The organism is Streptomyces sp. SD31, assembly GCF_052068475.1.
Lineage (GTDB): Bacteria > Actinomycetota > Actinomycetes > Streptomycetales > Streptomycetaceae > Streptomyces.
The window spans coordinates 173,015-229,079 of sequence record NZ_JBQHCX010000007.1 but is presented as its reverse complement, the minus strand read 5'-3'; the positions used below and the strand labels follow the sequence as shown (position 1 = coordinate 229,079).

The following is a 56,065-nucleotide window of genomic DNA, read 5'->3' as shown; positions in this document are numbered from 1 at the left end:
GTAGGCGAAGAGGAGCTGACCGCCGAGGCCGTCGTAGTTGCGGACGCGCTCACCGGTGACCGGGAAGCGGAACATGCGGTCGAAGAGCACCGCGAACTGCACGTCACGAGCCTGCGAGACGCCTTCGGCCTCCAGCTTCACGGCCTCCTTGAAGGCGGTGAGGTCGCAGCGCAGCTCTTCGAGGCCGTACATCCAGAACGGCTGGCGCTGCTTGATCATGAACGGGTCGAACGGCAGGTCGCCGTGGCTGTGGGTGCGGTCGTGGACCATGTCCCACAGCACGAAGGCCTCCTCGCAGCGCTTCTGGTCGTGGACCATCGCCGCGATGTCCTCGGGCAGCTCCAGGCCCAGGATGTCGACGGCGGCGTCCGTGACGCGGCGGAAGCGGGCGGCCTCGCGGTCGCAGAAGATGCCGCCCCAGCTGAACCGCTCCGGAGCCTCGCGCACGGCGATGGTCTCCGGGAAGAGCACCGCGGAGTTGGTGTCGTAGCCCGCCGTGAAGTCCTCGAACTTGATGCCGCAGAACAGCGGGTTGTCGTAGCGGGTGCGCTCCAGCTCGGCCAGCCAGTCCGGCCACACCATGCGCAGCACGACCGCCTCGAGGTTGCGGTCGGGGTTGCCGTTCTGCGTGTACATCGGGAAGACGACCAGGTGCTGGAGGCCGTCCGCGCGGTTCGCGGCGGGCTGGAAGGCCAGCAGGGAGTCGAGGAAGTCCGGCACCTCGAAGCCGCCCTCGGCCCAGCGCTGGAGGTCCTTCATGAGGGCCGCGTGATAGTCGGCGTCGTGCGGCAGCAGCGCGGAGAGCTCCTCGACGGCCTCAACGACACGCCGTACGGCGGCCTCGGCGTCCGCGCGCTCGGGCGCGCCCTCGGCCTCGAAGTCGATCGACCCGTCCTTGGACTGCCATGGCCGGATCCGCTCCACGGCATCCTTGAGCACCGGCCACGCCGGGTGCTCCACCACCCTGGTCGCCGGAGGAACCTGCTCCTCCGAAGCCGCCTGCACAAGAATTTCCGTCATGTCCCATCCTCCACGGGAGAACCTCTCGTAAGCAGACCGTATACATACGAGGTTTCTCCCAGCAAGAGGAGGCTCCGGAAATTATCCTGCCCACGTCCATGGTCACCGCACTTTTTCCTGTTGGTCACCGAGATGGCGCATACCCCGACCGCGCCTGGGCATACGAGGGCCGACGGCGCGGAAGCCCGCGGCGGGCAGTCAATCCCTGGGGGACTCGCCCACCCCAGGGTGACCACGGGAGGGGATGCGATCCAGGCACGCCATGACCACCGCCGCAAACCCGGTGTACACGTGGGGTTCATCACGCGTCGGGGCCACTAGGCTGCGGCACTGCCGCGCGAACAGTCCGCTCCGGTTTGCGCATACGCCGAGCCGCCGTCGACGGAAGCGAGTTGAATCTTGAACTTCCTTACCATCGGTCACCGCGGAGTCATGGGTGTCGAACCCGAGAACACCCTCCGTTCCTTCGTCGCCGCCCAGCAGGCCGGCCTCGACTGCATCGAACTCGATCTCCACCTGAGCAAGGACGGCGCCCTCGTCGTCATGCACGACACCGACGTGGACCGCACGACCGACGGCACCGGCCCGATCGCCGACAAGACCCTCGCCGAGCTGCGCGCCCTGGACGCGGGCCGCGGCGAGCGCGTCCCGGTCTTCGAAGAGGTCCTGGAGGCGGTGCGCTCGCCGCTCCAGGCCGAGATCAAGGACGTCGCGGCGGCTCGGGCGCTCGCGGAGGTGATGACCGGACGTGACCTCGTCTCCCGGGTCGAGGTGTCCTCGTTCCACGACGACGCGGTCGCCGAGATCGCCCGTCTGGTGCCGGGGGTACGGACCGCGCTGATCGCCAGCCGCTACGGCACCGACATCGTGGACCGCGCCGTCGCGGTCGGCGCGAAAACGGTCTGCCTGAACATCCGCCGGCTCACCCTGGAGGTCGTGGAGCACGCCCGCAAGGCGGACCTGAGGATCATCGGCTGGGTGGTCAACACCCAGGACCACCTGCGTCTCGTCAGGGCCCTGCAACTGGACGGCGCCACCACCGACTACCCGGAGATCAAACGCACCGGCCGCTTCACGGCCTAGTCGCCACCGGGCGGAACCATTAAGCGAGCTCCTTGACCAGCAGCTCGAACTGCAAGTCGTCGCGCTGCGGGATGCCGAAGCGCTCGTCGCCGTACGGGAACGGGGTCATCCGTCCCGTACGGCGGTAGCCGCGCCGCTCGTACCAGGCGATCAGGTCGTTCCGTACGGAGATCACGGTCATGTGCATCTCGGTCGCGCCCCACGTCTCGCGAGCCTGCCGCTCCGCCTCCGTGATGATCACCTTGCCCAGGCCCGCGCCCTGGAGTGCCGGGCTGACCGCGAACATCCCGAAGTAGGCGTGGTCGCCGCGGTGTTCGAGCTGGCAGCAGGCGACGATCTGCCCGTCCCGCTCGACCGTCAGCAGCCGGCTGTCGGGCGACTTGATGACCTGCAACACGCCCTCCGGGTCCGTCCGCTGCCCTTCGAGGATGTCCGCCTCCGTCGTCCAGCCGGACCGGCTGGAGTCCCCGCGGTAGGCGGACTCGATCAGCGCGACCAGCGTGTCCACGTCGGCGTCGGTGGCCTCGCGGAAGGTGAGTTCGGTGGCGGCGGGCGTCGCGGCGGCTTCCATGGTGCGCATCTCCACTCTCGGGCGCGGGTCGGGCATCCCTGAGCGTAACGCGCGACTAGGCTCCGGCCGCATGGTGCACGTACTGAGCGGACGGACCCTCCTCCAGCCCGCCGACCCCGAGCGTTCCCGCGTCTTCTACGGCGAGCAATTGGGGCTCGCCGTCTACCGCGAGTTCGGCACGGGGCCGGAGCGGGGCACCGTGTACTTCCTCGGCGGCGGCTTCCTGGAGGTCTCCGGCCGCTCCGAGTCCCCGCCGTCCCCGGCCGTCCGGCTGTGGCTGCAGGTCGAGGACGTGGCGGCGGCGCACGACGAGCTGCGGGGCAAGGGCGTCGAGATCGTGCGGCCGCCGGTGAAGGAGCCGTGGGGGCTGGTCGAGATGTGGATCGCCGATCCGGACGGGACGCGGATCGTGCTGGTGGAGGTGCCGGCGGATCATCCACTGCGGTACCGGCCGGGGATCTGACTCACTGCGGACGGTCTTCCCGGCAGACGGTCGACGCCGCCCAGGCCCAGCCGGTCGGCGGTCTGCCCCAGTAGCCAGTGCTCCAGGGTGTGGGGCGGTGTCGTCCGCCCGGTAGGGCAGCAGACGTACGGCGGTGGCAGCGCCCGCTCCAGGGGTTTGGCCGGTTGGCCGGGGGTCGGCGCGGGGCTTAGCGTGCTGGAGGGGTCCGTGTGTGGAAGGAGCGCCATGAAGCTCGACAAGCCGGTGTCCGGCGGGCCCTGCTGGACCGAGCTCGGGTCCGACGACCTGGCCGCGGCGAAGCGGTTCTACGAGGGGTTGTTCGGCTGGCGTGCCGAGACCGACCCCCGCCAAGAGGCTGGCGGTTACACGATCGCGCATCTCGGGGACGCGGCGGTGGCCGCGCTGACGCCGCTGTACCAGGAGGGGCAGCCGGTGGCGTGGAACGTGTCGTTCGCGGTGCCGGACGCGGACGCCGCCGCCGCGCGGGTGACGGAGGCCGGCGGGTCGGTGCTGGTCGGTCCGATGGACGTGTTCGACGTGGGCCGCTTCGCGGTGGCCGTGGACCCGACGGGCGCGGCCTTCCAGCTGTGGCAGGCGCGGGCCTTCCCGGGCGCGGGGCTGCTCGGCGCGCCCGGCTCGCTGGGCTGGGTGGAGCTGCTGACGCGGGGGCCCGAGCGGGCGGTGGAGTTCTACACGACGGTGTTCGGCTGGAGCGTCAACGCCTCCGAGCACTACACACAGTGGGGCATCGACGGCGCCGATTTCGGCGGCATGGTGACGATGGACGACAAGTTCCCGCACGAGGTGCCGGCGCACTGGCTGCCGTACTTCGCCGTGGACGACGTGGACACGACGACCGCGGACGCCACTCAGGCGGGCGGCACCGCCCTCATGGAGCCCACCTCCGTCCCCGACGGACCGCGCATCGCCGTGCTGCGGGACCCGCAGGGGGCGATGTTCGGCGTGTACCGGGCAGCCGACGAGAAGTGACGGGCCCCGATCCGGTCAGCCGCGCAGCGCCCCCAGCCGCCCTTCCAGCCGGCCGAGCAACTCGCTGAGCAGAACCGCAAGTTCGCCCTGCCCTTGCGAGTCCATGCCGGACAGTACGGCGGTCTCGTACGCGAGTTGCTCGGGCAGGATGCCGTCGACAAGGTCCCGGCCCGCGTCCGTGAGGCGGACGTGGGCGACGCGCCGGTCGCGGGTGTCGCCGCGGCGCTCCACCAGGCCGCGTTCGGTCAGCTGCTTGAGGCGTTTGGTCACGGCGGCGCCCGAGGAGAAGGTCTCGCGGGCGAGTTCGCTGGGGGTCAGTTCGTGGCCGGTGCGGCGCAGCGCGCCGAGCAGGTCGAACTCGGGGCGGCTGAGCCCGGCCCGGCGCAGGGGGGCGTCCTCGGCCTGCTGGAGGAGGGCGGCGCAGCGGTTGATGCGGCCGATGATCTCCATGGGGGCGGTGTCCAGGTCGGGATGGACGGCCTGCCACTGCCGGACCACGGCGGCCACCGTGTCCTGTCTCGTCCCGGTCGGCCCGCCGTTGGTCCCCGTCATGGCCGTACGCCCTCCGTCGTGTTGTCTGTGCGCTGGTCCGGGCGCGGTCCCTGACTCCGCCCCGTCGCCGCGAGCGTACGGGGTCCGGTCCGCTCGGTGCGCACGACCCGCTGCCACCGCCGCTCGGGTACGGCCACGGCGGCGACCAGACCGACGAGCGCGCCGACCAGGGTGTCCGCGACGCGCTCGGTGATCAGCAGCCCGGGTTCCTGGAACCCGGTGAACTCGGTGATGAGCAGTGCCATCGGGGTCACGCAGACGCTGCCGAGCCAGTAGTTGCGGCCGATCAGCGCCTCGGCGCCGAAGTTGAGCGCCAGACAGCACAGGACGAGGGCGACCTCGCCGGTGTGGGCGAGGGGGACCAGCGCGGCGAACAGCAGGACCCCGAGCAGGTTGCCGACGACCCGCTGGACGCCACGACCCCAGGTGAGGGTGAGGTTGGCCTGGTAGAGGGATGCCGCGGTGACCAGGGCCCAGTAGGGGCGGCCGATCCCCAGGGCGAGGGAGGCGTAACCGGCGAGGGCGCAGCCGAGGGCGGTGCGTACGGCGAGCGGGGCGAAAGGGCCGAGGCGGCGCCACAACGGGCGCGGGACTGAGGCGAGTTCGGTGCCGATGCCCGCGAGGTCGTCGACCTCCGGCACAGGCCGGTTGCCGCGCACCTGCCGGGCCCAGCCGCGCAGGAGCCCGGGGTCGGCGTCGGCCGGGGCGGCGAGGGCGACCTCGGCGCGGACGACGAGGCGTTCGAGGGCGCGGCGGGTCTCGGAGGGGCGGCCCGCCCAGTGCAGCGACTGCCGTGCGGCCTGTACGACGGCGGCAGCGGTGGCTTGGGCCCGAGCGCTGTCCTCGCCCGTGCCACCCGTCTCGGCGTACACGGCGGCCGCCTCCAGGGCACCCGCGGTGGCCCGGCGCTCCGGGCCGTGCGGTCGCAGCAGGCCGGGTGCCATGCCGACGAGCCAGGCCCAGGCGCCGGCCGCGGCGGCCGGCGCGAGGTGGCCGGGGATACGGTCGAGGGACTGCGGGGCGAACAGAGCGGCGGAACTGATGAAGGTGAGCACCACGTTGCCGGGCGGACCGATGCGGGTCGCGTCGCACAGCAGCTTCTGCGCGGCGGCCAGCACCGCGCCCGTGGTGACCAGTACGACGGCATCGGCGGTGAGGGAGGCAGCGACCAGGGCGCAGGCGAGACCACCGAGCATGCCGAGCACGACCCACGCCAGGGCCCGGGCCCGGGCGGCGTAGGGGCGGTTATGGGCGTAGAGCGCGCACAAGGAACCGGCCATCGTGTACATCGCCAGGTCCAGTCGGCCGAGCACCAGCAGGGCGAGGTTGGGCGGGGCGACGGCGACGACCACGCTCAGGGCGGGCTTGAACCAGATCTCCGGGGGCCGTCCGAGGCGCAGCACTCCGGCGAGCGGAAGGCGAGTCGTCGTACCGGTCACCAGTTTCATGGCTATCACCTTAGCAAGTGTTTTACTCGTAAAACATGCGCGTGACCTGCCGTGCTCCGCCGAATGCTCCCCGTGTACATCCTTGCGCTCGCGTGCGCACCGCACGGCCCGGGCATCGACGGACTGTCCGAGACCGTCGAGCGGGGAGGGGTGCGCGTGCACGGACCGGCTTGGCACGGCTGGCTGCTGGTGGCGCTGTGTGCGGCGACCGGGGCCTACTGCTTGCTGCGGATGCGCAGCGGCGTCGAGGAGCAGCGCCGGGCCGCGGGCGGCGAGGCTCTGATGGGCTTCGGCATGGCCGCGATGGCGGTGCCCGCCGCGGCGTTCACGCCGCCGTCGTGGGCCTGGCCCGCCTACGCGGCCGTGTTCGGCGCGGCCGCCCTGCACGCCCTGTGGTCGGCGCGGGCGGGCACACACCATCTGCACCATCTGGTGGGAGCCTCTGCCATGGTCTACATGGCGGTCGCGATGGCCGCCTCACCCGGGCACGACGGCGGCCACGGCGGTTCCGGCGTCCCGCTCGTGACGGGTGCTCTGCTCCTGTACTTCATGGGGTACGTCCTGCTGTCCGGCGCCCGGCTGGTGCCCGTGGCCGCCGGTGGCGGGGCCGTCGGATGGGGCGACCGTCCGGAGCTGGCGCGGGCCTGCCGGCTGTCCATGGGGATCGCGATGGTGGCGATGCTGCTGACCCTCTGAAACGGCGCTCCGCAGACCTCGGACACCCCCAACAAGCGCAGACGCCATAGAGGGTGAACCGGCTACTGCCTGTGGCGGGCGTCGCAAACCCACCCCCCCATTGGCCTCTCGCCCCGTCGGTCGGCGAGGATCGCAGTATGCACACCCAGTCCGTCGAGTCCCCGCCCCGTCCGCCGGCCGAGCGCGGCACCACCCGCTGGGCCGGTGGCCTGGCCCTGTGCTCCGCGCTGCTGCTCGCCCTGGTCGCGGTCCGGTGGTACCCGCTGATGACCCTGGACGGCGACATCGCCGAGACCACGCACCGCTGGGCGGTCGATGAGAGTGGCGTCACCCACGCCTTCCGCATCCTCACGGACTGGGTCTGGGATCCGTGGACCATGCGCATCCTGACCGCGGCGGTCGCGATCTGGCTGGTGTGGCGCAGAGCTGCACGCTGGACGGCGGTATGGCTGGTGGCCACATGTGCGCTCGCCACACTGATCCAGCAGACCCTGAAGGCCGTGGTCGACCGACCGCGCCCTGTGTGGCCCGACCCCGTGGACTCCGCCCACTACGCCGCCTTCCCCTCCGGCCACGCCATGACGGCCACGGTCGTGTGCGGCCTGATGCTGTGGCTCCTGCACCACTACGGCGCCGAACGCGCCCTGCGGCGTACGGCCGCCGCCGTGGCCGCGATCTCCGTGGCCGGTGTCGGTCTGACCCGGGTGTGGCTCGGGGTCCACTGGGCCACGGACGTCGTCGGCGGCTGGCTGCTGGGCGCGTTGGTCGTGGTGCTGGCGGTGCGGGTGCACGCCCGTCGGCAGAGCTGAACCGTCCACGTGTGCCGTTGCGGCGATCTTCCGGCGCGGTGGGACGTGGCCCCGTAGGATCCGCGCCATGACCGCAGTCCTGTTCGATTTCTCCGGAACCCTTTTCCGTGTCGAGTCCACCGAGTCCTGGCTGCGCGGAACACTCGCCGAGGCCCGGATGGAGCTTGCCGAGGCCGAGTTGGTGGAGGCGGCTCAGGCACTGGAGGCGATGGGGGCGCTGCCCGGCGGGGCCGATCCCTCCTGGCTGCCCGAGGACGTCGCGAGTGTGTGGGGGGTCCGGGACAAGAGCGCGGAGCTGCACCGGGCCGCCTACACCGGGCTCTCCCGGCATGTGCCGCTCCCGGACGACCGGTTGCACGACCTGCTCTACGACCGCCACATGGCCCCGGCCGCGTGGGCGCCGTACCCGGACGCCGCCGAGGTACTGGGGACGCTGCGCGAGCGGGGCATCGGTGTCGGGGTGGTCAGCAACATCGGCTGGGATCTGCGGCCGGTCTTCCGGGAGCACGGACTCGATCCGTACGTGGACACGTATGTGCTGTCGTACGAGCACGGCATCCAGAAGCCCGACCCCCGGCTCTTCGCGGCCGCCTGCGCGGAACTCGACGCCGATCCGCGCGACGTGGTGATGGTCGGCGACAACCGGCGGGCGGACGGCGGTGCGGCGGCCCTGGGCTGCGCCGTGCACTTCGTGGACCATCTGCCGGCGGCTCAGCGGCCGGACGCGTTGCGGCCGGTGCTGGATCTCGTGAGCGCCGCGCGGGCGAACGGGCGCTGACCGCACAGGGACAACAGGCCTCGGGCCGCCACCCCGAGGCGCTCACCGGCCTCGGACGATCCCCCGCGTCGCCCGAGGCAGGCGGCAGCCCTGACCAGGTCGTATCGAGGCCCGGGCCGGATGCGTTGAGTATAGTTGGCTGGCAGCCAGTCAACGCAGGAGTTACAGCATGTCCCCGCGCAGCGCCTCGGTCAATGAAGAGTTGCGGCGGCGTTCCCGGGAGCGGCTTCTGCAGGCGGCGGTGGAACTGGTCGGCGAGCGCGGCTACGAGGCCACCACGCTGGGCGACATCGCGGACAGAGCGGGTTCGGCGCGCGGTCTGGTGTCGTACTACTTCCCCGGCAAGCGTCAGTTGGTACAGGCCGCCGTGCACCGGCTGATGCACCGCACGCTGGAGGAGGCGCTGGAGCGCGAGCCGCGTGCCGAGGACGGCCGGGAGCGGATGGCGCGGGCCATCGACGCGGTCCTGGGCCTGGCCCGCGACCGGCCCGTGCTGATGCGCCAGCACATGGCGGGGATCCTGCAGGCCGAGGGCTTCTTCCAGTGCCCGGACCAGCGGCGCCTGGCCGAGCTGTTGCGGGACACCTGCGTACGGTACGGCTCGCGGGACGTCGACGCCGACTACCCGATGCTGCGCGCGCTGCTCATGGGCGCGGTGTTCTCGGCGCTGGTGCCCGGCGTGCCGATGCCCGTGCCGGTGCTGCGCGCCGAGTTGTTCAAGCGCTACGGGCTGGAGTGGGAGATGGGAGTCCCGCCGGACACGGGTGGCGTGCCCGGCGGGACGTGCGACACGGATCTGTCGCGCTTTTTCGCGACCGGGGCTGCCCCCGGCCGCCCGGACCGTCAGTCGAAGTAGTCGGGCTGGGTCTGGACGTTGAGCTCGCGCATCCTGACCCAGCGGGCCTGGTCCGTGCGCCGGTCGTCGATCTTCAGGACGTCGAAGCCCCTGGCCAACTCGTTCGAGTAGATGTAGCCGTTGTAGTAGTACGCCGACCACGAGCCGCCCGAACCGATGGTGTCGGTGGTCAGCGGGCCCCGGTCGAAGTAGGCGATCTCCTTCGGGTCGGCCGAGTCGGTGAAGTCCCATACGGAGACGCCGCCCTGGTACCAGCCCTGGACCATGATGTCCTTGCCCTTGACCGGAATCAGCGAGCCGTTGTGGGCGACACAGTTCTCGGTGTCCGCCTGGTGGCGGGGGATCTTGAAGTAGCTGCGGAAGACGAGCTTGCGCTTGTCTCCCTTGCCGACGACGTCGTAGATGCCGTTGGCACCGCGGTTCGGGCCGATCTGCGCGTTGCAGGTGGCCGCGGTGCCGCCGCCGAGCTCGTCGGTGAAGACGATTTTGTTCGCCTTCTGATTGAAGGTCGCCGAGTGCCAGAACGCGAAGTTCACGTCGTCCCTGACCCAGTCGATGACCTTGGGATGCTCCGGATCCTCGACGGACAGCAGGATGCCGTCGCCCATGCAGGCACCCGCGGCGAGGTCCTTCGACGGCAGCACCGTGATGTCGTGGCAGCCGGTGGTCTTGCGGACGCCCGTGGGCGGGCCCGGGTTGCCGCCGCCGTCCGGCCCCTCACCGGGGAAGAGCACCGGGAAGTTCACGACCGCCGCCTTCTCCGGGGCGTATCGCGGCACCTTGATGACGGAGATGCCGTCGTGCGGGGGCTGACAGTCGGGATAGGTGGCGTTCGGGGCGTACGAGGAGACGTAGACGTAGACGTTCCTGCGCTCCGGCAGGAGCGTGTGGGTGTGCGAGCCGCAGGCGGTCTCGACCGCGGCGACGTACTCGGGGTTCGTCTTGTCGCTGATGTCGAAGACCTTCATGCCCTCCCACGAGGACTTCTCGGTCGCGGGCTGTGTGGTGCTGTTGCAACTGCTGTCGCTGCGCGAGGAGTCGGTGGACAGGAACAACAGGTTGCCGGAGACGGAGATGTCGTTCTGCGAGCCGGGGCACAGGACCTGGGCGATGGTCTTCGGCGCCTTCGGGTTGCTGATGTCGAAGATACGGAAGCCGTCGAAGTTGCCGGCGAAGGCGTAGTCGCCCTGGAAGGCGAGGTCCGAATTGGTGCCGGCCAGCACGTCCTTGGGGACGTTGGCCACGTGCTTGATGTTGTCGGAGTGGACGATCTCGTCCTGACCGGGTATCTCGCCGTTCGCGAGAGCCTCCCGCACTTCGGCCCGGGTTCTCTCGGAGACCTCCTGCTCCGCGACAGGGCCGTCCCCCGGGTCGGGGATCGCGGCGGCCGGCTGCGCGGTGAGCAACGCGGCCAGGAGTCCGGCGGCGGCAGCGGTGACTGCCAGGCGTCTGCGCCGTGTTCGGGGATTACTGAACAGGATCACTGTTTCCTCCCTTGGTCCGTTCGCACTGGAACGGTTCACGCAAGCCCGAGTATCGTCCTCGTCATGCGCATATCAATAGGGGGCAATGAACCTGTAACGCGGACACCGTTGCGCCAAGGGTCCCTCGCCACGGCGACGTTGGCCGCCCTGGCCATGCTCGTGCTCGGCGGCTGCGACTCCGACTCCGACTCCGACGCCAAGTCGGCCCAGGAGAGCGGGCCTTCGGTGATCGTGCCGGGCAAGCCCGGCGAGGCGAACCGGAAGATGTCCGCCGAGGAGGCCGCACGGCAGCGCGCCGAGGACGACTCCCCCAACTCGGCGGACGTCGCCTACGCGCGAATGATGGTCGAGCACCACATCCAGGCCCTGGCGATGACCGAACTCGCCCCGGACCGTGCCGAGTCGGCGAAGGTCAAGGCTCTCGCCGAGCGGATCGCCGCCGCGCAGGGTCCGGAGATCACCGCCATGAAGGGCTGGCTGAAGAAGCACGGCAAGTCCGAGAAGGCCGACCAGAGCGACGGTCATGATCACGCCTCGATGCCCGGGATGGCGACCGAGGCTCAGCTGGCGAAGCTGCGCGCCGCGCGGGGGAAGGCGTTCGACCAGCTTTTCCTGACGCTGATGATCACCCATCACGACGGGGCGATCACCATGGCCACGGATGTGAAGGGGCAGGGCAACAACATCCAGATCGAGGAGATGGCCGACGAGGTGGTCGCTCAGCAGACGAGCGAGATCACGCGGATGCGGGACATGCTCTGACGGACCCGGCCTTCGTGGTCCGCTGCAGCGGCCGCGCTCAGCGGCGGGCGCGGCGCCGGGTCAGGAAGCCCGCGTCGCGCGCCTGGCCGATCAGCCGGAGTGACTTGCGGCGGCCGTGTCCCGTCGCGCTCATCACCGCGAGGACGGGGTCGGTGCCCTCCTCCTGCGCCGCGCGGTATTTCTGCGCGACGAGCCACTGCCCCTCGACGCCCCCCGGCCAGACCGTCCGGTCCGGGCTCGGGCCGAGGTCCTCGCGGTCGGGCTCATTGCCGATCCCGACCGCGTCGAAGAGCGGAGCCTCGATCCAGTCGGCGAGCGATGTCAGGTCGTCGAGGGACAGCGCCGGCTCGGCCCGTACGTCCTCGATGGAGACGCACCCCTCGCACACCACGGCGAGTGCCTCGACCCGGGCGCCGTCACCGAACTCCAGCCGGACCCCGAACCACGCCGTGGCTCCGGCGTCGTCCCGCACTTCCCACGCGGGCCACACGCACACGGCGCCGTCGGTCGCAGAGCGATCGGAAAGATTAAGAAAGGATGCTTCCAGCACACACGCAACGTAACCTCATGATCACACTCCATACGAACGAACACGCTTCCCGTCCGGCGCACAGCACCCTGTCAGCGGAGCGGCCGCGGTGCGATGCTGGACTCGAGAGCGACTCCTGAAGATCCCCCGAAGATCCCGGAAGGTCCCCGAAGATCCCCGAAGACCCCTCGGACAAGGAGTTCCGCCGTGGTGCTGCGTGTCGCCGTCGTCGGTTCCGGCCCGAGCGGGTGCTACACCGCTCAGGGCCTCGTACAGCAGGATCCGGACGTGCTCGTCGACGTCCTGGACCGGCTGCCGTGCCCGTACGGCTTGGTGCGGTACGGAGTGGCGCCGGACCACGAGAAGATCAAGTCCCTCCAGAACAACCTGCGCACGGTCCTGGAGCACGAGCGGGTGCGCTTCCTCGGCGGCGTCCAGGTCGGACCCGGCGGGGTGCCGATCGACCGGCTGCGGGAGCTGTACCACGCGGTCGTGTACTGCGTGGGCGCCGCGACCGACCGGCACCTCGGGATTCCCGGCGAGGACCTGCCGGGCAGCTGGTCGGCGACCGAGTTCGTGTCCTGGTACAGCGCCCATCCGGACGCCGTCGACGACGGGTTCGTCCTCGGCGCGCGCTCGGCGGTGGTCATCGGCGTCGGCAACGTCGCGGTGGACGTCACGCGGATGCTGGCGCGGGGCACGGCGGAGCTGAGCCCCACCGACATGCCGCAGGCGGCACTCAACGCCCTCGCCGCGAGCCGGGTGCGGAACATCAGCATGGTCGGGCGGCGCGGCCCCTCGCAGGCCCGCTTCACCACCAAGGAGCTGCGGGAGCTGGGCACCCTGCCCGACACGGAAGTGACCGTGGATCCGGCGGAGCTGGCGCTGGATCCGGCGTACGCCGACCCCTCCGGCCTGCCCGCCCCACAACGCCGCAACGTGGAGGTGCTGCGCGGCTGGGCCGAGGCCCCGGCACAGGACGCCGGCCACCACATCCGGCTGCGCTTCTTCCTGCGCCCCGTCGAAGTCCTCGCCGACGAGGGTCGCGTGGGCGCGGTGCGCTTCGAGCGGACGGCGCCCGACGGACAGGGGGGCGTGACGGGCACGGGCCGGTACGAGGACATCGAGGCGCAACTGGTGCTGCGTTCGGTGGGCTATCGCGGAGTGCCCCTCGAAGGCCTGCCGTTCGACCCGGCGACCGGCACGGTGCCGCATCTCGCCGGACGTGTGCTGCGCGAGGGCGCGGTGGCGCCGGGCGAGTACGTGGCGGGCTGGATCAAGCGGGGCCCCACGGGCGTCATCGGCACCAACCGTCCGTGCGCGAAGGAGACGGTGACGTCGCTCCTGGAGGACACCTCCGCGCTCGTACGCAAGGAAGTGCCCGAGGACCCGCTCACGGCACTGCGCACCGAGGGCATCGAGCCGGTCGAGTGGGCGGGTTGGTGCGCGATCGAACGGGCGGAGGCGGAGCTGGGTGCGTCGCTCGGCAGGGGTGTGGTGAAGCTCCCCGACTGGGAGTCACTGCTGGCTGCCGCGTACGGCAGCGCCCCTTAAGGGGCGCGGGGAACTGCGCGAGCAACCGCATACGTCCTGCGGCGGGAAACAAAGCAGCAACAGCACCGAAATCAACAAACTGTTCAAGACGCCTACGGTCTCGGACATGCCCCAAACGACCCCTGTGCACCCCGTCGACCAAGTACCCCCGGCCGGCCAACTCGCCGCCTTCGGCCTTCAACACGTCCTCGCGATGTACGCAGGTGCCGTGGCCGTCCCGCTCATCGTCGGCGGCGCGATGAAACTCCCGCCCGCCGACCTGGCGTACCTGATCACCGCCGACCTGCTGGTGTGCGGCATAGCGACCCTCATCCAGTGCATCGGTTTCTGGCGTTTCGGCGTGCGGCTGCCGATCATGCAGGGCTGTACGTTCGCCGCCGTGTCGCCGATGGTGCTGATCGGTACGACGGGCGGCGGACTGCCCGCGATCTACGGCTCGGTGATCGTCGCGGGGCTCGCGATCGTGCTGCTGGCGCCGGTCTTCGGGAAGCTGCTGCGCTTCTTCCCGCCCCTCGTCACCGGCACCGTGATCCTGATCATCGGCCTCTCACTGCTGCCGGTGGCAGGCAACTGGGCGGCCGGCGGCGTCGGTTCACCCGACTTCGGGGAGCCGAAGAACCTCGCGCTGGCCGCCTTCGTGCTCGCGGTGGTGCTCGGTGTGCAGCGGTTCGCGCCGGAGTTCCTGAGCCGGATCGCCGTGCTGATCGGCATCGCGGTCGGGCTCGCGATGGCCGTGCCGTTCGGGTTCACGGACTTCGCCGGGGTCGGGGACGCGGACTGGGTCGGGGTCAGCACGCCGTTCCACTTCGGGGCGCCCACCTTCGAGTTCTCGGCGATCGTGTCGATGCTGGTGGTGGCGCTGGTGTGCATGACCGAGACGACCGGTGACTTCATCGCGGTCGGTGAGATGACGGACCGCAAGGTCTCGCCGCGTTCCCTCTCGGACGGGCTGCGCGCCGACGGGCTGTCGACCGTGCTGGGCGGCGTCTTCAACACCTTCCCGTACACGGCGTATGCGCAGAACGTGGGCCTCGTCGGCATGACCCGCGTGCGCAGCCGCTGGGTGGTGGCCACCGCCGGCGGCATCCTCGTCCTGCTCGGTCTGCTGCCCAAGCTGGGCGCGGTGGTGGCGGCGATACCGGCGCCGGTGCTGGGCGGTGCGGGTCTGGTGATGTTCGGGACGGTGGCGGCGAGCGGGCTCAGGACCCTCGCCCAGGTGGACTTCAAGGGCAACAACAACCTGACGGTGGTGGCCGTTTCCGTGGCCATGGGGGTGCTGCCGGTCGGCGTGCCGACGGTCTACGCGAAGTTCCCGGACTGGTTCCAGACGGTGATGAACAGCGGGATCAGCGCGGGCTGTCTGACGGCGATCACCCTGAACCTGCTCTTCAACCACCTGCCCGCGAAGACCGGTTCAAAGGCCGCTTCAGGCGCCGCCGAGGCGGACGGCCTGGCGGGCGGCGGCGTCGAGAAGGCGGTCGAGGAGTCCCGGGAAGAGGCTGTCTAGGTCGTCCTTGCGCAGGCCGTTCATCTTGGCCGTACCCCGGTAGACCTGCTGGAGCACACCGCTCTCGCGCAGCACCCGGAAGTGATGCGTGGTGGTGGATTTGGTCACGGGCAGATCGAAGTGCGAACAGGAGAGCTCGTCGCCGACGGCGGCGAGCTCTCGCACGATCTGCAGCCGCATCGGGTCGGAGAGCGCGTGCAGCACGGCTTCCAGACGGATCTCCTCGCGCGCGGGGTGCGGGAGGTCTCGACTGCTGAGAGCGGGGCTGGTCACGGCGGCTCCACTTCACTCGACTTCCCTCATTGTACGAGAAGCCTCGTAATTCTTGTACGAGAACCCTCGTAGTTTGACGTTTCCCGTACTACGGTGCCTATCGTACGAACGACCGCTGGTCCCCGCGACGAATGGAGTGAGCCGTGAGTGCGCTCTTCGAGACCTACACCCTGCGCGACGTGACGATCCCGAACCGGGTGTGGATGCCCCCGATGTGCCAGTACTCGGCCGCACCGCAGGGCCCCGACATGGGCGTTCCCAACGACTGGCACTTCGCGCACTACGCGGCCCGCGCGGCCGGCGGCACCGGGCTGATCATCGTCGAGGCCACGGGGGTCAGCCCCGAGGGTCGGATCACCCCGTACGACCTGGGCATCTGGAACGACACCCAGGTCGAGGCGCTCCGCCGGATCACGGACTTCCTGGTGTCGCAGGGCACGGTGCCCGGCATCCAGCTGGGACACGCCGGCCGCAAGGGATCCACCGACCAGCCCTGGCGGGGCGGTGCGCCGGTGGGGCCGGACGCGCACGGGTGGCAGCCGGTGGCGCCGAGCGCGCTCCCGTTCGCCGACGGACACCCGGTGCCGACCGAGCTGACGGTCGCCGGGATCCAGGAGATCGTGGGGCAGTTCGCGGACGCCGCGCGCCGTGCCCTCGCCGCCGGATTCGAGGTCGCCGAGATCCACGGCGCCCACGGCTATCTGATCAGCGAGTTCCTCTCCCCGTACGCCAACCACCGCACCGACGAGTACGGCGGCTCGTACGAGAACCGCACCCGTTTCGCGCTCCAGGTCGTGGACGCCGTACGGGAGGTGTGGCCGGACGACAAGCCGCTGTTCTTCCGTATCTCGGCGACCGACTGGCTGGACGAGGACGGCTGGACCGCCGACGACACGGTCCGCTTCGCCGCCGACCTCCAGGCCCACGGCATCGACCTGCTCGACGTCTCCTCCGGCGGCAACGCCTCCGGCGCCCGCATCCCCGTCGGCCCGGGCTACCAGGTGCCCTTCGCCGCGCGGGTGAAGGCCGAGACGACGTTGCCGGTCGCCGCGGTGGGGCTGATCACCGAGGCCGAGCAGGCGGAGAAGATCCTCGCCAACGGGGAGGCGGACGCGGTGCTGCTCGGCCGGGAGTTGCTGCGCAGTCCGTCGTGGGCCCGGCACGCGGCGCGGGAGCTGGGCGGGGATGTGCACGTGCCGGATCAGTACCATCGGTCCGTTTGAGCGCCTACTCGTCGGGGGGCTTGTCTCGTCTCGCGGCTGCCGTTTGTTGGTGGCTGGTCGCGCAGCTCCCCGCGCCCCTGGGTGGGCACACTCGCCTCGGTCGAGATCATCCCGTGGGCAGATGCCGCATGAAGGCCCGTTCCAGGTACGGCACGGCCCGCTGGCCCGTCACCGCGAGCGCGATCGACGCCGCGACGCCCGTCCAGGCGAGGGGACCGAGGGGCGTACAGCCGAAGACGTGGCTGAGGCCGGGCGTCTCGACCAGGACGAAGAGGGCGGCCGCGGAGCCGAGGGCGGTGGCTTGGACCAGCGGGCTGCCCCGGCGGTCGGCCAGGGTCTGCGCGAGCTGCGTGCCGACCACCGCGCACAGGGCCATCGTGGTCGAGCGGCGGGCGGTGCCAGGGGTGAAGCGGCCGATCAGCCAGGCGGACGTGGCGCCCATGGTGGTGGTCAGGGCGCGGTGCCGGATCTTGCGGATCAGGGGCGCGCCGAGGAGGGAGGTGCCGAGGGGTTCGGTGCCTTCGGGCGTGGCGGGGGCGCGTTGGCCGGGCTCGGTGCCCTCGGGGGCGGCGTGACCGTCCCCGCCCGGCTCGCTGCCCTCTTCCTTCGGCGTCACCGCCACCGCCATGGCCGGGAACAGGTCCGTGAACAGGTTGACCAGCAGCATCTGGCGGGTGGACAGGGGCGACGCGCCCGACAGGAGGGTGCCGAGGAGGCCGAAGCCGACCTCGCCCGCGTTGCCGCCGATCAGGATGGCGATGGCGTCGGCGACGCTGTGCCACAGGGCCCGGCCCTCGGCGACGGCCTCGATGAGGACCGTGAGATCACCGTCGGTGAGGACGAGGTCGGCCGCGTTGCGGGCGGCCGCGGAGCCGCGGGCGCTGATGCCGACGCCGATGTCGGCGGCCCGGATGGCCGCGGCGTCGTTGGCGCCGTCGCCGACCATGCCGACCACCCGGCCGGCGTCCCTCAGCGCCTCGATGACCTGGAGTTTCTGCTCGGGGGCGACCCGGGCCACCACCCCCATGTCACGCAGCAGCCGGGCGCGTTCCTCCCGGTCCGCGGACGCCAGCTCGTCGCCCGTGACCACGCCGGTGTCCTCGGGCCAGCCCAGTTCCGCGGCGATCGCGCGGGCGGTCTGCGGATGGTCGCCGGTCAGCATGACAGGGCGTACGCCCGCCTTGCGCAGGCCCTCGACGAGGGCCGGGGACGTGTCGCGCGCGACGTCGGCGAGGGCGAGCAGGCCGGTGAACTCCAGCTCCTGCAGGGGCTGTTCCAGGACGTCCGCCGCCTCGTCCGCGGCGTCCAGGGGGCGCCGGGCCACCGCGAGGACGCGCAGTCCGTCGCCGGCCAGCTTCTGCGCCGTCTCCGGCGCCGACGACGGCAGGCCGGCGCAGGCGGGCAGCACCGTCTCGGGGGCGCCCTTGACCACGAGTACCGGGCGGCCGTCCTCGGCCCGGCCGACGGCGGCGGCGTAGCCCCGGCCGGCCTCGAAGGGCAGGCCCTCGGTCTGGGTCCACTCCGGGTCGGGGCCCGCCGCGTCGAGTACGGCCTCGTCGGTGGCGTGCACGGGCCGGTCGGAGCCGCCGTTGAGCTGCGGGCAGGCGCGGGCCGCGACCCGCAGGGTGGCATCGGCCTCGTCCGGCTTGCGGACCGTGCCGTCGGCGTCGGTCACGCGCACCAGGCGCAGCCGGTTCTCGGTGAGGGTGCCGGTCTTGTCGAAGCAGATGGTGTCCATCCGGCCGAGCGCCTCCAGGGTGCGCGGCGCCCGGACGAGGACTCCACGGCGGCTCAGCCGACGGGCCGCCGCCAGCTGTGCCACGGTCGCCACCAGCGGCAGCCCCTCGGGGACGGCGGCCACGGCCACCGCCACTCCGCCGCTCACCGCACGGCGGATCGGCGTGCCGCGCAGCAGCGACAGGGCGGTCACCCCGGCGCCGCCCGCGAGGGTCAACGGCAGGGCCTTGTCGGTGAGTTCCCGCAGCCTGGCCTGGACTCCGGCGGACGGCGGCTTGCGGGAGGCGAGGGCCACGGCCCGGGCGGCCTCCGTCCGGTCCCCGGTGTCCACCACGACGGCCCGGGCGTGCCCGGCCACCACGGTCGTACCTTCGAACACCATGCAGCGGCGGTCCGGCACGGCCGCGTCCGGCGTCGGGTCGGTCCCCTTGTCGGCGGCCAGGGACTCCCCGGTGAGCGCGGACTCGTCCACCTCCAGGCCGTCCGTCCACACCAGACGGGCGTCGGCGGGCACCACGTCGTCGGCCCGGAGCTCGATCAGATCGCCCGGATGGAGCTTGGCGGCGTCCACGAGATGCGGCTCGGGCTCCGGTTCGTCGGTCGTGACGCGTGCCTTGCGCTTCTGCTTCGCCAGCAGCCCGGACAGCGCCCGCTCGGCCCGCATCCGCTGAATACCGCCGACCAGCGCGTTCAGGTCGAGCGCGCCGACGACCAGCAGGGCGTCCACGACGGAGCCGAGGATCGCCTCGGCTGCCGAGCCGACGGCCAGGACAGGGGTGAGGGGGTCGTCGAGTTCGCCACGCACGGCCCGGGCGAGCCGCAGCGGTCCGCTCACCGGTGCCAGCGCGCGCTTCTCGCCCAGCGCGCTGATCGTCCTGCGCGCACGGTCGGTGACCTGCTCGGGCAGGGTCGGCTCCGGCTCCGCCTCGTGTTCGTGCTCCAGCCGGTCGCGGACCTCGGTGGGCTCCAGTTCGTGCCAGGCCACGCGCGGACGGGGGTGCGGGGCCCGGGCCACCGCCACGCCCAGGGCCGCTCGCACGCCGGTCAGCAAGGCCCATGCCGCGCTCACGTCCACCGGCGTGTGACGGAGCCCGGGCCAGGGCGTACGGCGGCCACGCTGGGACTGGCCGATGGCCACCAGGAGCCCGGAGAGGGCGGCCCCGGACCGCGCCAGGACCTGCGACCTGCGGCCCACCCCGCGAGCGGCCGGGACCGCCCGCAGCAGCCGCCACACGTCGGCCAGACCGTGCGGGGCCAGCACGTCCGCCCCCCAGACGAGGGCACCGTCGCCGTCGGTGAGGGCGACGGCCACATCGCCGGTGAGCAGCCCGTCGAAGACGTCCTCGTCGCCCGCCCCCGGCCGGGCGACCGTGACGACCACGCCGTCGTCGGCGCGCAACGCGTTCACCACGTCGCTCAGCGACCGCTCGTCGCTCACCACCTGGTCGGCGAGGTTCGTGAAATCGGCCAGGGCGGGATCGTCCACCATCACGACGCGCAGACCCGCCCGCCGGGCCGCGTCCAGCACGGTCTCCGCCCATGGGTCCGCCCCTGCACCGTGGGTGCGCAGCGCGCTCGGGTGCAGCACGATCGTGTCGGCCATCTCCAGCTGCCGCAGCCGCTCGGGGTCCCGCACCAGGACGCCCGTACGGGACAGCGCGCAGCTCAGTACGGCGTGGAAGGCGGCGGGCCCGTAGCGGGCGGCCTTGGGGGAGCCCGCGAGCACGGCCTCGGCCGCCTCGGTGCCGTCGTGCTTGACCAGCAGCGTGGCCACGGCGCCCACGAGGCTGCCGGTCTCGGCGTGCGCCGCGTACTCCTGGGCCGGGGAGGTGCGCAGCGGCGGGCGCGGGCAGTGGCCTCCGGCCACGCTGCACCGCTCGGGCACACAGATCTCGTCGTGGACCATGTCGAAGGCGGCCGCGCGGGCCACCGTGTCCGCCAGCTGCAGCGAGCGCAGCGAACCGTCCAGCACCAGAGCGGTCGGGGTCCGGCCGGCGCCGTGGACGGCCGCGTTGACGACGGCCAGCACCAGATCCATGCGCGTACGGCCGAGCCGCGCGCGCAGCCAGCCCCGGAAGCGCGGGTTCTCCCGCGCCAGCGTCACCAGCGCGGTCACCGCCCTTGGCGTGGTCGGCAGGCGCAGCCAGTATCCGATGAACGCGGCCGCGATGCCGATGCCGTCGGCGGCGAGTGTCGCGGCGGCCGCCCGCACTCCGGCGGGGTCGGCCGGGTGCGGGATCTCCTCCACCGCCTCATCCGTCTGGGCCAGGCCGTGCCGGGCCGCGATCTCGGACGCCTTCTCCACCACCCGGTCGCTGACGGACTCCTCGACGGCGGTCACCACCAGTCGGCCAAGGCCGCCGTCCCAGTAGGCGAGGGCCACGTCGGGCCGCTCCAGCAGCGCTGCGGCGACCCGGCGCGCCACGCGTTCCGTCCCGCCCTCCCGCCGTACGCGGTCCGGTGCCGCGGGCCGCAGTGCGAGGTGGATCCGGGTGCCGGACCGCCAGGGGTGCGGGCGCAAGGGCAGGGTGTTGCGGGCGACCCGCACGACCCGCGCCGCGGAGTCGGCGCCCCGTACGCCTGCCCGGGCCGTCCCTGCCACCGCCCCCGCGGCGGCCCCCACCGCGGGGGCCGCTCCTCTGGCGAGTAGCCGGGGGCCCGCCGCGACCAGTCCGGCCGCGGCGGCCGCCGGACGTGTGACTGTGCGTGTGAGGAGTCCCAGAACCATCGCTCGCCCTCGGCCGGTCGTAAACGGTGACATCGCCTTTCGTGGGGCCCGGGTTCCCGCAAAACGGCATGTCATCCGCCCGCAGGTGCCCCGGACACCTTCCCGGGGCACCCACGGCGAGGGCTGAGCGCGTGTGGCGGGCGGATCGCGAGGGCCGAAGGCTCCTGGCCCCGGCCCACAGCGGTCCGCGCAGATCAACCTGTCGTGCAGGCCGTCCCGTTGAGCGTGAAGGCGCCCGGCGCCGCGCTGTTGCCGGTGTGGTTCGCCTGGTAGCCGATGCTGACGCTCGCTCCTGGTGCGAGCGCCGCGTTGTAGGAGGCGCTGGTCGCCGTCACCGCGCCGGAGGACGGGGTGTACGTGGCTCCCCAGCCGTTGGTGATCGTCTGGCCGGCGGGCAGGGTGAAGCCGAGCTGCCAGCCGTTGATCGCCGTCGTGCTCGTGTTGGTGAGCGTCACGGATGCGGTCAGGCCCGTGTTCCAGGCGTTGGTGGTGGCGCTCACCTTGCAGGTGCCGGGCTGGGGCTGGGGTGCGGGGCCGCCGCTGTCGAGGCCGAAGAAGGTGAGCGCCCGGGCCGCCATGCCCTGGCTGTAGAGATTGTGGCCGACGCCCTGGAGGCTGATCGCCTCGACGGGGGCCCGGTCACCGGTGCCGCCGTAGCGGGTGCGGGTCCAGCCGGACTGGGGCGTGTCCGTGGCGGCCGGGGTCTGGCTGACGCCGTGGACGTTCGTCCACTGCTTGATCATCTCCCCGAAGTTGGGGTAGCGCAGGACGTCGTCCTCGGTGCCGTGCCACAGCTGCATGCGCGGGCGGGGGCCGGTGTAACCGGGGTAGGCGCCCCGCACGAGGGCTCCCCACTCCTGCGGGGTGTGCGTCACGGTGCCGTTCGCGCAGGCGCTGTTCCACTCGGAGCCGTCGGTGGTGGCGAAGCAGCCGAAGGGGACGCCCGAGAAGGCGGCGCCCGCGGCGAACACGTCGGGGTAGTCGCCGAGCAGGACGTTGGTCATCATCGCGCCGGAGGAGATGCCGGTGGCGAAGACGCGGCCGGTGTCGGCGTCGTAGGTGCGGGTGACCCAGTCGACCATGGACTTGATGCCGACGGGGTCGCTGCCGCCGTCGCGCTTGAGCGCCTGCGGCGAGGAGACGTCGAAGCACTTGCTGCTGCGGGTGACGGACGGGTAGAGCACGATGAAGCCGTACTGGTCGGCGAGCGTGTCGTACTCGGTGCCGTGGTACATGTCCGGGCCGGAGCCGGTGCACCAGTGCACGGCCACCAGGACGGCCGGGTTCGCGGTGACGCTGTCCGGCACGTACAGGTACATGCGCAGGTTGCTGGGGTTGGCGCCGAAGTCGGTGACCTCGGTGAGCGTCGCGGTGGGTACCACGTCGGCGGCCTCGGTGCGGGCGGCGGCCGCGGGGGCGGTGACGAGCAGTGCCGCGAGCAGCGGCAGGAGGGCCGCGAGGGCCACGAGTAACGCCTGGAGCGGTCTTCTCACGGTGGTGCCGGTGGGAGTGGGCACGTCCTTGTCCCTTCTGGCGCTGTCTGTACCGGTCAACAGGAGCTGTTGGTCTGGGTCACCAGGCCGAGCTTCCAGGGGAGTTGGGAGTAGTCGCCGTCGGCGGCGGGGTCCATCACCTGGTAGAGGAAGCGAAGCCGGCAGGGGTTGATAGTGAGGGTCTGGTCGACGCCGTCGCGGATCATCTCGCCGTGGCTGAAGTCCGTGGTCCACGCGGGCTGTCCCGGCCCGAACGTCACGTTGGTGGACCGGATGAAGGGGTTGGCCTCGGTCTCGGCCAGCGGTGTCCGGGCGCCGCCCAGGCTGTCGGCCGTCCAGGCGCGGAAGCAGCGCCGCCAGTCGGAGCCGGTCGCCGGCGCCTCGACGAGCATGAGGTACTTGCCGCTGCTGCCGAGACGGTAGACGTTGCTCCCCTCGAAGAGGTCGAATCGGTTCGGCTCGGACAGGACGACGGTCGTGTCGCGGAAGCCGTTCGGGAACTCGGCGACCGTGGTGCGCGAGCGGTACTCGTGGCCGTTGCCGTCGGAGGAGAACAGATGGCAGTCGGTGTCGTCGCAGATGACCCAGTGGTCGAGCCGGCCGCCCGGGCCCTTGTTCTCCGTGACGATCGGCGGCTCGGCGCCGAAGCCAGCGGTCCGGCCCGGTCCGCCCGTGAGCTGCCGGCGGCGGCACGGTCCGGGGATACGGCCACGACACCGAAGGCCGGCAGAGTGAGCACCACCGCGCTGATCAACGTACGCATATGTGGAGTCGGCATGGCCTCGCCCTCTCGCAGGGACAGCATCCGGAGGGCATCGTGGCATGGACACGCTCATCATGGAAGCGCTCCCACGGCAGGCGCGAAGAGAGCCCTTACCTCCCACCAGGGCTGACTGGATTCTTTTGCGCAAAGCGTTGACCAGAAAGCGCTTGCCCTTTACGTTCCGTTCAGCAGGCTGACCGAGCCGCACCGCCACACCCCCACACGGTCACCCTGCCCGCGCGCGGCGTTCTGCATCACGCACACCGTTCACGTACATGATCGAGTAAGTCCTTCCGAAGGGACGCACCCGCATGCGCACTCTCCCCCCACGTGCACGCCCGCAAAGAACCGCGCTGGTGACGGTGGCCGCAGCCGCTCTCGCCACCGCCGCCGTCCTCGTCCTGCCGCAGCCCGCCGGGGCCGCCGAGACCTCACCGGTCGGGTTCGGTGCCGGGACGACCGGCGGCGGCAGCGCCTCGGCGGTGACGGTTTCGACGCTGGCCGCCTTCAAGACCGCCGTCACCGGCAACTCGGCCAAGGTCGTCCGGGTCAACGGACTGATCTCGCTGAGCGGTCAGGTCGACGTCGGCTCCAACACCACGGTCCTGGGCGTCGGTTCGTCGTCGGGGTTCACCGGGGGCGGGCTGCGGCTGAAGAACGTCACGAACGTCGTGGTCCGCAACCTGAACATCAGCAAGCCGGTGGCGCCGTCCGACGGCATCACGGTCCAGGCGTCGACGAAGGTGTGGATCGACCACAACTCCTTCTCGGCCGACCGCGATCACGACAAGGACCACTACGACGGGCTGCTGGACATCAACCACGGCTCGGACAACGTCACGGTGTCCTGGAACACCTTCAAGGACCACTTCAAGGGCTCGCTCGTCGGCCACAGCGACAACAACGCGAGCGAGGACACCGGGCACCTGAAGGTGACGTACCACCACAACCACTTCAGCAACGTCTACTCGCGCATCCCCAGTCTGCGCTTCGGCACCGGGCACTTCTACAACAACTACGTGGCCGGCGCGGACACCGCCTGCCACTCGCGCATGGGCGCCCAGATGCTCGTGGAGAACAACGTCTTCCGCGACACCAAGATCGCCGTCACCACGAACCGCAGCAGTGACGTGGACGGCTACGCCAATCTGCGCGGCAACGATCTCGGCGGAGCCGCGACCGAGATCTCCCGGGCCGGCACCTTCACCACGCCGCCCTACAGCTACACCGCCGAGTCCGCGTCCACCGTCGTCGCCTCGGTGACGTCCGGCGCGGGCACCGGAAAGATCTGACCACCCCCCAACTGGAAGAAGGCATCCGGGACATGACTTCACCAGCAAAGCCCCGCGCCCGCCGGCGCGCACTGACCGGCGGCCTGGCCGCACTCGGACTCTCGTCTGTCATGATCACGACAATCGGAGTACCGCCGGCGAGCGCCGCCACCTGGCCGACGCCCAACGGCAGCCAGGGAACCTCCTCCACCATCTCCGTGTCCGGCACCAAGGACTACGGCATGAAGCGGTTCTACGGCACCGGGGCCCTGGCCGGTGACGGCCAGGAGGAGGGCCAGGACCCGATCTTCAAGCTCGCGGCCGGCGCGACCCTGAAGAACGTCATCATCGGCGCGCCCGGCGCGGACGGCATCCACTGCGAGGGCAACTGCACGCTGCAGAACGTGTGGTGGGAGGACGTCGGCGAGGACGCCGCCACCTTCCGGGGCGGCACGACGTACAACGTGATCGGCGGAGGCGCGAAGAAGGCGGCCGACAAGGTCTTCCAGCACAACGGGCCCGGCACGGTGAACATCTCCAACTTCGCCGTCAGCGAGTTCAAGACGCTGTACCGCTCGTGCGGTGACTGCTCCACGCAGTACACGCGCAAGGTCAACCTCAGCAACATCGAGGTGACCGGCACGGGCTCCACCGCCCGCCTCGTCGGCATCAACGTCAACCGGGGCGACGTGGCGACCCTGCGCGGCATCACGATCCTCAACGACGCGAGCCGCAAGGTCATCCCCTGCCAGAAGTACAACAACACCACGGCCGTGGGTACGGGTCCGGACAGCACGAACTGCCGGTACTCCACGTCGGACATCACCTACAGGTAGCCGACAGCCGCAGGCAAACCCCCCACGGTGAAGGCGGTCGTTCGAAGCGCCCCCCGCACGGCGCTTCGGACGGCCGCCGCGTCATTGCCGGCGGCTACGCGCGCGTACGGCCGCGGTCGGCTAGCGGCGGCCACGCGCGCGTACGTCCTCGGCTGCCTCCCGGCCGTCACGCGCGCGTGCCTCCCCTGCCAACTCCCGCCGGTAGTCCGCGTACGCCGCCCGCAGCCGCTCACCGGGCCAGTCGGCCGGAAGGAGCTCGGGCGGCAGCACCGGGTCGGCGAGCAGGTGCCGCACGACGGCCGCGAAGGCGGTGAAGTGATCGGACGGGTGCCGCGCACGGGCGACATGGTCGAGCAGGGCGCGTCCCGTGCCGGCCCACGTGTCCAGCGGCCACAGGCGCGCGGCCAGCTCGCGCGCGGGGCGGTCGGGGCGGGCCGTACAGCGCTCGGCGACCTGGCCGAGACCGTCCGGCAGGGGGCGCAGCAGGTTGGCCGGCCGCAGCCAGACACCCTCACGCAGCTCCGCAAGCCGGAGCCGGGTCAACTCGTTGCGCAGTTCCGCGCGTTCGGCGGGGCCGCGGCCCGTCGCCGTGACCACGACCATCTCCCAGTCGCCGCCCCAGGGCACGGTCTCGGGGTGAACGGCGTCGTCCTGCCGCCGCTGGCGTTCCAGCAGCCGGTCGCTGAGCCGGTAGACCGTGTCCGCGCGCCGCAGGTCACCGGCCGCCACCATCCGGCTGAGCGCGGCCCGCAGGGTGGATCCCGCGATCCCGAACGGCTCCACACTGCGCACCAGGTCCTTCACCGGCAGCTGGGGAGGATGCAGCCCCAGCAGCAGGCTCAGGACGACCGACCGGGCGGACAGCGGGCGCAGTTCCACCTCGTCGGCCTGCGGTGATCCGTTGTTCGGCATGGCGACGACTGTACGTGGCAGGGTGACGGTGACGTATTACAGCATTGCTACGGCCGCAGCCTCAATGCAACACTGGTGGCATGGTCTCGATACCCGCGCAGGAGCTGTCCGGGCAGTACGTCACCCACGACGTCACCAACCAGCCCCCTCCTCTGGCCCCGTACGACGCCTCCGAGGACACGGCCCTGCTCGAAGGTCTGCGCCGTGAGGGCGCCGGGTGGGCCGAGGAGGACATCCGGCGGCTCGGCCTGCGGGCCGGGAGCGCCGAGGCGCAGGAGTGGGGCGAGTTGGCCAACCGGCACGAGCCCGAGCTGCGTACCCACGACCGGTACGGCCATCGCGTCGACGAGGTCGAGTTCCATCCGAGCTGGCACCATCTGATGCGGGTCGCCGTCGCCGAGGGGCTGGCGGGGGCGCCCTGGGCGGACGAGCGGCCCGGCGCCCATGTCGCCCGGACGGCCGGCGGGCTGGTGTGGGGGCACACCGAGGCGGGGCACGGCTGCCCGACGTCGATGACGTACGCCGCCGTCCCCGTGCTGCGTCGGCAGCCCGAGCTGGCCAAGGTCTACGAACCCCTGCTGACCAGCCGGGAGTACGACCCGGAGCTGCGCGTCCCGACCGAGAAGCGGGGTCTGCTGGCGGGCATGGGGATGACCGAGAAGCAGGGCGGCTCCGACGTCCGTACGAACACCACGACGGCGACGCCGACCGCCGAGCCCGGCGTGTACACCCTGCGCGGGCACAAGTGGTTCACCTCGGCGCCCATGTGCGACGTCTTCCTGGTGCTGGCGCACGCTCCCGGCGGCCTGTCCTGCTTCCTCGTGCCGCGCGTCCTGCCCGACGGCAGCCGCAACACCTTCCGCATCCAGCGCCTGAAGGACAAGCTGGGCAACCGCTCCAACGCCTCCTCCGAGCCCGAGTTCGACGGGACCGTGGCCTGGCTGGTGGGGCCCGAGGGGCGGGGCGTCAAGACGATCATCGAGATGGTCAACTGCACCCGGCTGGACTGCGTGATGTCGTCGGCGACGCTGATGCGCAAGACGCTCGTCGAGGCGGGGCACCATGTACGGCACCGCAGCGCCTTCGGGGCGCGGCTGATCGACCAGCCACTGATGCGCAACGTGCTGGCCGACCTGGCGGTGGAGTCCGAGGCCGCCACGACCCTCACGCTGCGGCTGGCCGGCGCGGCCGACCGGGCGGTGCGCGGGGACGACGTGGACGGGGCCGAGGCGGCGTTCCGCCGGATCGCCACCGCCGTCGGCAAGTACTGGGTCACCAAGCGGGGGCCCGCCTTCACCGCGGAGGCCCTGGAGTGCCTCGGCGGCAACGGCTACGTCGAGGAGTCGGGCATGCCCCGCCACTACCGCGAGGCTCCCCTGCTGTCGATCTGGGAGGGCTCGGGGAACGTCAACGCCCTCGACGTGCTGCGGGCGTTGAGCAGGGAGCCGGCCACTGTCGAGGTCCTCTTCGCCGAACTCGCCCTGGCGCAGGGGGCGGACGTCCGGCTGGATGCGGCCGTCACCCGTCTGAAGGGCTTGCTTGCGGCCGGTTCCGAGGCCGGGGCCCGCCGTCTGGTCGAGCAGATGGCCCTGACCCTCCAGGCCTCCCTCCTGGTCCGGCACGCCCCCGCCGCGGTTGCCGACGCCTTCTGCGCGAGCCGGCTCGGCGGCGACTGGGGGCACGCGTTCGGGACGCTGTCGGACGCCGCCGATGTGGACGGGATTTTGGGGCGAGCGCTGCCGGTTGGGGCGTGAGACGGCGGCATCGCCGGGCTCGCTCCGGGGGCGCGCGGCCGGCTGGCCGGGTCCGCGGACCGGGCCACCGCCTGGTCGGACATGGCCTGTGTGTCACTGGGTCCTCGGCGGTCAGGGGGTGGTCGTGGGCAGTCGTGGGCGACAGCCGGCCCGTGTCAGGGCCCTGATCACCCTGGACCCCGACTTCCCGGTGCGCTGACGCGAGTCCCCGGGCAGGCGCGAAGACGCGCAGATGCGCGGGGACGGACGCTACGGGAGGGTCTCGTCCGGCTCGTGGCCGCCGCCAACTCGGGGCTGCCGACCGTCTCGTGCGCGGCCGAGGCCACCGCGTCCTTGGCGGGCCGGGCCGCGGGGTGTCCTACCCGGCGCCACCGAGACGCCGTGCGGCGCGATCCGAGGGCAGGGCGGCGCGATCCGACGGGCGGGACGGCCACGCCTTTCCACGGGCGCGGCAGCCACGCCCCTTCGCCGACCCCTCGTACAGCCGTCACCCCGTCGTCCGCCCGCCCCACAGCGGGCCGAACCGTGCCCACTCGTAGCCCCACCGGTCGATGCGCCGGCTCTCCAGGCGGCTGCGGAGGGCGCGCCCGGCGACGAAAGGTACGCATGCGGCGCAGACGCCCGCGAGGCCGCCGACCAGAGTGGCCCGGGTGCGGGCCTCGGAGGCGGTGGCGGGCTGGGTCACCAGGCGGCCCTGGGGGTCCGTCCAGACGGTGACCGGCGTGCCGACGCCGCTGCCGGGCCGGACGCGGGCCTGTCCGGTGTGCGCGGAACCGTCTTGCGCGCTCCAGCGGACCTTCGCCCACACGCTCGCGCCGCTCGACGTACCGGAGCGCACCTCGGTCGTGCCCGGCGCCCGCTCGGTGAGCAGGGCGACGACGGGGCGCCACTCGACGCGCTCCCGGGCCATCCCCCGCTCCACCGTGCCGGCCGTCGTCAGGCCGGCGAGCACTCCGGCGAGGACGGTGAGCGCCCAGGCGGCGAGCAGCACCCAGGCCTCCACCGCGTCGGCCCGGCGCTTGAGCGGATTGCGCCGCCACCGCCACAGCCACACCTTCGGACCACGGAACGCCATCGAAGGCTTCCTCCTCATGAGCGCGCGAACCTGCCGGACCCACCTCCCTCCCATACGGGAGACGGCAGACGGATGCTCACGGCACGTACCGGGAGACGACCGTGGCACGGGTCACGCGGTCCCCGCGGGCGTCTCGCGAAAGCGCCCCGCAGTCCGCCGCGGCGAGCTATCCTCGCCGCCCTGACCTGCGACGTAGACCTTTCCAGGGGTGACTGTCAGTGCCGGGGTGCAGACTGGCCGGTACCTGAGACAAAGACGTCGCGGAGGTGATCGGCATGACCGAGGTACTGCTCGCCGTGGGCACGCGCAAGGGGCTGTTCATCGGGCGGAGGCGAGGTGGCACCTGGGAGTTCGACGAGAGTCCCTACTTCAACGCCCAGGCCGTGTACTCGGTCGCCATCGACACGCGGGGCGAGCGTCCGCGGCTGCTGGCGGGCGGCGACAGCGCGCACTGGGGCCCGTCCGTGTTCCACTCCGACGACCTGGGCCGCACATGGACCGAACCGGCCCGGCCGGCCGTCAAGTTCCCGAAGGACACGGACGCTTCCCTGGAGCGGGTGTGGCAGCTGCACCCGGCGGCAGCGGAACCGGACGTGGTGTACGCGGGCACGGAGCCGGCCGCGCTGTACCGCTCGGAGGACCGCGGTGAGACCTTCGAGCTGATCCGCCCGCTGTGGGAGCACCCGACCCGGTCGAAGTGGGTGCCGGGCGGCGGCGGTGAGGGCCTGCACACCGTGATCACCGACAAGCGCGATCCCCGGGCCGTGACGGTCGCCGTCTCGACGGCCGGCGTCTTCAAGACGACCGACGGCGGAGCGAGCTGGGTTCCTTCCAACTCCGGTGTCTCCGCGGTGTTCCTGCCGGATCCGAACCCGGAGTTCGGCCAGTGCGTGCACAAGATCGCACAGGACGCGGCGACTTCGGACCGTCTCTATCTGCAGAACCACTGGGGCGTGTACCGCAGCGACGACGCGGGCGCGCACTGGACGGACATCGGCGAGGGCCTGCCGTCCACGTTCGGCTTCGCGGCGGCCGCACACCCCCACCGCGGCGAGACGGCGTACGTCTTCCCGATCAACGCCGACTCCGACCGCGTGCCCGCCGACCGCCGATGTCGTGTCTTCCGTACGGCGGACGCGGGCAAGAGCTGGGAGCCGCTGTCGGCGGGGCTGCCGCAGGAGGACCACTACGGCACGGTGCTGCGCGACGCGATGTGCACGGACGACGCGGACCCGGCAGGCGTGTACTTCGGCAACCGCAACGGCGAGGTGTTCGCGTCGGCCGACGACGGCGACAGCTGGCGGCAGCTGACGTCGCACCTGCCGGACGTGCTGTGCGTGCGGGCCGCGGTAATCGCATGAGCCGTCCGAGGCGCCGGGGCTTACGGGCCGCCCTTGGCCACCGGTTGATCACGGCTGCCGGTACGGCAGTAGGGTGACGGCCGTGGCACCACGACCCTTGCATGAAATCCTCGAGGCGGGCTGGGCGAAGGCCTTGGAGCCCGTTGCCGATCGGATCGCCGCGATGGGCGACTTCCTGCGCGCGGAGATCGCCGCGGGACGCACCTATCTGCCGGCCGGGCCGAACGTCCTGCGGGCCTTCCAGCAGCCCTTCGACGACGTACGGGTCCTGATCGTCGGACAGGACCCGTATCCGACACCGGGACATGCCGTGGGGCTGTCGTTCTCGGTCGCGCCCGACGTGCGTCCGCTCCCCGGCAGCCTCATCAACATCTACCGGGAGTTGCACACGGACCTGGGGCTGCCGCAGCCGTCCAACGGCGATCTGACGCCGTGGACCCAGCAGGGCGTGCTGCTGCTCAACAGGGCGCTCACTACGGCCCCGCGCAAGCCGGCCGCCCATCGCGGCAAGGGGTGGGAGGAGGTCACCGAACAGGCCATACGTGCGCTCGCCGCCCGCGGTAAGCCGCTGGTGTCCGTGCTCTGGGGCCGCGACGCCCGCAACCTCCGCCCTCTCCTCGGCAACCTCCCGTCGGTGGAGTCCGCCCACCCCTCCCCCATGTCCGCCGACCGCGGCTTCTTCGGCTCCCGGCCGTTCAGCCGGGCCAACGACCTGCTGATCCGACAGGGAGGACAGCCGGTGGACTGGCGCCTGCCGTGACCGAGGCCTCCGGGTTCCTCGCCGTCGACTCCGGAGGGTCCGGGATGCGCGTCGTCGTCGGCACCGTCGCCCAGGGGGCGCTGGCCCGGTGGGAGTCCGGCGAGCCCGTGCGAACCGGCGAGCGGGGCATCGACGCCGGGCATCTGATGGAGCAACTGGTGCCCATGGTTCGGGCGTTGGTGGCCGAGGCCGGTGTCGTTCAGCTGGCGGCGGCCGTGGTCGGTGCCGCCGGGCTCGCCACCCTGGGCGACGGACTGCGCGCCGAGCTGCCCGCCGCACTGGAGCGGGAGTTCGGCATCGGACGCCTCGCCCTGGTCGCCGATGCCGTCACCGCCTATGTCGGCGCCCTCGGGCCCCGGCCCGGTGCCGTGGTCGCCGCCGGTACGGGGCTGATCGCGATCGGCACCGACCTGACGGGCTGGCGCCGCGCGGACGGCTGGGGGCATCTGCTCGGCGACTGCGGCAGCGGTGCCTGGATCGGGCGGGCCGGGCTGGAGGCGGCGCTGCGCGCGCACGACGGGCGGCCCGGCGGGTCGGCCGGGCTGCTGGCCCACGCCGAGGAGTTGTTCGGCCCGGTGCGAGGGCTGCCCGGCAGGCTCTATCCACGCCCGGACCGTCCCGCCGTCCTCGCCTCCTTCGCCCCCCACGTGGCCGGCTGCGCCGACGTCGACCCGGTGGCCGCGGAGATCGTGCGGACCGCCGCACGGCACATGGCCGAATCGGCGGCCGCCGTCTGCCCCACCGCCGGAGACCCCCAAGTAGCGCTCACCGGCGGCCTGTTCAAGATGGGCGCCGCGCTTCTCGTACCGTTGGAAGAGGAGTTGTCGAAGCGGCTGCCGCACGCGCGGCGGGTGCCGGCCGTCGGAGATCCGTTGCAGGGGGCGGTGCGTATCGCGACCGATCTGGCGGCGGACGCGTTCACCCTTCCGGGTGATGAGGCGATGCTCTACGTGGTGACCGGAAAGAGGAACTCATCCCCCTAGGCCGTCCGCTTCCGCACCGCACGTAACTCAATCAGACAAATACGGACGGATACCGCTCACCTGCACCCTCCCCGAACAGGGGAGCCCAAGAAGCCAGTAACATGCGTCGCCATGAGCTCCCCCACTGGGCCCGCGTCCGGCCTGCCAGTACGAATGCCGCGACCTCGTCAGCCCGGGCGGCACCGCCGACCCGAGCCCCTGGCGGCTCCTGAAGGCGCGCCCGCGCTCGTCCTCGCGGTGCCGGGCACGCCGAGCGCCGCCACCCGCGGCCTGGCCGAGGAGGTCGTGAGCATCGCCCGCTCCGAGCTCCCCGGTCTCGACGCCCGGATCGGGTACGTGGACGGTGACGACGTGGAGTTCCCCACGCTCCAGTCCGTGCTCGTGCACGCCGCCGAGGAGCGCATCGCCCGCTACGAGCAGGCGATCGCCGCAGGTGTGGAGGTCAAGGAGCCGGAGGGCCCCGTCGCCGTCGTCGTACCGCTGCTGGCCGGCCCGGACAGCGCGCTGCTGCGCGTCATCCGCCAGGCCGTGATGGACAGCCGGGTCGCGGCCGACCTCACCGATGTGCTCGGCCCGCACCCGCTGCTCGCCGAGGCGCTGCACGTGCGGCTGTCGGAGGCCGGTCTGGCCCGCGCCGACCGTGCCCGGCTGTTCACCGTGGCCACGGCCGCGGACGGCATCGTCCTCGCCTCTGTGGGCGGCGAGGAGGCCGTGCAGGCGGCCGGGATCACCGGCATGCTGCTCGCCGCGCGCCTGGCCGTGCCGGTGATGGCGGCGGCCCTGGACCAGGACGGTTCGATCACGGCCGTCGCCGAGCAGCTGCGGTCCTCGGGCTCGCAGCAGCTGGCGCTGGCGCCGTACCTGATAGGGCCGGAGATCGACCCGAGCCTGATCGCGCAGGCCGCCCAGGAGGCGGGCTGCTCCGCCGCCGAGCCGCTCGGCCCGTACCCGGCGATCGGGAAGCTCGCCCTGTCGAAGTACACGACGGCGCTGGGCATCGCCCCGCCGCAGCCGCAGGGCGCGCCGGTGCGCTGACGCGCACGTCACAGCCGTAACGCCGAAGGGCCCGCTCCTCACCCGGAGCGGGCCCTTCAGTATTCCTTCGGCATTCCTTGGGCACCCCGTGGGCGGCCGGTCATGCCTCGTCGGGGACCTGGCCGATGACCACGCAGGATGCCGCAGGCGCCTCGATCGAGCCCTCGTAGCGCGGGAGTCCCGTGGCCGGGTCCACGGCGAACCAGGACACGTCACCGGAGCGCTCGTTCGCGACGTACAGGAAGCCGCCCGCCTCGGTGACCGCGCGCGGCCAGTGCCCGGCGCAGGTCACCGTCCCCACCAGCCGCAGTTCCTCCCCCGCCACGGCGAACGTCGACAGCACGTCCTCGCCGCGTGTCGCGGTCCACACGAAGCGGCCGTCGGGCGAGGCGACGATCCCCGACGGATAGGCGTCACCGGCCGGGGCGCCCGGAAGCACGTGCGTCTCGGCCAGCGGCTTCAGCGTGCCGTCGTCGGCGTCCCAGTGGCAGACGGTGACGGTGGGGGTGAGTTCGTTGAGGACGTACGCGTACCTGCCGTGCGGATGGAAGGCCAGGTGGCGGGGGCCCGAGCCGGGCCGCAGGGCGATCTCCCGGTGTACGTCGAGGGTGCCGCCGGCCAGCGTGCACACCCGCACCGAGTCCGTGCCGAGGTCGACGCTGACGACCCAGCGGCCGCCCGGGTCGGGCTGCACCTGGTGGGCATGCGGGCCCTGCTGGCGTGGCGTGTGCGGGCCCGAGCCGGTGTGCTGGAGGACGGCGGTCGGGGCGTCCGCGAGGGCGCCGTCGGGGCGCACGGGCACGACGGTGACGCTGCCGGAGCCGTAGTTGGCGGTCAGGACGTGGCCGGCGACCAGGCTGAGGTACGTGGGTCCGCTGCCACCCACCGGGACCGGTGACCCGATGAGCTCCGGCTTGCCCCCGGTCAGACGGTAGGCGGCCACCGCGCCCTCGGCGGTCTCGCTGACCGCGTAGAGCGTGTCGCCGTCGGGCGACAGGGCCAGGTACGCCGGGTCGGGCAGGTCGTCCACGCCGCTCAGGACGGTCAGCGCGCCGCTGCCCGCGGCCACGGACGCCGCGGTGATGCCATGACCTCCGGCCGCCGTGAACGACCCGATGTAGGCCCGCGTTCCCCGTCGTTCCCGCCTGCCGAAGTCTGCCACCGCTGTTCCCCTTCCGGTCGGGTGCCGTCCGGGGTGACGGTAGCAGCGGATCATCATCGGTCTAGACCAAGGTCGCCTAATCGTCGGCGAGTACGGCCATGTCCCGCCCCTCGCGCGGGCGCGGCTGCGGAGACCGGCGGCCCGATCCAGGACCAGTCGGCGCCCACGGACCACCGGCCGGCGTCGCGTCGGGCGGCGCGCGCGCCGAAGCTCCGCACGGCACATCCAGGTGGCCGATAAAGCGACATGCCGACCCGAGTCGTTCAAGACCCGAGACAGTCCTGCCCGACCGGTCGTCTCAAGCCCCGACGAGCCGCGAACCGGACGGCGTGCGCAGGGGCTGGGCCAGTTCGGCCAGGGCGCGCTCCAGGCCGTGCAGATGGGCCAGCGCGGGGTCCGACGCCGTCGGCTGCTCGGTGGGGGCGGTGATGTCCGTGCCGCCGGTGAGCGCCGCGACCGCCGCCTCGACGCGCCAGCACGCGGCGGCCAGGCGGGCGTCGTGCGAGGCCTCCGGGTCGGCGGCCACGGCGGCCAGGCCGCGGATCTCCCGGGCGCAGTCGTCGAGCAGGACCAGGACCCTGCGAGCGCGCCGCTTGCGGGCCGGCATGGGGTTCAGCGGGTGCACGAGCGGGGCGACCGAGAGCCGTACCCGGCCGAGCAGCTGTTCCAGTTCGGCAAGCTTCGAGGCCGGGTCGGCGGTCGCGTCACCGGCGAGGCGCGCTGCGGCCTCGGCAGTGGCCGATTGGACGCAGCGCAGGGCCCGCTGGATCCAAGCGTCCGTGACGGTGTGGGTGGTGACGGGCAGGACGAGCAGCACGGCCAGCACGGCGCCGAGCGCCCCGACGCCGGTCTCGGCGAGCCGCAGCGCCAGCAGGGCGGGGTCGAGGACGCCCAGGAGGCCGTAGAGGAGCTCGGCGAGCACCGTGACGCACAGCATCATCCAGGTGTAGGAGACGGCGGCGGTGTAGAAGATGCCGAAGACGCAGACGGTGAGGAGCACGGCCGTAGGGAGGCCCGCGCCGTTCAGTGGGACGGCGACGAGCAGGCCGAGGCCGATGCCGATCACCGTGCCGAGGATCCGGCGGAAGCCGCGGACCAGGGTCTCGCCGCGCGAGGTGGTGTTGACGAAGATCCACCAGGTGGCGCCGACGGCCCAGTACCAGCGCTGCCCGGACACCAACTGCCCCACGACGAGCGCGAAGCCGGCGCCGGCGGTGGCCTGGATCGCCTGGCGCGTGGTCACGCGTGCCAGGCCACTGCCGCCCGGCGGTGCGGGTACGGGTGCCGGGGGCAGGCGGCGTTCGTAGCACCACAGCCCGAAGCGGACCGCGGACGCGGTGAGCAGGGACAGCAGTACGGCGGCGTAGAGCTCGGGCAGCTGCCGCGGGGTCGCCTGCAGGAACTGCGCCACGAAGAAGGTCATGAACGCGAACACGCCCAGGCTGTGACCGCGCGGTCCCCAGCGGCGCGCATACACGCCCGCGCCGACGACGGCGAGGAAGGTGAGGTCGCGGGCGACCGGGTGGTCGTGCAGTTCGGCCGCCGCCGCGAGGACGGGGAGGCCGACGAGCGGCAGCAGCGCGGTGGTGACCGCCTGCCCCCGGACCGTGGCGTCGGTGACGGTGAACAGAGCGAGCAGCGCGGCGAGCCCGCCGGTGACGGCGCCGACGAGGGAGTGTCCGGCCAGTGCGCAGACGACGACCGCGAGCCCGATGCCGAGGACGGCCCGCACGGCGAAGCGCAGCCGCGCCCGGCCCGGGTCCGGCGCCACGAACACCCTCTTCAGCACTGCTTTCCGCCCCTCCGTATCGGCATGAAAAAGGCGCCGCGGAGGTCCGCAGCGCCATCGACGGTCCCATTGCAGCATCGCCGGGGCGACTGGCTCAAGTGGCGTCGAATATGCTGGGCCATTGGCACAGACATTTCGGTCCCGAAGCGTCCACCAGCGAGCCAACGGACCACGTACGAGGGGAGGCCTGCCGCCATGGCCGTGGACGAGCTCGACACCCGCATCCTGCGGCTGCTGCTGGAACAGCCCCGCACGAGCGTGCGCGAGTACGCCCGCATCCTCGGCGTGGCGCGCGGCACCTTGCAGGCGCGGCTCGACCGGCTGGAGCGGGACGGCGTGGTCACCGGCATCGGGCCGACTCTCTCCCCCGCCGCGCTCGGCCACCCGGTACTGGCCTTCGTGCACATCGAGGTCACCCAGGGCCATCTCGACGACGTGGGCGACGCGCTCGCCGCCGTACCGGAGATCGTCGAGGCCTTCTCGATCACGGGCGGTGGGGATCTGCTGACCCGGGTGGTGGCCCGCGACAACGCCCATCTGGAGGACGTGATCCAGAAGCTGATCAGCCTGCCCGGCGTGGTCCGCACCCGCACCGAGGTGGCCCTGCGCGAGCGCGTCCCGCACCGGCTGCTGCCGCTGGTGGAGTCGATCGGGCGGACGGCGGCCCGGAAATGACCCTCGAGGCCGAAGTGACCCTTGAGGCTTTTGACATCCTGGGGCCATGAGCGGTCTCAACGGCACTTCGGTCATCTTCGATCTCGACGGAACGCTCGTGGACAGCGAGCCCAACTACTACGAGGCGGGCCGGCAGATCCTCGCCGACCACGGAGTTCCCGACTTCACGTGGGCGGATCACGAGCGGTACGTCGGCATCAGCACGCTGGAGACGGTCACGCTCTGGAAGCGGGAATACGGTCTGCGGGCCTCCGTCGACGAGTTGCTCGCCGCCAAGAACCGCCGCTATCTGGAACTCGCCCGCACCGCCACGCGCGTGTACCCCGAGATGCGCGAGTTCGTGGAGCTGCTGGCGGACGAGGGGGTCCCGATGGCCGTGGCATCCGGCTCGTCTCACGGGGCCATCACGGCGATCCTCGCCGGCACGGGCCTGGACGCCCAGCTGCGCACCGTCGTATCGGCCGACGAGGTCGAGCGCGGCAAGCCCGCCCCCGATGTCTTCCTGGAGGCGGCCCGGCGGCTCGGCGCGGCACCGGGCGACTGCGTGGTCCTGGAGGACGCGGCCCCCGGCGCCGCCGCCGCGCACGCGGCCGGAATGCGCTGCATCGCGATCCCGTACGTGGCCGCCCAGGCGAACGCCCCGGAGTTCGCGACGGCCGGGCTGCTGCTGCGGGGCGGACAGGGGGAGTTCACGGCTCGCGGAGCGTACGACTGGCTCGTACGGGCGACGGCCTCCTCCTGACCACCGGCAGCTGGGCCGACTGAGGGCTGGGCCGACTGACCAACCAGGCTTCCAGTCAGCACCTTTTGCGGCGATGGGCTCGGCGCGCGTGGCCGGCTGCCGTGAGGCATGCGTCCGAGCTCCATCTTCCCGGCGGGACCGACGGCTGCCGCGAAGACGCCCGACTACGAGCAGAACGTTCCGGACACCGTCTGCGGCTGTGTGGCCGCGCGGTCACAGGGCGGGGTACCGGTACCGATGACCCAGGCGAGCACTTCGAGTCGCCGCGCCGTTCCGTGCCGAGGAACGTGAGCGGGAACGGGAACGGGAACGGGAACGGGACGGGCCAGGAGTACGCCCGCCAGGCCGGCCTGACGGTGACCGCCGAGAGCCGCCTGGGATCCTCCGCGGCCGGCTCGCCTGCGGCGTACGAACAGCTGACGACCGGCAGGATCGTCAGCCACGAAGTGCGCCGGCGGGTCGAGATGAGCCGGGAGCGTTCCGTGACGCACCTGGACATCATCGGCGACCGGCAGCCCGGAGCCCTCGGCATCGGTGCCGCGCCCGGCGAGGACGCCATCGAGGGCCGTCGCGCCGGAGGAACCGCGCGTGCCCACGCGGCTGCACCCCGCGACAGCCGATCCGCCACGCCACTGGTCACGAACTCCCATCTCAACCCTCCCCACGACGTCGTCCGGCTGCTCATGCCTCGGCCCGCGTTCCCCGTCCTCCCCATCCGCGCCACCAATCCCGTCAGCACCGTTGACGGCCCCTCAGCCCACACATAGCGTCTGGTCGACCATCCGCACGCTGTTCGATATCCCGAACCTGCATTGACCTCGTGGAGGAGCCCCCATGGCACCGCCCCTCTCCAGAAGATCACTTCTCCGGACCGCGGCGCTGGCGGCGGCGACCCCCGCGGCCTCGTTCGCGGCAACCGGCCGGGCCTCGGCCGCCGTTCCGGGGGCTCAGGCTGCGGCTGCCGTGCAGGAAGCGCAGGCTGCGGCCGCCGCCCCGTCCGCTTGGACCGTCCAGCCCTTCGCCCTCGACGACGTGGCCCTCAGGCCGGGCGTCTTCACCGGCAAGCGTCAGCTGATGCTCGATCACGGCCGGGGCTACGACGTGAACCGGCTCCTGCAGGTCTTCCGCGCCAACGCCGGGCTCTCCACGGGCGGCGCGGTGGCCCCGGGCGGCTGGGAGGGGCTGGACGGTGAGGCCAACGGCAATCTCCGCGGCCACTACACCGGCCACTTCCTGAGCATGCTGTCGCAGGCCTACGCGAGCACCGGGGAGCAGGCGTACGCCGACAGGATCGGGGCCATGGTCGGGGCGCTGACCGAGGTGCGTGAGGCGCTGCGCCGCGACCCGCGGATACTCAGCGTCACCGGGAAGTTCGGCACCGCCCAGGAGAACGTGCGCGGCTCCTACCAGTACGTCGACCTGCCGGCCGCCGTGCTCGGCGGCGCCCCGGCGATCACGTTGTCCGCCTGGGTGAAGCCCACCCACGACGCCAACTGGGCCCGCGTCTTCGACTTCGGCGACAACAACACCCGGTACATGTACCTGGCCGGGCGCAACGCGGACGGCGTCCCCCGCTTCGCCGTCACCACCAACGGGCCCGGCGGGGAGCAGGGGCTCAACGGCACCGCCGCGCTGCCCCTGAACCAGTGGAGCCACCTCGCGGTGACGATCAGTGGCAGCACGGGAACGCTGTACGTCAACGGCACGCTCGTCGCCCAGAACACGTCGATGACCCTCAACCCGTCGACGCTGGGCACCCTGACGAACAACTGGCTCGGTCGCTCGAACTTCTCCGGCGACCCGGTGTTCGCGGGCGCCTTCGACGAGTTCAACGTCTGGTCGCGGGCCCTGACCGCCGCCGAGATCACGGCGCTGCATAGCAGCCAGGCCTCGGCGACCTCGGTCGGCCGGGGCAACCTGGCGTCGTACGACTTCTTCGAGACCACCGGCGGCACGTTCGCGGACGCCTCCGGCCGCGGGCTGACCGCCACCCTGCGCCGCACCTGGGGCGGGCCGAGCCACCCCGGGTTCCTCGCCGCGTACCCGGAGACCCAGTTCATCGAGCTGGAGTCGATGACCAGCGGCGACTACACCAAGGTGTGGGCGCCGTACTACACCGCGCACAAGATCCTCAAGGGCCTGCTGGACGCCCACCTCGCCACCGGCGACGCCCGCGCCCTCGACCTCGCGTCCGGCATGTGCGACTGGATGTACTCCCGGCTGTCCAAGCTGCCCGACGCCACCCTCCAGCGGATGTGGGGCATCTTCTCCAGCGGCGAGTTCGGCGGCATCGTCGAGACGATCGTCGACCTGCACTCGATCACCGGCAAGGCCGAACACCTCGCGTTGGCCAAGCTGTTCGACCTGGACAGGCTCATCGACGCCTGCGCCGCGAACACCGACATCCTGGACGGCCTGCACGCCAACCAGCACATCCCGATCTTCACCGGTTACGTCCGGCTGTACGACGCCACGGGTGAGGCCCGCTACCTCACGGCCGCCAAGAACTTCTGGGGCATGGTCGTCCCGCAGCGCATGTACGGCATCGGCGGGACGAGCACGGCCGAGTTCTGGAAGGCCCGCGGGGTCATCGCCGGCACGATCAGCGACACCAACGCCGAGACCTGCTGTGCGTACAACCTGCTCAAGCTGAGCCGGATGCTGTTCTTCCACGAGCAGAACCCGAAGTACATGGACTACTACGAGCGGGCCCTGTACAACCAGGTGCTCGGCTCCAAGCAGGACAAGGCCGACGCGGAGAAGCCGCTCGTCACGTACTTCATCGGCCTGAAGCCCGGGCACGTGCGCGACTACACCCCCAAGCAGGGCACGACCTGCTGCGAGGGCACGGGCATGGAGAGCGCCACGAAGTACCAGGACTCGGTGTACTTCAAGAAGGCCGACGGCAGCGCTCTGTACGTCAACCTGTACAGCCCGTCCACCCTGACCTGGGCGGAGAAGGGCGTCACGGTCACCCAGAGCACGGACTACCCGAGGGAACAGGGCTCCACGATCACCATCGGCGGGGGCAGGGCGTCCTTCGAGCTGAAGCTGCGCGTGCCGTCCTGGGCGTCCGGCGGCTTCAAGGTGACCGTCAACGGCAGAGCGGTCGGCGGCACTCCGGTCGCGGGCAGCTACTTCACCGTGTCCCGGACCTGGCGCAGCGGCGACACCGTACGCGTCACGCTCCCGTTCCGGCTCCGGGTCGAGAAGACCCTCGACGATCCGTCCCTGCAGACCCTCTTCTACGGACCGGTCAACCTGGTCGGCCGTAACGCCTCGACCGATTACCTCCAGTTGGGCCTGTACCGCAACGCCGGACTCTCCGGCGACCTGCTGCCGTCCCTCACCCCGGTGTCCGGCAAACCGCTCCACTACACCATGGGCGGCACCGAGTTCGCCCCCTTCTTCGAGGGCACCGACGACCCGACCCACGCCTACTTCCGGCGCTCCGAACCCCGGGTGATCTTCGGCAACACCGACTCCGGCGTCGCCAATCCCGCGAAGTCCGACGGCACCACGCTGCTGGACGAGATCTGGGCCGGGGCGCCGTTCAACGGCAAGGGTGCGCTGGTCTCGCGTGTGCGGTCCACCGTGAACGCGTGGGTGAGCGCGGGTGCGCTGAGCCAGGCCGACGGGCAGACGGTCGTGCGTACGGCGGAGCGGGCCACGTACGCCCGCTGAGCCACCGCCCGCCCAAGGGCCCCGGGTCCGGGACTCGGGGCCCTGCTGCGCATGCGCCGCACGCCCGGCGCGGTGATCCTGGCGCGGTGACGATCGACGTATCGGCGGAGCGGGTCATCCCGCTCCCTCCCGAGCAGGTGGCCGGGTACGCCATGGACTGGCGCCACGACGCCGACTGGACGCAGGGCATCCGCAGGGCGGAGCTGACCCGCGAGGCCGAGGCGGGCGGCTTCGGGGTCGGCGCCGAGGTCACGCGGACGGCGTACTTCCTCGGCCGGCGCATCGACTACGTACTGCGCGTGGCGTCGTACGACTTCCCGCGGCTGCTGGACATGGTGTCCGTGGCCGGCCCGATGCCGATGCACGTCACCTACGCCTTCGACCCGCATCCGTCCGGCACCCTCGCCCGTATCCGCGTCCGGGGCGGCCCCGGCGGTCTCGCCCGGCCGGCGGCCCCGCTCATGGCCCGCCAGGTCCGCTCCCACATCGGCAAGGACCTGCGCGACCTGGAGCGAAGGCTCACGGAACGCGCCGAGTAGGAGGCCTCATGGCGTACGACGAGGGGCGCGCCCAGCGGATCAGGGAGCGGCCGGGGGTCCCCCCTCTTGAGGGCCGGGGACGCTACGACCTGCCGCGGGGCTTCCCGCGCCGGGTTCCCTTGGCACTCCTGGCGCCGCCGGAGCCGCCGCGCCGGCGCCCTGGGCTGGCGCCGGCGTCCGGGCGCTTGCGCTTCGGCTGCTCCGGGGCGGCCGGGGCCTGGGAGGTGGTGCGGCCCCGGGTGCTGTTGACTGTGCGGCCACGGACGACGCCGATGAAGTCCTCGACCAGGTCGGTGGTCGCGTCCTGCGGCCAGGACAGGGCGATGCTCGACTGGGGGGCGTCCACGAGCGTCCGGTAGGTCAGGTCCTTGCGGTGGTGGAGGCGGGCCAGCGACTGGGGTACGACGAGCAGGCCGACGCCCGCCGCGACGAGCTCGACGGCGTCCGCGGTGGTCGCGGGGCGCTCGAAGGCGGGCTGCCCCGGTGGCCGCTCCCAGTCGAGGACGTCGTCGAGGGGGTGGAAGAGGACCTCGTCGGCCAGGTCGTCCGTGGTCACCTCCTCCACTGCCGTGATGACGTGGTCCTTGGGGACGACGACGACCGTGGCCTCGGTGTACAGGGGGATCGCGCTGAAGAACGTACGGTCGACCGGCAGCCGGACGAACCCGGCGTCGGCGGCGCCGTCCCGCAGCAGGTCGGGCGCGTCGGCGGCGGTGACCGCGTGGAGGGTCAGGGGGACGTCGGGGAAGCGCTCGTTCCAGGTCCGCACCCACTTCGAGGGGGTCACTCCCGGGACGTACGCGAGCCGGAAGGAAGCGGCTGCTTCCGAGGACGAAGGGGGTACTTCCGAGCCTGTCACCTGGCCAGGTTACCGGCCGTGGTCGGCGGGGGTTCACCCACTCGATACCCTTGTGACCATGACGTCGCACCAAAGCACCCAGACCATGAAGCCCGCGACCGCGGCCAAGAAGCTGGGTGTGTACCTCGAAGCCACCCCCGCCGAGTTCCGCGAGGGTGTCGTCACGCGCGCGGAACTGAACGCGCTGCAGGCGGACCCGCCGCAGTGGCTGCGCGACCTGCGACGCGACGGCCCGCACCCCCGCCCGGTGGTCGCGGCGAAGCTCGGCGTCTCCATCGCGGGCCTGGCCCGCGGCGGCGTCACGGAGCCCCTCACCACCGAGCAGATCGAGGCGCTGAAGCAGGAGCAGCCCGAGTGGCTGCGGAAGGAGCGCGCCACCCAGGCCGAGGTCCGCAAGGAGGCGGCCCGCCTGAAGGAGCGCAACGCGGAGCGCCCCTGACCCCCTCCTCGCGCTCTCGTCGTGGACGGGCTCAGTCCGTCACGTACCGTTCCTGGATCGACTCGAGAAAAGTGACCGGCGGGATGAAGAAGAGGGTTCCGGTGACGGCCTGCGAGTAGTCGAGGATCGGGTCGGGGCCGGATTCCGGGCCGCCGAGGAACATCTTCCGCAGCATGGCCTCGGGTGTCTCGGGCGTGCGGGCATAGGCGATGAAGTACGTGCCGAACTCGCCGTGCCCGGGCCTGCCGAACGGCATGGCGCCGCGCAGGATCTCCAGTTCCTCCCCGTCCGGCCCGGTGACCGTGTTCACGTCCCTGTGGGAGCCGGGCACGTCGAGTTCGATGTTGGTCAGCTTGGAGCGGCCGATCACCTTCTCCTGGGCCTCGACCGCCAGGGCCTCCCAGGCGTCCACGTCGTGCAGGTACTTCTGGACGATGGCGTAGCTTCCGCCGCTGAACGCGGGATCCTCGTCCCCGACGACCGCCGCGTCGGCCGCCGCCTGGCCGACCGGGTTCTCGGTGCCGTCGACGAAGCCGAGGACGTTGCGCGAGTCGAAGTAGGCGAAGGCCTGGACCTCGTCCTGGACGGTGACCACGTCGCGCAGCCGCTTCATGATCTCGGCGGCCAGGGCGAAGCAGAGGTCCGTGCGGGCGGCGCGGATGTGGAAGAGCAGGTCGCCGGGGGTCGCCACGGCGCGGTGTCGTGACCCTTCCAACTCCTTGAAGGGGTGCAGCTCCCGGGGACGCGGGGCACCGAACAGCCGGTCCCAGGCCGTGGACCCCACTCCGGCGACGCAGCACAGGCCGCCGTCGGGACTCGGGAACCCGACGGCCCGTACCAGTCCCGCGAGCCCGGCCAGCAGATCGCGCACCTCCGGCTCGCCGCCCGGCTCGATCGTGACCACCAGGAAGACGGCGACAGGCGCCGGCGGACTGAGCACCGGCTGTGACTGTGCATCGGCCAACCGCATCGACGACGACGGCATTGTTCCCCTCTCACCTCAAACCCCGCCAACTAACGATGCCCGGCCGAACCGCGAACGATACCCGCCAAATTTACGCACATATGACTAGTGCGACGTGTGAGGAAATCCGCGTTCGACGCCGCACTCGGCACCGCACTTCGCACCGCACTCGACGCGGAAAACCCGCATGCGAACTCACGTACGCATGCGGGATCATCCGGGAATGGTCCACCGTCTCGAACCCCTGGTCATCCGGCACGTCCACCGTCTCCCCTCCCCCGCGGGACCCGCCGGGGAAGGCGCCGTCGCGGCACGGCAGTTCGACGCCGCGTTGATGTCCGTGGGCTTCAAGCTCTCGGCGGAGCTGCTGGCCCATCTGTCGGGGCTGTCCGAGGGCACGGTCGTCGACACCGCGGTGCGGACGCTGGGCACGGTCCGCGAGATGGTCGGCGACCATGTGCGGCACAACGTGTACTTCGTCGACTTCCCGGCCAACGTGCCGGCCACCTACGACTTCTGGACGGGCTGCATCGCCGAGGCGCTCGCCGACGACGCGACGCGCGCGGGTGTTCTGGAGCAGTTGAGCGACGGTGTTGTCGACCTGCTCACCCTCCCGTCGTACGGCCGCTACCAGCACACCTACGCCGAGATGCTGGGCCACCACGAGGAGCTGATCGCGGCGGCCGGTGACCGTGTGACGGTGCTGCACCTGGGCGCCGACGCGGATGCCGAAGTCACCGCCCTGTACCTGGCGTTGGCGCAAAGCAGCACCCCGCTCGGCGAGGACGCCCTGCGTGATCTGGAGGCGCTCGCCGCGGCGTGCGCCGACGGGCCGCAGCCCGCGGAAATCCCGGTCCGGGAGAACCGTGCCGTGATCAACCGGGCTCGCCTGCGAGCCGGTTCGGCGCTTCTGCTGGACACGGTCACCGATGTGCTGCGGCTGGCGTGCGCGGTGTCGGGCGGTGACGTGACCCTGGTGGAGGCGACGCGGTTCCGTGGGCTCTCCCGACCGGTGCGCCGTGCCCTGCTGGCGGGTCTCGACTCGGTGGTCGCCGCCACGCCCGCCAAACTCGCGGACGTGCACGCGCACCGCGAGGACTTCAAGCGGCTCGGCGAGCGGCTGCACCCGCACGAGTATCCGCAGTGGCCGCACGCCGCCGACGTGTTCGCGGTCGCCCGCGGCGAGAAGAAGGCGCGCTCCTTCGACAGCCGGGTGGAGGAGCTGCTCGGCATGCATGACGTCATCGGCGCGGCGGAGCTGCTGAAGTCCGCGCCCGGAAAGCTGCTGCGCTCCCTGGACCGGCTGCTGCGCATGGCCCTCGACCAGGAGGAGCGCACCACGGTCGCGGCGGCTGCCGAGGAGGTCGTGGGCGACGTGTCCGGCCGGGTCCTGCTGTCGGTCCGCGAACACCTCGCCAACCGCGCGCAGGACACCGGCGAGCCCCGCGTGTTCGTGAACCGGCTCGGCCGCGCCTGGGTCACCGAGGACGAGCGTCCGCCCGTGCTGCCGCCCGAACGGGAGCGCCTGATCACCGTCCTGGACGCGGAGATACGGCGCCGTCTGCCGGCCCCGGGCCATCTGCTGATCGACCCGGACGTCCTGGATGTCGCCCTGCCGCTCAGCGGCCGGGCGGCCCCGGCCGGGCTCGGCGTGCTGCCCCGCGGTTCGGTGTCACCCGTGGACGGCGAGCTGCTGCGCTTCTTCGTGTACTGGAAACAGGCCGCCCACCGCACCGACTACGACCTGTCGGCGCTGATGCTGGACGCCGACTACGCGACGGTCTGCTGGCTGGCGTACACCAACCTCAAGGACCTGGAGGGCGAGCACTCCGGTGACATCACCGAGGCACCCGACGGCGCCTCCGAGTTCATCGACCTGCGCCTCGGTGCCGTGCGCGGCGAGTTCATCGTCCCGCAGGTCAACATCTTCTCCGGGGAGGGCTTCGAGGAGGTCGAGGAGTCGTTCTTCGGGTTCATGCTGCGTGAGGCACGGCAACAGGGGCGTCCGTTCGAGCCGCGTACCGTGCGCATGAAGTCCGGTCTGCGCGGGCCGGGCCGGGTCGCGCTGCCGCTGGCGTTCCAGCGCGGTTCCGACGGCCGGTGGCGTGCCAAGTGGCTGCACCTGTATCTGAAGGGAACTCCGGCGGCCAACCGGGTCGAGGCCAACCGGGTGTCGGTCGCGACGCTGCTGCGCGGCATCGTGGAGCGCGAGCAGCTGACGGTCCGCTACCTCACCGGCCTGCTGGACGCCTCGTCGACCACCCTCTGGGACGGCGTGACGGTGCCCGAGGGTCCCGTCACCTACATCGGCCTGCAGCGGCCCGACGGGCTGCATCCGGAGTCCCGGATCGTGACTCCCGAAAATCTGCGCGACCTGATCCCCGCGTGACTGTTAGAGTCGGCCGTGGCGAGGCCATGAAGGGACTTCCTTCTCAACTCCTTCTTGAACTAGTCCTTTCGCTTTCCTCGCCACTCGACTTCCTCCGGCCGGCTCAGCTGTCGTAGTCCACCGTCAGCGTCTCCGAGACCGGGTACGACTGACAGGTCAGGACGTAGCCGGCGTCCACCTCGGCCGCCTCCAGCGCGAAGTTGCGCCGCATGTCCGCCTTTCCGTCGGTGACCAGGGCCCGGCAGGTGCCGCAGACGCCGCCCTTGCAGGCGAACGGCAGGTCGGGGCGGGTGCGTTGGGCACCGTCGAGGATGGTCCGCTCACGCGGCAGCGCGGCGGTGGTGGACCGGCCGTCGAGGGTGATGGTGACCTGGCTGACGGGCCCCTGCGGGCCGCTCTCCTCGTGGTGCACCTCCCGTACGGGCTCATCGTCGGCGTAGAACAGCTCCTGGTGCACACGCTGCGCCGGGACCCCGAGGCCCTCCAGCACCCGCTGCGCGTCCCGGACCATCCCGTGCGGGCCGCACAGCCACCAGTGGTCGGCGGTCGTCACGTCGACCAGCGCGTCGACGAGCGTCGACAGCCGGTCGGCGTCGATACGGCCGGAGAGCACCTCGGCCTCACGGGGTTCGCGGGACAGGACATGGGCGAGCTGGAAGCGGGTCGGGTACAGGTCCTTCAGGTCCGCCAGCTCGTCGGCGAACATCACGGTGCCGGTGCGGCGGTTGCCGTAGAAGAGGGTGACCGTGGAGCGGGAGTCGGCGGCCAGGACGGACTCGGCGATGGACATCATGGGTGTGATGCCGGAGCCCGCCGCGATCAGCACGTGATGGCCGGGGGTCGTCAGGTCGGGAGTGAAGGCGCCGGTGGGGGCCATGACCTCGACGGTGTCGCCGGGGCGCACGTCCTCGACGAGCCAGGACGAGAACAGGCCGCCGGGCACGACCCGTACGCCGATCCGCGGGCTCGACCCGACCGGCGAACAGATCGAGTACGACCGCCGCTCGTCCCGCCCGTCGATCTCGCGCCGCAATGTCAGCGACTGGCCGGGCTCGAAGGCGAACTCCTCGGCCAGCTCCGGCGGGATGTCGAAGCCGACGGCGACCGCGTCCGCGCACAGGGGCGTCACGGTGGCGACGCGCAGGGTGTGGAAGGCCGGACGGCGGCGGGTGCGCGGGCGTACCGCGGCAGCCGTCTGTGCTTCCTTCAGGCCTTCCATTCAGATCTCCTTGACGTACTCGAACGGCTCACGGCAGGCGCGGCAGCGCCACAGCGCCTTGCAGGACGTGGCGGCGAAGCGGGAGGTCTCCTCGGTGTCCGCCGAGCCGCAGCGCGGACAGGTCACGGCGCGCCGGGTGGGCGACAGCAGGAGCGGGACCGGGCCGCCGGCGCGGGGTGCGGGGCCGGGCGGGGCGATGCCGTGTTCGGCGAGCTTGCGGCGGCCGGCCGGGGTGATCCAGTCGCTGGTCCACGGTGGATCGAGGACCGTACGGATCTCCACGCGTGTGTAACCGGCGGCGCGCAGCCGCGCAGCCACGTCCGCCCGCATCTCGGCCATGGCCGGGCAGCCCGAGTAGGTCGGCGTCAGGCTCGCGACGACCGTGCCGTCCTCGGTCGTCTCGACGCTCCGCAGGACGCCCAGGTCGGCCAGGGTGAGCATGGGCAGCTCGGGGTCCGGCACCCCTTCGGCGATGTGCCGGGCGCGCCGGGCCTCGAGCAGGGTGGTCACCATGTCGCCTCCGGGTGGGCGCGGGCCACGCCCTGCAACTCGGCCAGCAGGGGCGCGAGATGCTCGGTGTGCTCACCGTGGCGGCCGGATCCGGGCAGCGGCCGGTACACCGGCATGGACAGGCCGGCGGCCTCGGTGACCTGGCGCAGGACGGCGACGACCTCGTCCCGTACGTCGTACGCCGTGAACAGCTCCCCCACGTACGGGGCCACTTGCTCCAGGGCCCGGCGTGTGCGGCGGTGCGACTCCTGCGTGCCGTCTCCCAGGCGTACGACCCACTCGGCGGCGTACTGCCGGTGGTAGGCCAGCTCCTTGACGCCCTTCGTGGCGATCGCCGCCAGCACGGGGTCCGGGTGCGACGCCAGCTGCTCGAAGTGCGCGAGGCGCCAGCTGGACAGCATCAGCAGCCGGACGATCGAGAACGCGAAGTCGCCGCACGGGAGTTCGGCCAGACGTACGTTGCGGAAGTCGCCGGCGTCCCGGAAGTAGGCGTAGGCGTCCTCGTCGCGTCCGGTGCCGTCGGCCTGGCCGGCGCGGGAGTAGAGCAGGCGGGCCTGGCCGAGGAGGTCGAGGCCGATGTTGGCCAGCGCCACCTCCTCCTCCAGCTCGGGGGCGCGGGTGATCCACTCGGCCAGGCGCTGGGCCGAGACCAGGGCGTCGTCGGCCAACTCGACGCACAAGGTCGCGAGTGCGCCGGCGTCGACGCCCTCGGGCACGGTGGTGTCCACGCCGTGCAGGGGGTCCTCGAAGCCGGTGCCGTAGGCCCAGCGGGTGTCGTCCTCGTGTCCCTCGGCGAGGGTCAGGTAGACGTGGTCGTCACTCATGCCCTCTCCTTCAGATGTGCGGGACGTCGTCGGGGATGTCGTAGAAGGTCGGGTGGCGGTAGACCTTGTCGGCGCTGGGGGCGAAGAAGGGGTCCTTCTCGTCGCGGGTGGAGGCGGCGATGTGCTCGGACCGCACCACCCAGATGGACACGCCCTCGTTGCGCCGCGTGTACAGGTCCCGCGCGTGCGTGAGCGCCATCCGGTCGTCGGCGGCGTGCAGCGAGCCCACGTGGACGTGGTTGAGTCCGCGCTTGCCCCGTACGAACACCTCGTACAGCGGCCAGTCCTGCTTCCCGGCGCTCATGCCACCGCTCCCTTCTCCGCGCGGGCGGCCTGCTTGGCCGCGTGGGCGGTGGCCGCCTCACGCACCCAGGCGCCCTCCTCGTGGGCGCTCCTGCGCCGCTGCATCCGCTGGTCGTTGCACGGCCCGTCGCCCTTGATGACCCGCATCAGCTCGTCCCAGTCGGGGGTGCCGAAGTCGTGGTGACCGCGCTCGGCGTTCCAGCGCAGCTCCGGGTCGGGCAGGGTGACGCCGAGTTTCTCGGCCTGCGGGACGGTCATGTCCACGAACCGCTGACGCAGCTCGTCGTTGCTGTGCCGCTTGATCTTCCAGGCCATCGACTGCGCGGAGTTGGGCGAGGCGTCGTCGGGCGGGCCGAACATCATCAGCGACGGCCACCACCAGCGGTTCACCGCGTCCTGCACCATCTCCCGCTGGGCCTCGGTGCCGCGCATCATCGTCATCAGCAGCTCGTAGCCCTGCCGCTGGTGGAAGGACTCCTCCTTGCAGATCCGCACCATCGCGCGCGCGTACGGCCCGTACGACGACCGGCACAGCGGCACCTGGTTGCAGATCGCGGCGCCGTCCACGAACCAGCCGATCACACCGACGTCGGCGAAGCTCAGGGTCGGGTAGTTGAAGATCGACGAGTACTTCTGGCGGCCCTCGATGAGCCGGTTCGTCAGGTCCGCGCGGTCGGCGCCCAGGGTCTCCGCCGCCGAGTACAGATACAGCCCGTGCCCGGCCTCGTCCTGCACCTTGGCGAAGAGGATCGCCTTGCGCCGTAGCGACGGCGCCCGCGTGATCCACTCGCCCTCCGGCTGCATGCCGATGATCTCCGAGTGGGCGTGCTGCGCGATCTGGCGGATCAGCGTCTTGCGGTAGCCGTCCGGCATCCAGTCGCGCGGCTCGATCCGCTGGTCGCGCGAGATCGTCGCATCGAAGTGCTCCTGGAGCTGCCCCTCGGGGGGCGCCTCGGCGGCGTGTGATGTCGTCATCGATACCAGCTTCCCCAACCGACCATTCGTTCGGTACCAGTGTGACTTGTTTCCGAGTGCCGAGCAAGACCCGTCACACAAGTCGGAGCCGCCCTGAATACCTCCACGGGGTATTCAGGGCGGCTCCGCGCCGGGGCGGCTCACTTCCCCCCGTCGGGCACCTTCAGCTTGTCCCAGCTGACCTTGCCGGGTACGCCGTCCGCGTCCTTGCCCTTGAAGCCCAGCTTCTGCTGCCAGGCGGCGTAGGAGCGGCGGTCGGCCTCGGTCCAGTCGGGGCTCGGACCCTCCTCGTAGCGGCCGCAGCCCTCGGCGACCAGGCGGCGGCCCATCGCCGTGATGATCGGGGACTTCTGGCCGACGTGGAAGAAGCCGCTGCCGGGGAACGGCACGTACTTCGGCTTGGGCACGGGCGTCGGGGCGGGGGTGGGCTCACCGCCACCGCCGCCGCCCTTCAGCCGCTGCGCTATACGCTTGCGCATCCCGTCCATCGTGAACCCGCGCGGGTCGGTCTTGCCCGGCTGCCACTCCTTGTGGCCGATGACCGAGCGCTCGCTCCAGCCGTGGTGACGGCAGATCGCGGCCGAGACCTTCTCGATGGCCTCCTTCTGCGCCTCGGGCCAGGGGTCCTTGCCGTCGCCGAGGTTGATGCACTCGAAGCCGTAGAAGCGGGCGTTGCCGTCGGTGTCGGCCTCGTTGTCGTGCGGCAGCTTCGACTCGTTGATCACGGCCCGCAGGACGTCGCTGTCGCCGAGGCCGGCGTGGTTGGCGCGACCGTTGCCGACGAGATGGATGTGGCCCTTCTTGTCGATGACGCCGTGGCAGAGCGGGCCCGGCAGGCCGGAGTAGCCGTTGTAGCAGATGTTGACCGACGCCTCGGTGCCCTTGGTGACGGTGTGGTGGATCATCACGCCGTTCACCGGGCCCCAGGCGCCCTTGCTGTTGCGGTTGTGGGTGCGCCAGCTGCGCACCTCGTGGACCGTCAGACCCTCCGCGCGGAGGATCTCCACCATCTTGGACGCGCTCAGGGGCTTGGCCATTACTCGTCTCCCTCCGCCGCCGCCTCGGCGTCCGCCGTGGTCTGCGACCTCCCGCCCGACGGGTCCTCCGCCAACTGCTCCTCCCGGCGCGCCTGTTCCTCCGCCGCGAGCGTCGCCTCGTCCGCGGCCGGGATGCTGCTGGCCAGCGGGTTGAAGGCGAGGCGCAGGTCGACGGTGCCGCCTTCGCCCTTGACCAGGGCCAGCGGCGCGAAGCTGCGGACGATACCGAAGGGGCCCCGCAGCAGCGGGCGGCGTGCCGCGTTGGTGGGCCACTCGACGCTGCCGGTGGCGGTGCGGGCGGGGATGATCCAGTGGTCGCCGGTGCGGTAGGTGGCGCCCTTGGCGAAGTACACCTCGACGCCGTCCTCCAGCGGCAGCCACTCCCCCTCCGCGACCGGCACCGCACCGCCCTTCAGGGCCGTCGTTCGGCCCTTGCGCCTCGGTCCCTCGTGGTGGTCCCAGCGGCGCAGGAACGGGTTGAGGTGGGGCAGCCGTCCGACGGACTGGTCCGGCTCGGCGGACAGGCGCACCCGGCGGCCCGGCAGGTCCAGTTCCTCGACCCGGAGCAGGGGCAGGGGTTCCAGGCGGGACGCGTACGCGGTGTCGACGAGCTCCACATGGTCACCCACGTCCAGGTCCAGCTTGTCGTCGTGCCCGAGGGACGCCAACTGCACCCAGGTGCCGTCGAGTTCGTCGACCGGGAAGACCACCGAGCCGTTCTCGCGGGACCACTTGAAGGTGGCGTCCTTCGCCTCCCCGCCCGCGTGGACCTCGACGCGGTACAGCTGGTTCTCCTGGCCGCGGTAACGAGCGTCCGGCTTCACGAGGCACGGGTCCTCGTCGGCGTGGTCGGGCCGCTCGCTGCGGGCGGCCAGGCGCGCGTTGGACGTGGCCCGCTTCTTGGCCCAGTTGTCGAAAGCGGCCCGGACGACCGCCTTGGACGGCTCGGTCTCCTCGATCTCCAGCGCGGCCAGCGACAGCGGCAGCACCTGCCAGACGACCTTCACACGGGCGGCCGTGTCCGGCATCGCCGCGCCGAGCGCGACCTCGCGCAGCGTGGGGTCCTCGGCGGCGGAGACGGCACGCTCCCACACCTTCAGGTAGACCACGAACGGCGACTGGGCGGGCGAGGGCAGCCGGTCGTCGGGCTTCTCCGGGTCGCGGAAGCCGTCGGGCTGGTCCCAGTAGGTCCAGTACGCGGGCGGGGCGGCGGCGTCCTGTTCCGCGGAGCCCTCGGCGTCGTCGTCCGGGACGGGCACGCCGGGTGCCGGGCGGGTCGCGTCGACGAGGATGCCGTCGACGTAGTAGCGGCCGCCGTGGATGAAGAGCGTGTCGATGTCGTGCCTGCCGCCCACGTAGTCGATCTTGAAGCCCGCGGCGCCGCTCGGCCCGCCGTACCGGCCGATCAGATCGGCGGCGAACGTGCGGGTCTGGTGGAGCTGGATCGCCGTCTGCTCGTTGATGTCGGCGTCGAGCTGGACGCGTCCTTGCTGGGCGACGACCGCCGAGTAGTGCCGTTCCGGGCGGAACGTGAGGCGGGAGAGGTCAGCGTGCATGAAGGGGGTCCCCCTGGTTCAGGAAAGTGCGGGTGGGGCTTGAGGCGGCGCGGCTCATCTCCGGACTCACGTCACGAAGAAGATCCCGGCGTCCGTGCCCGCCGGGGTGTACTCCGCGAGCCGTGCCCTGAGGCCGTCCTCGCGCTGCGGCCGGTACAGGTCGTGGAAGGCGCCCATCTCGGCGCCGTCGTCCGAGCCGCGCCGGATCTCCTCGGCGCACCGGTCCGCCAACAGCCCGTACCAGGGCGTCCCGTAGCGCTCGGAGGTGAACAACGGCCGTACGCGCCCGGCCTGTTCGGGCCCGGCCAGGTCCGGCTGGCAGCGGTACCGGCGCGGGGTGCGCGACCCGGCCGGCACATACGAGTACCGCAGGCAGCCGATGCCGCGCCGGGCCACGTGCAGCCGGCCGGTGAAGATCGAGTTCTCGGCGATCCTCACGGCGTGCGTGTGGATCTCGCCGATCACCGTCGTGCGGTGCAGATGCAGTACGGCGTGCGCGTGCCGGCAGTCCGGCGCGGACAGGGCCTCGCGGTCACCGCCCGTCGCGTCGAGGATGCTGTCGCGCAGGTGGATGTCGAGCGGTTCCTCGCTCACCTCGTCGCCGATGACCTCGATGGTGCCGAGGATGCTGTGCTCGACCTGGAGGCACGCGGTGGTGCGCTCCAGGACGATGCTGGGCTCCTCGGGCGAGTGCGGATCGCACTCCGGCTCCAGCGACCAGCCCGGGACGAGCGTGGAGTGCCGTAGGACGACCGCGCCCACCGGGCCGGTGACGTTGATGCCGCGCCCGGCGACCAGCAGGCCGTCGAGGACGATGCGCGGACGCTCGTGCGGGGCGCAGTCCTCCGACACCGCACGGATGTTGAGGGCGTCGGGGCGGTTGCTGTACCAGTCGAGCAGGCGTATCACCGGGCGGGTGCCCTCGGCGGCCCGGACTTCGAGGCGGTCGCCGGGGTCGAGGTCGAAGTCCAGCTGCTCCTGGTAGGCGCCGCTGTGCGTGATCTCGATGATGCCGGCGGGGCCGGTCCGGTCGGCGCGACGGTCGTGCTGCCAGGCCCGGTAGGCGTCCATGATCTGGCGGTACGGCTGCCCGGGCCCGACCCGGTAGACCTCGGCGTCGGGACGCGGCTCGCGGTCGAGGCGGTCGTACTCGCCGCCGCCCATGTCGGCCGCGAACGCGTAGTGGTAGTCCACCCACACGCCCTGCCGGGGCGCCGAACGCGACCCGAACGCGATCCGCCCGAGCTCCGGGTCCACGGCCACCTGGCCGCGCTTGGGCCGGTAGCGCCAGTCGGACAGGTCGGCGACCACGATGTCGGACGGCGGTACGGGCTGGTCCTCGCCGTCGCGCCGGATGACGAGGCTCTTGCCGGGGCCGTAGTAGTCGGCGAGCCGGTCGTGGAGTTGGCGGCGCGTGATGAACGCCGGGACGTTGTCGATGGTCGCGATGTGGGTGGGCGACGGCTCCGGGAAGGGCTTGGTGACCAGCGGGGTGTCGTTGCCCAGGATCGAGAAGGTGTAGAGGTTGCGGGCGCGGTCGATGCAGTACGCCGGGGACTGGGTGAGCGAGTGCGCCTTCAGTCGCCAGACGAAGAGCGCGACTCCGGCGGGCGTCCAACCCCCTTGCTGGTAACGGGAGTTGGCCCGGCGGACGTCCACCGTGCGGGCCGTCGCGCCGAAGGGGCCGCCCGCGAGGTCGAGGGCGGAGTTGTCGCGCAGGTCGACGAGACGGCCGCGCTCGCCACGGTGGACGCCGGTGTCGCCGTACAGCTTCACGGGCTGGGTGTGGGAGACCTGCCGGGACAGCTCGACGGCGCGGGCGGGCCAGCCGGTGACCTGGTCGGAGAGTTCCTCCAAGAGGTGGAGGGTGCCCTTGCGCCGGCGGCCCGCGACCGTGGCGGCCACGTCGGCGCGCGGGGCGACGGCCTCGGCGAGGGCGGCGCGGCCACCCTCATGCAGGCCGGTGGTGAGGACGCGCTCGTAGCCGGGCAGGGTGCGGTAGCCGACCAGATCGCCGAGGTACGGCAGCACCCAGGGCGCCGCCGTCTCCACGAACAGGTCCTCGTAGCCCTGCTGGACGCCGTCGCGGACCCGGTCGAGCTGCTCGGCGATCACCGCGAGCAGCGCGCGCAGCGGCTCGCCCTCCTCGGCGTCGCGCAGCAGATGCCAGCGGGGCAGCAGCTCGGCGAGCCCGTCGGGTTCCCTGGACGTCGTCGCCGGGGTCGCCGTCTCGAACTGGACATCCGCCGGGTTCGCAGACATCACTTGACCTCCGTCAGAATCAGGGTGTCCGCGGCCCTCGGCGACAGCAGCGCGAGCTGGGCCGGGCGGATACCGCGGAACACGAACACCGAACGGCCCTTCGCCAGGCGCCGGGTGTCGGTGATGTCGGGGTTCAGGCGCAGGAGTTCGGCGAGCGGGACGCCGTACCGGGCGCAGATCTCCGACAGCGTCTCGCCGTTCGTGGCGCGGACGGTGTGGAGCTTCTCGTCGTACGTCGCCGGGTGCGCCGGGACCGCCGACTTCGGCGGGCCGGGGTCGGTGAGGATCCCGGTGAGTTCCTCGGGCGTCGCGGACGCGGGGACGCCGGTGAAGACGTCGACGTCGACGTAGTCGACGCCGGGCACGGAGTGGGCCGTGGCCAGGACGTCCGAGAGTCGGGCGGGTCGGCCCAACTCCTGTCCCTCGTAGCCGAGTCGGCGGAGCAGGGCCTGACGCAGCCGGGGTTCGACGACCTCCCAGGCGTGGTCCTTGGCCACCTTCACCTTGGCCGCGACGAGCAGCAGGACCAGCTCACGGACGTCCACCCGGACGGGGAGGTTGAGGTCCCCGTACTCGGTCAGCGCGCCGCGCAGGGCCCTGAGCGTGTCCGAGTCGCCGTCGATCGGCACGTCGTCCGTGCCCGCGACCGTCACATGCAGCACGCGGCGCCGACCGTCGAAGAGTTCGCGCGCGGCGGCCCGGCCGATGCCGGCGCGGGAGCGGGCGAAGTCCTCGTAGTCGGACGCGGAGACCAGGCGGTCCAGCGCCGAGACGGCGAGCGGGATCGTCCGGCGGGTCAGGCCGGGGCCGTCCGCGTCCGCGCCACCCTTC

50 protein-coding genes (2 of these 50 cut by a window edge) are annotated in these 56,065 nt (G+C 71.8%); 25 read left to right on the top strand and 25 right to left on the bottom strand.

Annotation, left to right across the window (positions count from 1 at the left end):
* On the bottom strand, positions 1–1,020 hold the 5' portion of the coding sequence (locus ACTMVF_RS17360) for a DUF6421 family protein (RefSeq protein WP_441271937.1). It extends 378 nt beyond the left edge of the window; the window shows 1,020 of its 1,398 coding nt (coding positions 1–1,020); the start codon lies at positions 1,018–1,020; its stop codon lies beyond the left edge, outside the window.
* A gap of 399 nt (positions 1,021–1,419) precedes the next feature.
* Here ACTMVF_RS17360 and ACTMVF_RS17355 point away from each other — a divergent pair, with 399 nt between their 5' ends.
* Positions 1,420–2,103 carry a glycerophosphodiester phosphodiesterase gene (locus tag ACTMVF_RS17355; protein WP_441271936.1) on the top strand — a complete coding sequence of 228 codons (684 nt, stop codon included), beginning with the start codon at positions 1,420–1,422 and terminating at the stop codon, positions 2,101–2,103.
* Positions 2,104–2,122: 19 nt separating this feature from the next.
* Here ACTMVF_RS17355 and ACTMVF_RS17350 read toward each other — a convergent pair whose 3' ends face one another.
* Positions 2,123–2,674, bottom strand: coding sequence for a GNAT family N-acetyltransferase (locus tag ACTMVF_RS17350; RefSeq protein WP_441272092.1), 552 nt, complete (start codon positions 2,672–2,674; stop codon positions 2,123–2,125).
* 70 nt (positions 2,675–2,744) lie between these two features.
* On the opposite strand from ACTMVF_RS17350, the gene ACTMVF_RS17345 reads away from it, so the two are divergent.
* Positions 2,745–3,137 (top strand): VOC family protein, encoded by a 393-nt coding sequence (locus ACTMVF_RS17345; RefSeq protein WP_441271935.1) that lies wholly within the window; start codon positions 2,745–2,747, stop codon positions 3,135–3,137.
* 225 nt (positions 3,138–3,362) lie between these two features.
* Positions 3,363–4,127 (top strand): VOC family protein, encoded by a 765-nt coding sequence (locus ACTMVF_RS17340; protein ID WP_441271934.1) that lies wholly within the window; start codon positions 3,363–3,365, stop codon positions 4,125–4,127.
* A gap of 15 nt (positions 4,128–4,142) precedes the next feature.
* Here the strand turns inward: ACTMVF_RS17340 and ACTMVF_RS17335 are convergent, their stop codons facing one another.
* Both ACTMVF_RS17335 and ACTMVF_RS17330 read right to left on the bottom strand, forming a co-directional pair.
* Positions 4,143–4,679 carry a MarR family winged helix-turn-helix transcriptional regulator gene (locus ACTMVF_RS17335; RefSeq protein ID WP_441271933.1) on the bottom strand — a complete coding sequence of 179 codons (537 nt, stop codon included), beginning with the start codon at positions 4,677–4,679 and terminating at the stop codon, positions 4,143–4,145.
* The gene (locus ACTMVF_RS17330) at positions 4,676–6,127 is read right to left on the bottom strand and encodes an FUSC family protein (protein WP_441271932.1); all 1,452 of its coding nucleotides are present in this window, start codon (positions 6,125–6,127) and stop codon (positions 4,676–4,678) included. Before ACTMVF_RS17330 ends, ACTMVF_RS17335 begins: the two co-directional genes overlap by 4 nt.
* Before the next feature lie 156 nt (positions 6,128–6,283).
* Between ACTMVF_RS17330 and ACTMVF_RS17325 the strand changes: the two genes are divergently transcribed.
* From ACTMVF_RS17325 to ACTMVF_RS17310, 4 genes are all read left to right on the top strand, one after another.
* On the top strand, positions 6,284–6,823 hold the full coding sequence (locus ACTMVF_RS17325; protein ID WP_441272091.1) for a DUF5134 domain-containing protein: 540 nt from the start codon (positions 6,284–6,286) through the stop codon (positions 6,821–6,823).
* A gap of 137 nt (positions 6,824–6,960) precedes the next feature.
* Positions 6,961–7,632 carry a phosphatase PAP2 family protein gene (locus ACTMVF_RS17320; RefSeq protein WP_441271931.1) on the top strand — a complete coding sequence of 224 codons (672 nt, stop codon included), beginning with the start codon at positions 6,961–6,963 and terminating at the stop codon, positions 7,630–7,632.
* Between the two features lie 67 nt (positions 7,633–7,699).
* Positions 7,700–8,410 carry an HAD family hydrolase gene (locus tag ACTMVF_RS17315; RefSeq protein ID WP_441271930.1) on the top strand — a complete coding sequence of 237 codons (711 nt, stop codon included), beginning with the start codon at positions 7,700–7,702 and terminating at the stop codon, positions 8,408–8,410.
* A gap of 169 nt (positions 8,411–8,579) precedes the next feature.
* Positions 8,580–9,266 (top strand): TetR/AcrR family transcriptional regulator, encoded by a 687-nt coding sequence (locus ACTMVF_RS17310; protein WP_441271929.1) that lies wholly within the window; start codon positions 8,580–8,582, stop codon positions 9,264–9,266.
* On the opposite strand, the gene ACTMVF_RS17305 is transcribed toward ACTMVF_RS17310, so the two are convergent.
* Entirely contained in the window at positions 9,254–10,750 is a 1,497-nt protein-coding gene (locus ACTMVF_RS17305) for an LVIVD repeat-containing protein (protein ID WP_441271928.1), read from the bottom strand. The two genes, ACTMVF_RS17310 and ACTMVF_RS17305, sit on opposite strands and share 13 nt — an antisense overlap.
* A gap of 153 nt (positions 10,751–10,903) precedes the next feature.
* Here ACTMVF_RS17305 and ACTMVF_RS17300 point away from each other — a divergent pair, with 153 nt between their 5' ends.
* Positions 10,904–11,512 (top strand): DUF305 domain-containing protein, encoded by a 609-nt coding sequence (locus ACTMVF_RS17300; protein ID WP_441272090.1) that lies wholly within the window; start codon positions 10,904–10,906, stop codon positions 11,510–11,512.
* Between the two features lie 37 nt (positions 11,513–11,549).
* Here the strand turns inward: ACTMVF_RS17300 and ACTMVF_RS17295 are convergent, their stop codons facing one another.
* Positions 11,550–12,008 (bottom strand): DUF6214 family protein, encoded by a 459-nt coding sequence (locus ACTMVF_RS17295; RefSeq protein WP_441271927.1) that lies wholly within the window; start codon positions 12,006–12,008, stop codon positions 11,550–11,552.
* Positions 12,009–12,251: 243 nt separating this feature from the next.
* On the opposite strand from ACTMVF_RS17295, the gene ACTMVF_RS17290 reads away from it, so the two are divergent.
* A complete protein-coding gene (locus ACTMVF_RS17290) occupies positions 12,252–13,595 on the top strand; it encodes an FAD-dependent oxidoreductase (protein ID WP_441272089.1) in 1,344 nt (447 codons plus the stop codon).
* Between the two features lie 106 nt (positions 13,596–13,701).
* Entirely contained in the window at positions 13,702–15,102 is a 1,401-nt protein-coding gene (locus tag ACTMVF_RS17285) for a nucleobase:cation symporter-2 family protein (RefSeq protein ID WP_441271926.1), read from the top strand.
* Here ACTMVF_RS17285 and ACTMVF_RS17280 read toward each other — a convergent pair.
* Positions 15,022–15,375, bottom strand: coding sequence for an ArsR/SmtB family transcription factor (locus tag ACTMVF_RS17280; RefSeq protein ID WP_441271925.1), 354 nt, complete (start codon positions 15,373–15,375; stop codon positions 15,022–15,024). The two genes, ACTMVF_RS17285 and ACTMVF_RS17280, sit on opposite strands and share 81 nt — an antisense overlap.
* A 143-nt stretch (positions 15,376–15,518) precedes the next feature.
* Between ACTMVF_RS17280 and ACTMVF_RS17275 the strand changes: the two genes are divergently transcribed.
* Entirely contained in the window at positions 15,519–16,598 is a 1,080-nt protein-coding gene (locus tag ACTMVF_RS17275; protein ID WP_441271924.1) for an NADH:flavin oxidoreductase/NADH oxidase, read from the top strand.
* Positions 16,599–16,704: 106 nt separating this feature from the next.
* On the opposite strand, the gene ACTMVF_RS17270 is transcribed toward ACTMVF_RS17275, so the two are convergent.
* The 3 genes from ACTMVF_RS17270 to ACTMVF_RS17260 form a co-directional block, all read right to left on the bottom strand.
* Positions 16,705–21,063: an HAD-IC family P-type ATPase gene (locus ACTMVF_RS17270; RefSeq protein ID WP_441271923.1), complete on the bottom strand. Its 4,359-nt coding sequence runs from the start codon at positions 21,061–21,063 to the stop codon at positions 16,705–16,707.
* 194 nt (positions 21,064–21,257) lie between these two features.
* Positions 21,258–22,580 carry an extracellular catalytic domain type 1 short-chain-length polyhydroxyalkanoate depolymerase gene (locus tag ACTMVF_RS17265; protein ID WP_441271922.1) on the bottom strand — a complete coding sequence of 441 codons (1,323 nt, stop codon included), beginning with the start codon at positions 22,578–22,580 and terminating at the stop codon, positions 21,258–21,260.
* A 32-nt stretch (positions 22,581–22,612) separates the two neighbouring features.
* A complete protein-coding gene (locus tag ACTMVF_RS17260; protein ID WP_441271921.1) occupies positions 22,613–23,380 on the bottom strand; it encodes a non-reducing end alpha-L-arabinofuranosidase family hydrolase in 768 nt (255 codons plus the stop codon).
* 250 nt (positions 23,381–23,630) lie between these two features.
* Here ACTMVF_RS17260 and ACTMVF_RS17255 point away from each other — a divergent pair, with 250 nt between their 5' ends.
* Together ACTMVF_RS17255 and ACTMVF_RS17250 are read left to right on the top strand one after the other, a co-directional pair.
* Positions 23,631–24,611, top strand: coding sequence for a pectate lyase family protein (locus ACTMVF_RS17255; protein ID WP_441271920.1), 981 nt, complete (start codon positions 23,631–23,633; stop codon positions 24,609–24,611).
* 32 nt (positions 24,612–24,643) lie between these two features.
* Positions 24,644–25,426, top strand: coding sequence for a pectate lyase (locus tag ACTMVF_RS17250; RefSeq protein WP_441271919.1), 783 nt, complete (start codon positions 24,644–24,646; stop codon positions 25,424–25,426).
* A 120-nt stretch (positions 25,427–25,546) separates the two neighbouring features.
* On the opposite strand, the gene ACTMVF_RS17245 is transcribed toward ACTMVF_RS17250, so the two are convergent.
* Positions 25,547–26,338: a PaaX family transcriptional regulator C-terminal domain-containing protein gene (locus tag ACTMVF_RS17245; protein ID WP_441271918.1), complete on the bottom strand. Its 792-nt coding sequence runs from the start codon at positions 26,336–26,338 to the stop codon at positions 25,547–25,549.
* Between the two features lie 80 nt (positions 26,339–26,418).
* Between ACTMVF_RS17245 and ACTMVF_RS17240 the strand changes: the two genes are divergently transcribed.
* Positions 26,419–28,092: an acyl-CoA dehydrogenase family protein gene (locus ACTMVF_RS17240; protein WP_441271917.1), complete on the top strand. Its 1,674-nt coding sequence runs from the start codon at positions 26,419–26,421 to the stop codon at positions 28,090–28,092.
* A gap of 487 nt (positions 28,093–28,579) precedes the next feature.
* On the opposite strand, the gene ACTMVF_RS17235 is transcribed toward ACTMVF_RS17240, so the two are convergent.
* Positions 28,580–29,167, bottom strand: coding sequence for an Rv1733c family protein (locus ACTMVF_RS17235; RefSeq protein ID WP_441271916.1), 588 nt, complete (start codon positions 29,165–29,167; stop codon positions 28,580–28,582).
* 275 nt (positions 29,168–29,442) lie between these two features.
* Between ACTMVF_RS17235 and ACTMVF_RS17230 the strand changes: the two genes are divergently transcribed.
* From ACTMVF_RS17230 to ACTMVF_RS17215, 4 genes are all read left to right on the top strand, one after another.
* Positions 29,443–30,528 (top strand): WD40/YVTN/BNR-like repeat-containing protein, encoded by a 1,086-nt coding sequence (locus ACTMVF_RS17230; RefSeq protein ID WP_441271915.1) that lies wholly within the window; start codon positions 29,443–29,445, stop codon positions 30,526–30,528.
* An 82-nt stretch (positions 30,529–30,610) separates the two neighbouring features.
* Complete coding sequence (locus ACTMVF_RS17225) at positions 30,611–31,288, top strand: uracil-DNA glycosylase (protein WP_441271914.1); 678 nt, start codon at positions 30,611–30,613, stop codon at positions 31,286–31,288.
* On the top strand, positions 31,285–32,271 hold the full coding sequence (locus ACTMVF_RS17220) for an N-acetylglucosamine kinase (protein WP_441271913.1): 987 nt from the start codon (positions 31,285–31,287) through the stop codon (positions 32,269–32,271). The genes ACTMVF_RS17225 and ACTMVF_RS17220 overlap by 4 nt, the downstream gene beginning before the upstream one ends.
* Positions 32,272–32,382: 111 nt before the next feature.
* Positions 32,383–33,306 carry a sirohydrochlorin chelatase gene (locus ACTMVF_RS17215; RefSeq protein ID WP_441271912.1) on the top strand — a complete coding sequence of 308 codons (924 nt, stop codon included), beginning with the start codon at positions 32,383–32,385 and terminating at the stop codon, positions 33,304–33,306.
* A 100-nt stretch (positions 33,307–33,406) separates the two neighbouring features.
* Here ACTMVF_RS17215 and ACTMVF_RS17210 read toward each other — a convergent pair whose 3' ends face one another.
* Together ACTMVF_RS17210 and ACTMVF_RS17205 are read right to left on the bottom strand one after the other, a co-directional pair.
* Positions 33,407–34,468: a lactonase family protein gene (locus ACTMVF_RS17210; protein WP_441271911.1), complete on the bottom strand. Its 1,062-nt coding sequence runs from the start codon at positions 34,466–34,468 to the stop codon at positions 33,407–33,409.
* A gap of 298 nt (positions 34,469–34,766) precedes the next feature.
* Positions 34,767–36,257: an FUSC family protein gene (locus tag ACTMVF_RS17205; protein ID WP_441271910.1), complete on the bottom strand. Its 1,491-nt coding sequence runs from the start codon at positions 36,255–36,257 to the stop codon at positions 34,767–34,769.
* 195 nt (positions 36,258–36,452) lie between these two features.
* Between ACTMVF_RS17205 and ACTMVF_RS17200 the strand changes: the two genes are divergently transcribed.
* From ACTMVF_RS17200 to ACTMVF_RS17180, 5 genes are all read left to right on the top strand, one after another.
* Positions 36,453–36,932 carry an Lrp/AsnC family transcriptional regulator gene (locus tag ACTMVF_RS17200; protein ID WP_441271909.1) on the top strand — a complete coding sequence of 160 codons (480 nt, stop codon included), beginning with the start codon at positions 36,453–36,455 and terminating at the stop codon, positions 36,930–36,932.
* A 46-nt stretch (positions 36,933–36,978) separates the two neighbouring features.
* Positions 36,979–37,674, top strand: coding sequence for an HAD family hydrolase (locus ACTMVF_RS17195; RefSeq protein ID WP_441271908.1), 696 nt, complete (start codon positions 36,979–36,981; stop codon positions 37,672–37,674).
* Between the two features lie 287 nt (positions 37,675–37,961).
* Positions 37,962–38,441, top strand: a complete 480-nt coding sequence (locus ACTMVF_RS17190) for a hypothetical protein (protein WP_441272099.1) — start codon at positions 37,962–37,964, stop codon at positions 38,439–38,441.
* A gap of 67 nt (positions 38,442–38,508) precedes the next feature.
* Positions 38,509–41,358 carry a beta-L-arabinofuranosidase domain-containing protein gene (locus tag ACTMVF_RS17185; RefSeq protein WP_441271907.1) on the top strand — a complete coding sequence of 950 codons (2,850 nt, stop codon included), beginning with the start codon at positions 38,509–38,511 and terminating at the stop codon, positions 41,356–41,358.
* A gap of 86 nt (positions 41,359–41,444) precedes the next feature.
* Positions 41,445–41,897, top strand: coding sequence for an SRPBCC family protein (locus ACTMVF_RS17180; protein WP_441271906.1), 453 nt, complete (start codon positions 41,445–41,447; stop codon positions 41,895–41,897).
* A gap of 82 nt (positions 41,898–41,979) precedes the next feature.
* Here the strand turns inward: ACTMVF_RS17180 and ACTMVF_RS17175 are convergent, their stop codons facing one another.
* Positions 41,980–42,756 (bottom strand): LysR family substrate-binding domain-containing protein, encoded by a 777-nt coding sequence (locus ACTMVF_RS17175; RefSeq protein WP_441271905.1) that lies wholly within the window; start codon positions 42,754–42,756, stop codon positions 41,980–41,982.
* Between the two features lie 58 nt (positions 42,757–42,814).
* Between ACTMVF_RS17175 and ACTMVF_RS17170 the strand changes: the two genes are divergently transcribed.
* Positions 42,815–43,195 carry a DUF5997 family protein gene (locus ACTMVF_RS17170; protein WP_441271904.1) on the top strand — a complete coding sequence of 127 codons (381 nt, stop codon included), beginning with the start codon at positions 42,815–42,817 and terminating at the stop codon, positions 43,193–43,195.
* A 31-nt stretch (positions 43,196–43,226) separates the two neighbouring features.
* On the opposite strand, the gene ACTMVF_RS17165 is transcribed toward ACTMVF_RS17170, so the two are convergent.
* Positions 43,227–44,180, bottom strand: coding sequence for a Dyp-type peroxidase (locus tag ACTMVF_RS17165; RefSeq protein ID WP_441271903.1), 954 nt, complete (start codon positions 44,178–44,180; stop codon positions 43,227–43,229).
* A 202-nt stretch (positions 44,181–44,382) separates the two neighbouring features.
* Here ACTMVF_RS17165 and ACTMVF_RS17160 point away from each other — a divergent pair, with 202 nt between their 5' ends.
* Positions 44,383–46,548: a TerD family protein gene (locus ACTMVF_RS17160; protein ID WP_441271902.1), complete on the top strand. Its 2,166-nt coding sequence runs from the start codon at positions 44,383–44,385 to the stop codon at positions 46,546–46,548.
* A gap of 103 nt (positions 46,549–46,651) precedes the next feature.
* On the opposite strand, the gene paaE is transcribed toward ACTMVF_RS17160, so the two are convergent.
* The 9 genes from paaE to ACTMVF_RS17115 all read right to left on the bottom strand — a co-directional run.
* Complete coding sequence (paaE, locus tag ACTMVF_RS17155; protein WP_441271901.1) at positions 46,652–47,767, bottom strand: 1,2-phenylacetyl-CoA epoxidase subunit PaaE; 1,116 nt, start codon at positions 47,765–47,767, stop codon at positions 46,652–46,654.
* Positions 47,768–48,280 carry a 1,2-phenylacetyl-CoA epoxidase subunit PaaD gene (gene paaD, locus ACTMVF_RS17150; RefSeq protein ID WP_441271900.1) on the bottom strand — a complete coding sequence of 171 codons (513 nt, stop codon included), beginning with the start codon at positions 48,278–48,280 and terminating at the stop codon, positions 47,768–47,770.
* Positions 48,274–49,101: a 1,2-phenylacetyl-CoA epoxidase subunit PaaC gene (paaC, locus tag ACTMVF_RS17145; protein ID WP_441271899.1), complete on the bottom strand. Its 828-nt coding sequence runs from the start codon at positions 49,099–49,101 to the stop codon at positions 48,274–48,276. Before paaC ends, paaD begins: the two co-directional genes overlap by 7 nt.
* A gap of 10 nt (positions 49,102–49,111) precedes the next feature.
* On the bottom strand, positions 49,112–49,405 hold the full coding sequence (paaB, locus tag ACTMVF_RS17140; protein ID WP_194048659.1) for a 1,2-phenylacetyl-CoA epoxidase subunit PaaB: 294 nt from the start codon (positions 49,403–49,405) through the stop codon (positions 49,112–49,114).
* Positions 49,402–50,379: a 1,2-phenylacetyl-CoA epoxidase subunit PaaA gene (gene paaA, locus ACTMVF_RS17135; protein ID WP_441271898.1), complete on the bottom strand. Its 978-nt coding sequence runs from the start codon at positions 50,377–50,379 to the stop codon at positions 49,402–49,404. The genes paaB and paaA overlap by 4 nt, the downstream gene beginning before the upstream one ends.
* Positions 50,380–50,519: 140 nt before the next feature.
* Complete coding sequence (locus ACTMVF_RS17130; protein ID WP_441271897.1) at positions 50,520–51,416, bottom strand: peptidoglycan-binding protein; 897 nt, start codon at positions 51,414–51,416, stop codon at positions 50,520–50,522.
* Positions 51,416–52,972: a DUF6519 domain-containing protein gene (locus tag ACTMVF_RS17125; protein ID WP_441271896.1), complete on the bottom strand. Its 1,557-nt coding sequence runs from the start codon at positions 52,970–52,972 to the stop codon at positions 51,416–51,418. Before ACTMVF_RS17125 ends, ACTMVF_RS17130 begins: the two co-directional genes overlap by 1 nt.
* 66 nt (positions 52,973–53,038) lie before the next feature.
* Positions 53,039–55,234 carry a hypothetical protein gene (locus ACTMVF_RS17120; protein WP_441271895.1) on the bottom strand — a complete coding sequence of 732 codons (2,196 nt, stop codon included), beginning with the start codon at positions 55,232–55,234 and terminating at the stop codon, positions 53,039–53,041.
* Positions 55,234–56,065 carry the final stretch of a putative baseplate assembly protein gene (locus ACTMVF_RS17115; RefSeq protein ID WP_441271894.1) on the bottom strand. The gene runs 2,966 nt beyond the window's last position, so 832 of the gene's 3,798 nt are visible here — the last part of the coding sequence; its start codon lies beyond the right edge, outside the window — the gene reads right to left on this strand; it ends in the stop codon at positions 55,234–55,236. Before ACTMVF_RS17115 ends, ACTMVF_RS17120 begins: the two co-directional genes overlap by 1 nt.

Coding starts and splice junctions, on each gene's coding strand:
- ACTMVF_RS17165 (WP_441271903.1), bottom strand. CDS start 44,180: ATGCCGTCGTCGTCGATGCGGTTGGCCGATGCACAGTCACAGCCGGTG.
- paaA (WP_441271898.1), bottom strand. CDS start 50,379: ATGACGACATCACACGCCGCCGAGGCGCCCCCCGAGGGGCAGCTCCAG.
- ACTMVF_RS17245 (WP_441271918.1), bottom strand. CDS start 26,338: ATGCCGAACAACGGATCACCGCAGGCCGACGAGGTGGAACTGCGCCCG.
- ACTMVF_RS17170 (WP_441271904.1), top strand. CDS start 42,815: ATGACGTCGCACCAAAGCACCCAGACCATGAAGCCCGCGACCGCGGCC.
- paaB (WP_194048659.1), bottom strand. CDS start 49,405: ATGAGCGCCGGGAAGCAGGACTGGCCGCTGTACGAGGTGTTCGTACGG.
- ACTMVF_RS17250 (WP_441271919.1), top strand. CDS start 24,644: ATGACTTCACCAGCAAAGCCCCGCGCCCGCCGGCGCGCACTGACCGGC.
- ACTMVF_RS17310 (WP_441271929.1), top strand. CDS start 8,580: ATGTCCCCGCGCAGCGCCTCGGTCAATGAAGAGTTGCGGCGGCGTTCC.
- ACTMVF_RS17320 (WP_441271931.1), top strand. CDS start 6,961: ATGCACACCCAGTCCGTCGAGTCCCCGCCCCGTCCGCCGGCCGAGCGC.
- ACTMVF_RS17200 (WP_441271909.1), top strand. CDS start 36,453: ATGGCCGTGGACGAGCTCGACACCCGCATCCTGCGGCTGCTGCTGGAA.
- ACTMVF_RS17130 (WP_441271897.1), bottom strand. CDS start 51,416: ATGGCCAAGCCCCTGAGCGCGTCCAAGATGGTGGAGATCCTCCGCGCG.
- ACTMVF_RS17345 (WP_441271935.1), top strand. CDS start 2,745: ATGGTGCACGTACTGAGCGGACGGACCCTCCTCCAGCCCGCCGACCCC.
- ACTMVF_RS17120 (WP_441271895.1), bottom strand. CDS start 55,234: ATGTCTGCGAACCCGGCGGATGTCCAGTTCGAGACGGCGACCCCGGCG.
- paaC (WP_441271899.1), bottom strand. CDS start 49,101: ATGAGTGACGACCACGTCTACCTGACCCTCGCCGAGGGACACGAGGAC.
- paaE (WP_441271901.1), bottom strand. CDS start 47,767: ATGGAAGGCCTGAAGGAAGCACAGACGGCTGCCGCGGTACGCCCGCGC.
- ACTMVF_RS17335 (WP_441271933.1), bottom strand. CDS start 4,679: ATGACGGGGACCAACGGCGGGCCGACCGGGACGAGACAGGACACGGTG.
- ACTMVF_RS17315 (WP_441271930.1), top strand. CDS start 7,700: ATGACCGCAGTCCTGTTCGATTTCTCCGGAACCCTTTTCCGTGTCGAG.
- ACTMVF_RS17270 (WP_441271923.1), bottom strand. CDS start 21,063: ATGGTTCTGGGACTCCTCACACGCACAGTCACACGTCCGGCGGCCGCC.
- ACTMVF_RS17125 (WP_441271896.1), bottom strand. CDS start 52,972: ATGCACGCTGACCTCTCCCGCCTCACGTTCCGCCCGGAACGGCACTAC.
- ACTMVF_RS17195 (WP_441271908.1), top strand. CDS start 36,979: ATGAGCGGTCTCAACGGCACTTCGGTCATCTTCGATCTCGACGGAACG.
- ACTMVF_RS17230 (WP_441271915.1), top strand. CDS start 29,443: ATGACCGAGGTACTGCTCGCCGTGGGCACGCGCAAGGGGCTGTTCATC.
- ACTMVF_RS17350 (WP_441272092.1), bottom strand. CDS start 2,674: ATGGAAGCCGCCGCGACGCCCGCCGCCACCGAACTCACCTTCCGCGAG.
- ACTMVF_RS17215 (WP_441271912.1), top strand. CDS start 32,383: ATGAGCTCCCCCACTGGGCCCGCGTCCGGCCTGCCAGTACGAATGCCG.
- ACTMVF_RS17255 (WP_441271920.1), top strand. CDS start 23,631: ATGCGCACTCTCCCCCCACGTGCACGCCCGCAAAGAACCGCGCTGGTG.
- ACTMVF_RS17285 (WP_441271926.1), top strand. CDS start 13,702: ATGCCCCAAACGACCCCTGTGCACCCCGTCGACCAAGTACCCCCGGCC.
- ACTMVF_RS17160 (WP_441271902.1), top strand. CDS start 44,383: ATGGTCCACCGTCTCGAACCCCTGGTCATCCGGCACGTCCACCGTCTC.
- ACTMVF_RS17240 (WP_441271917.1), top strand. CDS start 26,419: ATGGTCTCGATACCCGCGCAGGAGCTGTCCGGGCAGTACGTCACCCAC.
- ACTMVF_RS17340 (WP_441271934.1), top strand. CDS start 3,363: ATGAAGCTCGACAAGCCGGTGTCCGGCGGGCCCTGCTGGACCGAGCTC.
- ACTMVF_RS17185 (WP_441271907.1), top strand. CDS start 38,509: ATGGCACCGCCCCTCTCCAGAAGATCACTTCTCCGGACCGCGGCGCTG.
- paaD (WP_441271900.1), bottom strand. CDS start 48,280: ATGGTGACCACCCTGCTCGAGGCCCGGCGCGCCCGGCACATCGCCGAA.
- ACTMVF_RS17330 (WP_441271932.1), bottom strand. CDS start 6,127: ATGAAACTGGTGACCGGTACGACGACTCGCCTTCCGCTCGCCGGAGTG.
- ACTMVF_RS17260 (WP_441271921.1), bottom strand. CDS start 23,380: ATGCCACGATGCCCTCCGGATGCTGTCCCTGCGAGAGGGCGAGGCCAT.
- ACTMVF_RS17235 (WP_441271916.1), bottom strand. CDS start 29,167: ATGGCGTTCCGTGGTCCGAAGGTGTGGCTGTGGCGGTGGCGGCGCAAT.
- ACTMVF_RS17300 (WP_441272090.1), top strand. CDS start 10,904: ATGCTCGTGCTCGGCGGCTGCGACTCCGACTCCGACTCCGACGCCAAG.